Below are 55,907 nucleotides of genomic sequence, written 5' to 3'. Positions count from 1 at the left end.
AGGAACAGCGCCTCCCCGACGGCGAGGTTCTCGATCTCGCTCGGGTGCACGCTCTCGTTCGGCGCGTGGATCAGACAGGCCGGCTCCTCGACGCCGAGCAGCACGATCGCGGCGTCCGGGTACTGGCCCGCCAGGATGTTGCACAGCGGGATCGACCCGCCCTGCCCGGCGGTCACGGTGGCCCTGCCGTAGGCGTCCGCGAGCGCCGTCGACAGCGTCTCGAAGACGTGCCCGTCGGTCCGGGCGGCGAACGGCTGCCCCGGGGTGTCGCGCTCCACGGTGACGCGCACGCCCCACGGCGCGTGCGCCTCGAGGTGCGCCGCGAGCTTGTCCTGCAGGTCGCGGGCGTCCGCGCCGGGCGGCACGCGCAGGTTGAGGCGCGCCGCGGCGCGCGGCTGGATCGCCGCCGCCGAGCCGACGACGGACGGCGCGTCGATGCCGAGGATCGTCACGACCGGGCGGGCCCACAGCATGTCGGCCACGCTGCCGTCGCCGAGCAGCCACGTGCCCGGCAGGGCGCCCGCATCGGCGCGGAACTGGTCGGCGTCGTACCCGACGCCCGGCCAGGTGCCCGAGGCGTCGACGCCGTCGATCGTCGTGTTCCCGTCGGCGTCGCGCAGGGAGGCCAGGAGGGCGACCAGCGCCGCGAGGGCGTCGGGCGCGGCCCCGCCGAACATGCCGGAGTGGATCTCGCCCTCGAGCGCCTCGACGCGCACGACGACGCTCGTCGCCCCGCGCAGCGACACGGTGAGCGTGGGCAGGCCGAGCGTCGCGTTGCCGGTGTCCTGGATGAGCATCGCGTCGGCGGCCAGGGCGCCCGGGTTCGCCTCCACCCACCCGTCCAGGCCGCCCGTGCCCTGCTCCTCCGAGCCCTCGATCACGATCCGCACGCCCACGGGGAGGTCGTCGCCCACCAGCGCGCGCAGGGCGCGCAGGGCCGTGAGGTGCGTGACGACGTTCCCCTTGCAGTCCGCCGCGCCCCGGCCGTAGTAGCGGCCGTCGCGCTCCGTCAGCTCGAACGGCGGGGTCGTCCACGCGGCGTCGTCGAGCGGCGGCTGCACGTCGTAGTGCGCGTACAGGAGCACGGTCGGCGCGCCGGGCGGGCCGGGCCGGTACCCGACGACGACGTCCGAGCCGTCGGGGGTGCGCTCGCGACGCGCGTCGTCGATGCCCTCGGCCCGGAACGCGTCGACGACCCACTGCGCCGCACGCTCGCACTCCTCGCGGGGGTACAGGCGCTCGTCCGCGACGGACGGGATGGCGACCAGGGTGCGCAGGTCGTCGAGCGCGCGCGGAAGCAGCGGGCCGACGGCGGCCCGCACGGCCGCGACGTCCGGCACGGCGTCCGGCACGAGGTCGGGGGTGCTCATGAGGTCTCCTCGCTGGTGGGCTCGCCGGCCGGCTGGGTCGTGGTGTCGTCCAGGTTGAGGGAGTCGACGTAGGCGTCGAACTCGTCGAGCTGGTCGGGGCAGTAGGTCTCGATGACGAGGCGGTCGCCCTCGAGGCGGCGCTCGTCGAGCACGGAGGGCCGCAGGCCCGGGCCGGCGGCGCCGTTGGCGGACCCGAGGTTCGCGGTGGCGTCCACGAGCGCGGCGGGGTCGGTGCAGAACCCGCCGCCGTCGGACCCGAGCACGCGGGCGATGGTCTCCTCGGAGAAGGCCGTGATGCCGATGTCGGCGAACGCGGCGTGCAGGGTGGCGGCCTTCTGCTCCGCCTCGCGCTGGTCCTGCCGGTCCTGGTAGCCGGCGAACTGGACCACCATGATCGCGCCGAGCACCAGGAGCAGGACGGCAGCGGCCGTGTACGTGACCCAGCGGTGCCGGACCGGCGCGCCGGGCTCCGTCCCCGGCGACGACGTCGTGGTGGTCATCTCACTCCCCCTCGTCCGTCGCGACGTCCGCGGTGACGTCCGCCGGCTGTCGCCACGACGGCTTGCGGAGCCGGAGGAACAGCCACGGGATCAGCAGGCCGATGATGCCGAGGCCGCCGCCGACGATGAGGATGTACACCCCCACCGAGCCGCTGGAGAACTGCGCGGGCGGCACGAAGCCGATGATCAGCGCCGCGACCGAGGCGAGGAAGCCGACCACGCACAGGACGCCGAGGGCCGGGGCGCGGTAGCCGCGCGGGTGGTCGGGCGCGGTGCGCCGCAGCCGCATCGCCGCGACGAACAGCAGCAGGTACATGATCAGGTACACCTGCGTGGTGATCACCGACAGGATCCAGTACGCGCTGGAGACGTCCGGGATGAACGCGTACAGCAGGGCGATGACCGTGGTGAACACGCCCTGCGCCACGAGGATGTTCTGCTGCACGCCGTTCTTGTTGAGCCGCTGCAGGAAGGGCGGCATGTAGCCCTCCTCGCGCGCCACCGTCAGCAGGCCCTTCGACGGCCCGGCGAGCCAGGTGAGCATGCCGCCGATCGACGCGGCGATGAGCATGAGCCCGAGGATCGGCGTGAGCCACGAGACGCCGAAGTTGGCGAAGAACGCGTCGAACGCCTGCATGACGCCCGCGGTCAGCGAGAGCTGGTCGGCCGGGATCACCCAGCTGATCGCGACCGCCGGGAGGATGAAGATCACCAGCACCAGCCCGATCGCCAGGAACATCGCGCGCGGGAACTCCTTGCCCGGGTTCTTCAGCGTGTTCACGTGCACGGAGTTCATCTCCATGCCCGCGTACGACAGGAAGTTGTTGACGATGAGCACCAGGGACGCGATCCCGGTCCACTGCGGCAGCAGGTGGCTCGAGTCCATCGGCGCGGCCGAGGTGTTGCCCTGGCTGAGGAACACGATGCCCAGCACCACGAGGATCGCGGCCGGGATGAGCGTGCCGATGATCAGGCCCGCGCTGGACAGCCCGGCCACCGTCTTCGTGCCCTGCGACGACACCCACACCCCGGACCAGTAGACGACGACGATGACGATCGCCACGTAGACGCCGTTGGACGCGAGGGCCGGGTTGATCACGTACGCGAACGTGCTGGCCACGTACCCCAGCAGGCTCGGGTAGTAGAAGATCGTCATCGCGAACTGGCACCACACGGCCAGGAAGCCGAGCGGCTTGGACAGCCCCTCCGCCACCCACCGGTACACGCCGCCCGACCAGCCGGACGCCAGCTCCGCCGACACCAGCGACGTCGGCAGCAGGAAGACCAGCGCCGGCACCACGTACAGGAAGACCGCCGCGAGCCCGTAGACCGCCATCGTCGGAGCGGCCCGCAGGCTCGCCACCGACGACGTGATCATGAACGCGAGCGTGATCCACGTGATGTAGTTGCGCGGCGTGCGCGCCGTCATCGCCTGCCGCACCTGCTCGCGGGTCGGCGGCGCCGTCCCCGTCCCCGACGTCGTCATGCCGACCTCCTCGACACCCGTGCCTCCCGGCGGACGCCGGCCCTTCGCACGATAAGAGGGCAGGTCACGGGGCGCACGGCGAACGGCGCCGAACCACCCGGCCACCGGCTGATAGCGTCGCGAGGCGTGAAGCTCCTCGTGCCGGGCAACGTGCCCTTCGACCTGTCGATCGACGTCCCCGGCGTGGAGGTGGCGCGCTACGTGATGCGCGATCCCGTGCCCGAGGAGCACGTGGACGCCGACGCCCTGGTCACGTGGTCCAGCCCCCAGCGGGTCCTGGAGGACGCCGCGCGCCGGATGACGCACCTGCGCTGGGTGCAGACCCTCAACGCCGGCCCCGACCAGGCGCTCGCCGCGGGGTTCGCGCCCGACGTCGTCATCTCCTCGGGCCGCTCGCTGCACGACGCGACGGTCGCCGAGCACACGCTCGCGCTCGTCCTCGCGTCCGTGCGGCGGCTCGACCGCACCCTGGCCGCCCAGCACGAGCACCGCTGGGACCGCGACCTCGGCAGGGAGCAGGCGAACCACGAGTCGCAGTTCACGCTGCACGGCGCCCGCGTCACGATCTGGGGCTTCGGCTCCATCGCCGCCGTCCTCGCCCCGCTCCTCGCGGCGCTCGGTGCGCGCGTGACCGGGGTCGCGTCGTCGGCGGGCGAGCGCTACGGCTTCCCCGTGGTGGGCTCGATCGAGGAGGTCGCGCCCACGACGGACGTCCTGATCTCCCTGCTGCCCGCGACCGAGGCCACCCACCACGCCCTCGACGCGCGCGTGCTCGGCCTGCTGCCCGCGCACGCCCGGTTCGTCAACGCCGGCCGCGGGGCCACCGTCGACGAGGAGGCGCTGGTCGCCGCCCTGCGCGACGGCACGATCGCCGGCGCCGCGCTCGACGTCACCGAGACGGAGCCGCTGCCCGAGGGCTCGCCGCTGTGGGACGCGCCGCACCTCATCCTCACGCCGCACGTCGCGGGCGGGCGGCCGCAGGGCGCGGCCGGCTTCGTCACCGAGCAGGCGCGGGCCTGGCTGGCCGACGGCGCGGCGGGTCTGCGCAACGTCGTCGCGCGCTGACGCTCCTCGGCCGGTCAGGCCGCCAGCGCCAGGCCGGCCGCGGCGCCGGCCGCCAGCAGGCCGACGGCCGGGGTCCACCAGCGGTCGTCGGCCCGGGCGAACCGGGTGCCCCGCACCCGCTTGGACACACCGACGTAGCGCCCGTCCCCCACGACGCGTGCCAGCAGGACGACCAGGGCCGCGACGCCGAGCCCGCGCCACCAGCCCCCGTCGGCCCCGAGGGCCAGCGCCACGACCACCGCCGCGTAGGCGAGCAGCGCCACGACGACGACCAGCGTCGCGACCGGGCCGGGCCGCACCACCGGCTCTCGGGTGCCGGTGCGCTGCGGCAGCACGCGGCCCCGCCCGGTCGTCGCCCCGGCCGCCCAGGCGGCGTGGAAGCCCGCGGCGACGAGGGCGGCGACGACGGCGGCCCCGGCACCGACCCCCAGCACGGGCTCGGGGACCGCCCCGCCGGCCCCGAGCGCCAGCAGCCCCGCCGCGACGAAGACCGGCCAGGCGAGGTGCCCGGGAACGAACCCGAAGATGGCCCCGCCGGTGGCGAGACACAGGAGCCCGACGACCACCGGTACGGGCAGGCCGAGCAGGATCGCGGCGAGCGCGTACCACGCCAGGGACAGCAGGTGCCAGACCGCCCGGAGCAGGCGGTCGGCCCACGGTCGCGCGAGGCGCGCGCGCCAGTCGGGCGAGGCGAGCAGCGGACGGACGATCACGTGCTCCCCGAGCACGGAGTGCAGGGTGGCGACGGCGACGAGCAGGACGGCGGCGGCGATCGACATCGGATCCTCCATACGGTGGCGTATGGTCAGGCTAGCCATACGGTGCCGTATGGTCAACGGATGGCCTCGCTCTCCGCCTCCGACTGGGTCCGCGCCGCCGCGGAGAGGCTCGCGGCGGACGGCGTCGACGCCGTCCGCGTCGAGCCGCTCGCCCGCGAGCTCGGTGTCTCCAAGGGCAGCTTCTACTGGCACTTCGCGGACCGGGCCGGGCTGCTCGACGCCGTCCTGGGCCACTGGCGCGCGGCGGGCACGGCCGGCGTGATCGCCCGGGTGGAGGAGACCTCCGACGATCCGGCCGACCGGCTGCGCGAGCTCGTGCGCCTGGCCTTCGAGCACGCGGGAGGCGGGCCCGGCGGGATCCTCGACGGCCGGTTCGACGGCGCCGTCCGCGCCTGGGCCGCACGCGACCCCCGCGCCCGCGACGCGGTGCACGCCGTCGACGAGGCGCGGACCACCTACCTCGAGAGGCTCCTCATCGGGGCCGACGCCCCGGACGCGCCGCGACGTGCCGCGGTCCTGTACCGGGCCCTGCTCGGCGAGTACGCCCTGCGGAACGCGGGGGCCGGCGCGCTGGACCGGCGCGCGGTCGACGAGCTGGTCGCCTGGGCCCTGGGCCGGTGAGCCGACGCCGTCAGGGGCGCGTCACCAGCGGCCGTTCCGCGGCCGCGGCTGGCAGACGGGGCAGGTGTACGACGAGCGGTTCATGAACGCGTCCCGCCGGATCGGAGCCCCGCAGCGCGGGCAGGGCTCGCCCTCGCGGCCGTAGGCGGCGAGGCCGCGCGCGAAGTAACCGGACTCGCCGTTGACGTTCACGTAGAGCGCGTCGAAGCTCGTCCCGCCCTGCGCCAGGGACTCGTCCATGACCTCGGCGGCGGCGTCGAGGGCGCGGCGCACCTCCACCGGCCGCAGCCGGTCGGTCGCGCGGGCGAAGTGCAGGCGGGCGCGCCACAGGGCCTCGTCGGCGTAGATGTTGCCGACGCCGGACAGCAGCGTCTGGTCCAGCAGCGCACGCTTGAGGCCGGTACGCCGGCGCCGGACCGCGGCCACGACGGCGTCGGCGTCGAACGCGGGGTCCAGCGGGTCGCGGCCGATGTGCGCCACCGGCTCCGGCACGGCCGGTAGGTCGCTGCCGAGCCCGCCCGGGGCGCCGTCGTCCGTCGGCTCCAGGTCGACGACGGACAGGTGGCCGAACGTGCGCTGGTCGACGAAGTCGAGGTACTCCGCCCCGCTCGGGGCACCGGTCAGGTGCAGGCGGGCACGCAGGTGCGGGTGCGCCCAGTCGCCCGCGACGGCGGGGTCGCGCACGAGCAGCTGGCCGGACATGCCGAGGTGCGCGAGCAGCGCGGCCGCCGGGACGTCGTCGGCCGCCGGACCCGACACGCCGGTCCCACCGCCCTCGAGGGGCAGCCAGAGGAACTTGCCGCGCCGCACGGCGGCGGCCAGCCGCCTGCCGCGGAGCTGGTCCGCGAACCCGGCGGGGCCGCCGTCGTGCCGCCGCACGGAGTAGTCGCGGAACACCTCGACGTCGCGCACGACGGCGCCCACGACCAGGCGGTCGAGGCCGTCGCGGACGGTCTCGACCTCGGGGAGCTCAGGCACCGGCGGCGTCGCCCGTCGTGCCGGACGTCGTGCCGGCGCCGGGCACGGGGACCTGCTGCAGGGCGCGGTACGCCTCCTCGGCGGCGGCCTGCTCGGCGTGCTTCTTCGCGGAACCGGTGCCGAGTCCCAGCACCGGGCCGGTGGTCACCTGCGCGTGGAAGACGCGCGCGTGCTCCGGCCCCTCGCCGGTGACCTCGTACACGGGGGCGCCGAAGCCACGTACGGCGGCGGCCTCCTGGAGCGACGTCTTCCAGTCGAGCCCCGCGCCGAGCCCGGCGGCCGCGTCGAGCGTCGTGTCCACGAGGCGGTGCACCAGCTCACGCGCCGGCTCCAGGCCGTGCGACAGGTAGGTGGCGCCGATGAGCGCCTCCACGGTGTCCGACAGGATCGAGTCCTTGTCGAAGCCGCGGGTGCGGAGCTCGCCCTTGCCGAGCAGCACGTAGCCGCCGAGGTCGAGGCGGCGCGCGATCGCGGCCAGCGCGCGCTGGGACACCGTCGCCGCACGCATCTTCGCCAGCTCGCCCTCGGGCTGGTCGGGGTGGCGCCGGTACAGCGCCTCGGTCACGACCAGCCCCAGCACGGTGTCGCCCAGGAACTCGAGCCGCTCGTTGGTCGGGATGCCCCCGGCCTCGTGCGCGAACGACCGGTGCGTCAGGGCAAGCACGAGAAGCTCGGGATCCAGGTGGACCCCGAGCTTCTCGAGAAGAGCGGTCGGCTCCGGCCGGGGCCGGTTGCCGGGTGCAGGCATGTCAGCCCGCGTGCTCGGTGCGCAGCGCCTCGGCGTACTGGCGGCCCTTGTAGGCACCGCAGGTGGGGCACGCGGCGTGGGACAGCTTCTGCCCCTTGCAGCTCGGGCACGTCGTGAGGACCGCCGCGGTGGTCTTCCACTGCGAACGGCGCGCACGGGTGTTGCTGCGCGACATCTTGCGCTTCGGAACAGCCACGGCTAGCTCTCTTTCGTCTCGTCGGACACGCTCGACTCCTCGAGCATGGTCTGCAGCGCCGACCACCGGGGGTCGACAACGTCGTGATGGTGGTCCGGGTCGTCCGCCAGCCGCGCCCCGCAGACGGAGCACAGGCCGGGGCAGTCCGGACGGCACAGCGGTTGAAATGGTAGTGCAGTCACGAGGGAATCCCGAACCGCCGGCTCGATGTCGGCCTGGTCGTCGACCAGGACCGGCTCGTCCTCGGCGTCCTCGTCGCCGGACTCCTCCGCCGCCTGCGCCCTCTCGGGATAGGCGAAGAGCTCCTGCACGCGCACCGTCACCTGCTGGGAGACCGGGTCGAGGCAGCGCACGCACTCCCCCACCGCCGTGCCGCGCACGACGCCGGACACCAGCACCCCCTCCATGACCGACTCGAGCCGGAGGCCCAGGGTGAGGTCGTCGCCCTCGGGCACGCCGATGACGGCGGTCCCCATGTCCGCGGGGGCGGGCACGACGCGCGCGACCTCCTCCATCGAACCGGGTCGCCGAGACAGCTCGTGCGTGTCGAGCACGAGCGGCGAGGGCTTCGCGGTGGCGATGGCAGGCTCCGATGAACAGGGGTGGACCCGACGGGCGGGAAGGGGTTCGGCCCGGACCCGGGCCAGCGACCTAGTCTAGGCCATGCCGGCGCCGTGGTGCAGCACGCCCGCGAGTGACGAGTCTCTCACGCGCTACGAGGCGGCCCCGGCCCGCGATGTGCGTGTCAGGAGCGCGCGTCAGGAGGGCCGGTCAGGAGCGCCTCTCCTGCGGCCAGCGCGGATCGGCGACGGAGTCCCACCGTACCCGCGGCGCGCCCTGCTCGAGGCGCCCGGCCAGCTTCTCCCGGCCGGCACGCACCTGGTTCGACAGGGCGTCGAGGTCCTGCTGGAAGTCCGCGAGGCGCCCGTCGCAGTACGAGTCCGCGTCGGTGCGCAGCGCCGCCGCGCGCGCCTCCGCCTCGGCGACGACCTCGGCCGCGCGCGACTGCGCCTGCACGACGACCTGCTCGGACTGCACCAGCTCGATCGCCCGGGCGCGGGCGGCGGCCACGATCTCCTCCGCCTGGCGGTGCGCGTCGTCCAGGGTGTCGCGGGCGGCCGCGAGCACCTCGTCGGCGCGGGCCACCTGCGTGGGCAGCGCGTCGCGCAGCTCGTCCACGAGCGCCAGCGCCTGGTCGCGGTCCACCTTCACGTTGGTCGACAGCGGCACGGAGCGCGCGTTCTCGACCAGCGCGGCCAGGTCCTCCAAGATGTCCAGCAGCCCGCCGGCCGGGTTGCCCCCCTGGCCGGTCCCGGGAGTGGTCTCGGTCGTCTCGCTCATCCCCTGCTCCTTGGTCCTGCTCGTGGGGCCCTGCTCGTGGGGCCCGGCTCGTCAGCCCCGCGTCATCTGCCGAGGGCTGCTCGCACCGCGTCCGCGACGCCGTCCGGCACCAGGTCGTCGATCGGCCCGCCGTACCGGGCCACGTCCTTGACCAGCGACGACGCGACGTGCGCGTACCGCTGCTCCCCCGGGACGAAGACCGTCTCGATCCCGGTCAGGTGCCGGTTCATGAGGGCCATCGGCAGCTCGGAGTCGAAGTCCGCACCGCCGCGGAGGCCCTTGACCACCGCGACGGCCCCGACCTCCCGGCAGAAGTCCACCAGCAGCCCCGGCACCACCTCGACCCGCACGTCGGCGGTCTCCGGGTCGGCCGCGAGCGCCGTCCGGGCCAGCTCCACCCGCTCCTCGGGGCCGAGCAGCGCGTTCTTGGCGGCGTTGCGGGCCACCCCGACCACCACGACGTCGAACATCCGGCGCGTGCGCCGCACGATGTCGAGGTGGCCGAGCGTGATCGGGTCGAACGACCCGGGGCAGACGGCGATGCTCACGCCGTCACGCTAGTACAGCGGCGTCGCGATCCCCGGGAGCCCGGTCGGGGTGCCGTCACCCCGCGACGGGGACACCCTGAGGGCATGACCGACGACGCCGCGCCCCACCCGTCGCCCGCGGAGCCGACCGTGGTGCCGCTGACCGAACCGGCACAGCTCGACTCGCTGTGGCGGCACGTCCTGGCGCCGTCCTTCCCGCCCGACGAGCTCACGTCGTCCGACGACCTGCGGGCCGGCCTCGCCGCGGGCGGGCTCACGGCCTACGGCGTGGAGCAGGACGGGACGGTCGTCGCCGGGATCGTGGCCTCGTGGTCGCGGGCCACGCAGGTGCTGCTCGTGGACTACCTCGCGCTGGCGCCCGGTCACCGTGGCGGAGGCCTCGGCGGTCGGCTCCTCGACCGGTCGCTCGCCGGGTGGCGCGAGGAGCTGCACCCCGTGCTCGTGCTGGCGGAGGTCGAGCACCCCGGCCACCACGCGCCCCACCCGAGCCACGGGGACCCGGCGGCGCGCCTGCGCTTCTACACGCGGCACGGGGCGCGCGTGCTCGCCGTGCCCTACTTCCAGCCGGGCATCGGCGGCCCGGGGTCGCCGCGGGTCCCCGCGATGCTGCTGATGGCGCTCGGGACGGGCCCGGGCGCCGACTCGGTGCCGGCCGCCGCCGTGCGCGGCTTCCTCCTGGAGCACCTGCGCGAGTGCGAGGGCACCGTGCCGGGCGACCCGGCGGTCCGGCGGCTGCTCGAGGCGGCGGCCGGGGAGACCGTGCCGCTCGTCGACGCGGCCGACGCGGAGGCCCTGGCCGCCGTGCCCGTCGCCGTCCTCGAGGGGGCGGAGCGCTACGCCCCGCCGGCCCCCGCGCCCTCCGACCCGACCGGGTCCGAAGCGTCGGAGGGGTCGGACGGCTCGGCGTAGTGCACCGCCGTCTCCCCGTAGTCCTTGCGGGCGAGCACCTCCAGACCCGTGGGCCAGGCCGGCTCGGGGCTACGGGTGGACCGCTCCACCACGACGACGGCGCCCGCGGCCAGCACCCCGGGTGCGGCCAGGTGGGTCAGGACCGTCGCGAGCGCGTCCTCGGCCAGGTCGTAGGGCGGGTCGAGGAGGACGACGTCGAACCCGGTCGCCGCGCCCGTCCCGGCCTTGCGTGCGGCGACGCCGGCGGCGAACCGTTCCGCGGAGTCGGCGACGACCCGCACCTCGCGCTGCAGGCCCAGGGTCGCCACGTTGCGGCGGGCGACGTCCGCCGCCCGCCGGTTCGCGTCCACCAGCACGACGTCGGCGGCGCCGCGGCTCAAGGCCTCGAGGCCGAGCGCTCCGGAGCCCGCGTACAGGTCGAGCACCCGCGCGCCGTCCAGCACGTCGAGGTGGTCCAGCCGGGAGAAGATCGCCTCGCGGACCCGGTCGCTGGTGGGTCGCGTGCCCTTCGGCGGCACCTGCAGCGAGCGCCCGCCGAACCGGCCGGCCACGATCCTCGTCATGGCGCCGAGCCTAACCAGTCGACACCAGTCGACCGGTCAGGCCCGTTCGAGGAACTCCTCCTGCTCGTCGTCCAGCTGCGCCGCGATCGCCGCACGCAGCTCGGGGCGCTCACCGAGCTCGAGGTCGGCGTCGACGACGGCGGTGGCCTCCCGCCGCGCGTCGGCGATGAGGTCGGCGTCCTGCACGACGCGCAGCAGGCGCAGCGAGCTGGAGCGGCCGGACTGGGCCGCGCCGAGCACGTCGCCCTCGGAGCGCAGCTCGAGGTCCAGGGTGGCGAGCCGGAAACCGTCGGTCGTCTCCGCGAGCGCCTCGACCCGGGTCGCCGCGGGCGTGCCGGGCTGCGCCGTCGAGACCAGGAGGCACAGCCCCGGCGCGGAGCCGCGCCCGACCCGGCCGCGCAGCTGGTGGAGCTGGGACAGGCCGAACCGGTCGGCGTCGAAGACGACCATCACCGTGGCCTCGGGCACGTCCACGCCGACCTCGATCACGGTGGTGGAGACCAGCACCTGCAGCTCGCCGGCCGCGAACCGGGCCATCGCGGACTCCTTGTCCGCGGGCGCCATCTGGCCGTGCAGCACGCCGACGTCGAGGCCGTCGAGCGCCGGCGTCTCGCGTAGCATGTCCGCCACCTCGAGCACGGCGCGCAGCGCCGGACGCTCGTCGGCCGCCCCGTCGCCGTCCATGAGCTCGAGGAGGTCCGGGACGTCGTCGAAGTCCTTCGCCGCTGCCCCGCCGCCGGCGGGGAGGTCCTCGTCGGGGTGGATCCGCGGGCACACGACGTACGCGCGGTGCCCCTTGTCGACCTCCTCGCGCACACGCGACCAGGTGCGCTCCATCCACCGCGGGTTGCCGGCGGGGACCACGTGCGAGGTGATGCCGGCGCGCCCGGCGGGCACCTGCGTGAGCGACGACGTCTCGAGGTCGCCGAACACCGTCATCGCGACCGTGCGCGGGATGGGCGTGGCCGTCATGACGAGCACGTGCGGCGCCACGCGCCCCTTGGCGCGCAGCGCGTCGCGCTGCTCGACGCCGAACCGGTGCTGCTCGTCGACGACGACGAGACCCAGGTCGGCGAACTGCACCTGGTCGCCCAGCAGGGCGTGCGTGCCCACGACGATCCCCGCCTCCCCGCTCGCGGCCTGCAGCAGCGCCTCCTTGCGGGCGGCAGCGCCGAGCGATCCGGTGAGCAGGGCGACCCTGGTGCCGTGCGCGGCCCCGCCGAGCAGCCCGCCCTCGGCGAGCGGCCCGAGGAGGGCGCGCAGGGTGCGGGCGTGCTGCGCCGCGAGCACCTCCGTGGGCGCCAGGAGCGCGGCCTGGCCGCCGGCGTCGACCACCTGCAGCATCGCCCGGAGCGCCACGACCGTCTTGCCGGAGCCCACCTCGCCCTGCAGCAGCCGCTGCATCGGGCGGGCCTGCGCGAGCTCCTGCGCGAGGTCCTCGCCCACCGCGCGCTGCCCGCCCGTCAGCGTGAAGGGCAGTCCCGCCTCGAAGTCGGCGAGCAGGCTCGGCTCCCCGGGCCCCCGCGGCGGGCGGGCCGTGGCCTCCTGCTCGGCGGCGTGCGCCCGGCGCTGCGCGAGCGCCGCCTGCAGCACGAAGGCCTCCTCGAAGCGGAAGCGGTGGCGTGCCTGCTGCCAGGAGGGCTGGTCGACGGGGTGGTGGATCGCGCGCAGGGCGTCGAGCCGGCTCGGCAGCCCGTGCCGGGCACGGACCTCGTCGGGAACCGGGTCCTCGACGTCCGCCTCGGTGAGCGGGTCGAGGACCGTGCGCACGGCCCGCTGGATGCGCCAGGAGGGCACGGACGACGACGCGGGGTAGATGGGGATGGGTCGGCTGGCCTCGAACATCGCCTCCTCGGCGTCGTCCGCGTCCACGCCCACGAGGACGTAGTCCGGGTGGGTGAGCTGGCGGGTGCCCCGGTACTCGCTCACCACCCCCGTGAACAGCCCCACGCGCCCCGGTCGCAGCTTGTCCTCGTGCGGCCGCAGCGCGCCGGCACGCTTGGCGAAGAACGTCAGCGCCAGCTCGTGCCGGCCGTCCGTGACGACCGCCGACAGCATGGCGCCCGCGCGCGAGCGCATGGTCCGGACGGTCGCCCGCGCGACCCGCGCCATCACGGTGACGTGCTCGCCGAGCGCCAGCCGGTCCATGTCCGTGAGCGTGCCGGGGTCGCCGTACCGGCGCGGGTAGTGCCGCAGCAGGTCCCCGACGGTGACGAGGCCCAGCTTGGCCAGCGGGCCCGCGCTGCGGGCCCCCAGCACCTTGGTCAGCGCCTCGCCCTCGCGCCCGGTCACGCGGGTCCCTCCGCCGCGTCGACGGCGAGCGGCTCGACGCCGATCGCCACGTGGTCCCCGGGGCGACCGGTGCGCATGACGACGACGTCCGCGCCGTCGGACACGGCCGCGGCCCGCGACGCGAGCACCTCGACGGTGGCGTCAGGGACGTCGTCGTCGGGCAGCAGGGTGACGATCGCGATCGGCGAACCCGCCACGAGCCGCTTGACGATGGCGCCGACCGTGACGGCCGGGCCGCCGCCGACGCGCAGCCCCGCGACCACCGCACCGACGGCGTCGGGGACGCCCGCGTCCTGCTCGCGCGGGTCGTCGAGCGTCGCGGCCAGCGCGGACATCCCCGCCACGACGTGCACGTCGCCGGGCGCGACGACCCGCACGATCTCGGGTGTCGCCTCGGGCCCGTCCGCGGCGCCCGCTCCCGGGCCCACGGGGTCGGGCTGCAGCGCCTCGGGCGCGAGGACGAGCACCCGCGGGGCCCCCGCCCCGACCGCCGCGGCGACGAGGTCCGCCGCGGTCGGGGGGACGTCGAGGTCGAGGACCACGACGGCGCCGCCGCGCGCGAGCTCGGCGGCCAGCGCCGGCGCGGCCGTCGTGACGACCACCGCCCACCGGTCGGGCGGGACCGCGAGGTGGCGCACCGACACCCGCGACACCGCGCCCCGCGACGCCCAGCGCCGTGCCACGCCGAGCGCCGCGTCGAGGTCCGCGGTGTGCACGTGGGCCTGCCAGAGCGAGCGGTCGACGTCGTCCGCACCGGTGCCGTCCTCGGCGCCGCCCACGACGACGACCGAGCTCCCGACGTCGTCCAGGTCGGCGCGCAACGCGTCGGCCACCGCACCGGGGCTGAAGTCGGCGGCGGACGCCGACCGTTCCAGCAGGAACATGAGCTCGACGTCGTCGGTCGCGACGCCGCCGTGCTCGTGGGGATGCTCGTGGGGATGCTCGTGGGGATGCCCGTGCGACCGCCCGTGCCCACCCTCGGCCCCACCCGCGGGCAGGGCACCGCCGGGGCCCGTGCCCCGGCCGGTGCGCGACCCGTCGTCTCCCTCGGCGGCCTCGCCGGCGGAGGGCGCCGCGTGTCCTCGCAGGTCGATGTCCAGCAGCACGGGGCCGATGCTGCCGTCCGCCTCCGACACTCCCTCGGCGGCCGCCCGCTGCGCCGCCGCCAGGGACCGCAGCACCAGCACGAGCCCGCAGGCGCCGGCGTCGAGCACGCCGGCGGCACGCAACGGTTCCAGCGCCCCCACGCTGCGCAGGGCCGCCTCCCGCGCGCCGCGGCAGGCGGCGTCGGTCGTGGACAGCCGCGCCGCCGCTCCGGCGGGACCGACCATCCCGCCGGCCTCGGCGTGCCGGGCCGCGGCCGCGGCGGACTCCGCCGCCGTGAGGATGGTGCCGGGCGCGGGGTGCGCGACGGCGTGGCGCGCGGTCCGGGCAGCGACGTCGAGCGCGATGGCGAGGCTGTCGCCACGCGTCGCGGCGACGGTGAGACCGCGCAACCACTCGCTGAGGATCACCCCGGAGTTCCCCCGTGCGCCGCGCAGGGCCGCCCGCGCGGCCAGCCGCAGCAGGCGCGCCCCGCCGGCGTCCGCGGGCGCGGCGTGGACGGCCGCCGCGGCGTCGCGGATCGTGAGGTACATGTTGGTGCCGGTGTCGCCGTCGGCCACGGGGAAGACGTTCACGCGGTCGATCTCGGCGCGGGCCTCGGCCAGGGCCCGGGCGGCCGTGCTCACCCAGGCACGGACGACGGAGGCGTCGAGGAGCTCGGGCTGTTGCACGCCCCCACGGTAGCGGTGAGACACCACACGTTGAGGGGCACTCCTCCGATCGGCTATCCTCGTGTGGTTGCCCGGCCTGTTCCGGGCTCCCCCAACCACCAAGCTTCACGTCCTGCTGCCCTGGCGCGGGTCGTGTCACGACGATTCAGGAGAGACCGTGGCTGCCAACTGCGACGTCTGCGGCAAGGGCCCGGGCTTCGGGCACAGCATCTCGCACTCCCACATCCGCACGAAGCGCCGCTGGAACCCGAACATCCAGCGCGTCCGTGCCGTGGTCGCGGGCACCCCCAAGCGTGTGAACGTCTGCACCTCCTGCCTCAAGGCGGGCAAGGTCACGCGCCAGGCCTGAGCCTGCGCACCGGGCACACCCCGGTGCTTCGACGCTTTCGCGAGACGCCCGTCGGGATCTTCCCGGCGGGCGTCTCGTCGTCCCCTCGTGCACCCGGCGTCCCCGCGCGCTCGTCGCCCGCGGACACCGGCAAAGAATTCGTGAAGGATTCACCAAACGGCCTTGGCCGAGGCGGCGACGACGTGGCACTCTGAGCAGATGATCGTGCAGACCGACAGCGACGTGGAGATCCGGCCCGCCGCGGTGACCGACGCCGGGCGGATCGCCCAGGTGCACCTCACCTCGTGGAAGGGCGCCTACGCCAGCGTGCTGCCGGCCGAGTACCTCGACTCCCTCGACGCGACCGAGCGGGCCGCCCAGTGGCAGCAGATCCTCGACGAGGGCACCCGCACCACGCTCGTCGCCGAGGGCGACGGCCGCCTCCTGGGTTTCGCGAGCTACGGCCCGTCGCGCGACGAGGACGCCGAGGACGGCGACCTCGAGCTCTACGCGATCTATCTCGACCCCGAGTCCTGGGGCCGCGGCGTCGCCCGCGACCTGATGCGCACCGTCCTCGCCGACGTCCCCGACGGCGTGCCGATGTCGCTGTGGGTGCTCGCGCAGAACGAGCGCGCACGCCACTTCTACCGCCGCCACGGCTTCCAGGCGGACGGCGTCGAGCGCATGGACGACATCGGCGACACCCCGGTCACCGAGGTGCGCTACCGCCGCGGCTGAGCGACCCCCGCGCGGTCACCCGCCGAAGTGGTCCCACCCGCCGCGCGCGGCGGGCTCCGCACCGTCCACGGTGACGACGGCGGGTCCCTGCCGCACCTGCCCCACGCGGCGGAAGCCCTCCGGCAGCGCGACGCCCGGCGGGAACGCGGCGAGCAGGCCGTGGTCCTCTCCCCCGGTGAGCGCCCATCCCCGCGCGGCGTCCCGAGCGGCCTCCGGGTCGAGCCCCAGCCCCCGGGCGGCGGGCAGCAGCCGCTCGACGTCGATCGCCAGCGCGCCCGCCTCGACGTCCACGCCGACGCCGCTCGCGCGCGCCATCCGGCCCGCGTCGCGCAGCAGCCCGTCCGAGACGTCCAGCATCGCGGTGGCCCCGCCCCGGGCCGCCGCCGGACCGGCCGCGAGCGGCGCCCCCGGGCGCAGGTAGCCGGCCACGCAGGCACCGACCCCCGCCGCGCCGTCGACGGTCGTCGCGTCCGCGGGGGTCGCCGCGCCGGCGTCGAGCAGCGCGAGGCCTGCCGCCGAGAGCCCGCGGTGCCCGGCGTAGGCCAGCACGTCGCCCGGCCGCGCACCGGCCCGCGTCACGGGCGCACGCGCCTCCAGGTCGCCGTGCGCGGTGACCGCCACGACCACGGTCTCGCCGCCCGACAGGTCCCCGCCCACGACGCCCGCCCCGACCGGCGCGGACACGTCCGCCAGGCCGCGGGCGAGCCCGGTCACCCAGTCGACCGGCAGGTCTCCCGGGACCACGAGCGACACGACCAGGGAGGTCGGGCGCGCGCCCATCGCCGCGACGTCCGCGAGGTTGGCCGTCGCGGCCCGCGCCCCGACGTCGTACCCGCCCGACCAGCGCCGGCGGAAGTGCCGGTCCTCGACGAGCACGTCCGTCGTGACCACGAACCGCGCGTCCGGGGCCGCGACCACCGCCGCGTCGTCCCCCGGGCCGAGCAGGGTCGCCGCCGCCGCGGGCAGCAGCGGGAAGATCCGCGCGAGCAGGTCCTCCTCGGACAGGTCGCGCACGAGGGGTCGGGTGGCGTCGGTCACGGGACGACTGTAGGCGGTCGGCGGGCACGTCCCGCCCGGTAGCGTGGTCGCCGTGCCCCGTCGTGCCCGTGCCCTGATGTCGTCCCGCGCCGCTGCCCGCGCCGTCGCGCTGGGCGTCCTCGTCCTCCCGTTGGCTGCCTGCGCCACCACGATCGGCGCGACGCCCGCCGAGGACGCCGCCAACCCGGACTGCGCGCCCGTCATGCTCGCGCTGCCCGACGTGCTCGCGGGCGACCTCGACAAGGCGAAGACCAACGCCCAGGCCACCGCCGCCTGGGGCGAGCCCGGGGCCGCCGTGACGCTGCGCTGCGGCGTCACCCCGCCCGGACCCTCTCCCGACTGCCAGCGCGTCGAGTCCCCGGCGGGCGCCGTCGACTGGATCGTCGAGGCCGGCGAGGACGGGACGTGGCGGTTCACCACCTACGGTCGCGAGCCCGCCGTCGAGGTCGTCGTGCCCCCGTCGGTCACCGAGGACCACTCGACGTCGTTCGTCGGCGATCTCGCCCAGGCCGTGAGCAACGTGCCGCCGACCGCGCAGTGCACCTGACGCGACTGCCGAGGCGCGGACCGACCGCCCGTGGCACGGTGACGGGATGGACCAGCGCCTGAGCCTCGTCACCCTCGTCGTCGCCGACCTCGCCGCCACGCGGCGCTTCTACGTGGACGGCCTCGGCTGGGAGCCGCTGATGGAGGCGCCCGGCGAGGTGCTGATGTTCCAGGTCGGGCAGCACGTCGTGCTGTCGCTCTGGGACGAGGGGCACGCCACGGAGGAGATCGGGCCGGTGGTGCGCGGCGGCACCGCGCCGCTGACCCTGGCGCACAACGTCGGCACGCCGGCCGACGTGGACGCCGTCCTGGCGCACGCCCGCCGGGCCGGCGCCGCGACGGTCCGCGACGGCGTGCAGCGCGAGTGGGGCGGCTACTCGGGCTACTTCACCGACCCCGACGGGTTCCTGTGGGAGGTCGCGCACGCCCCGGGCCCGCTCGGCGAGCTCGTGGTGCCCTGAGGCTCGCCGACCTCCTGCACTTCCCCGTTCAGCCACGCCGCCGTTCAGCGCAGGCCGGTGGGGCGCTCCAGGGCGAGCTGGATGAGCTCGTCGACGAGCTCGGGGTAGCTCACGCCCGACGCCTCCCACATGCGCGGGTACATCGAGAAGGGCGTGAACCCGGGCATGGTGTTGATCTCGTTGACGATCACGCGCTCGTCGGGGGTGACGAAGACGTCCACGCGGGACAGGCCCTCGGCCTCCACCGCCTCGAACGTGCGCACCGCGACCTCGCGGATCTCGTCGATGACGGCCTGCGGCAGCTCGGCCGGGCAGCGCAGGTCGACGTGCGCCTCGTCGAGGTACTTCGCCTCGAAGTCGTAGAACGCGTGGCTGTCGTGGTCGACGACGATCTCGCCGGGCAGCGACGCCCGCGCCCGCGCGCCGTCGTGCCCGCCGAGCACGGCGCACTCGATCTCGCGGCCGTCGATCCCTGCCTCGACGACCACCTTGGGGTCGTGCTCGCGCGCGGCGTCGACGGCGGCGGGCAGGTCGGCCAGGTCGTCCACGCGCGTGATGCCGAGCGACGACCCCGCGCGGGCGGGCTTGACGAACAGCGGCAGGCCGAGCGGCTCGACGGCGGCGACGCACGCGGCGCGGTCCCGCTCCCACTCCCGCGGCCGGATCACGACGTACGGGCCGACGGCGAGGCCCTGGCCGGCGAGCACGAGCTTCATGAAGTGCTTGTCCATGCCGACCGCCGAGGCGAGCACGCCCGCGCCGACGTAGTGCACGTCCGACAGCTCCAGCAGGCCCTGCACCGTGCCGTCCTCGCCGAACGGCCCGTGCAGCAGCGGGAAGACGACGTCGACCTCGCCGAGCAGCGCGGGCACCTGGCCCGGCTCCAGCACGCGCAGGGTGCGCTCGCCCTGGGTGAGCGACAGCACGACCTCGGCGCCCGAGTCGGCGGTCACCTCCGGCAGCCGGCCGTCGGTGATCTGCCACCGCTCCGGGTCGTCGGCGGCGATCACCCAGCGCCCCTCGCGCGTGATGCCCACGGGCACGACGTCGTAGCGGTCGCGGTCGATCGCGCGCAGCACGCCGGCCGCGGTGGACGCGGAGATGGCGTGCTCGCCCGAGCGACCGCCGAACAGCACGGCGACGCGGGTCTTGCGCGGGGCACCGTCGCCCGCGGGCGGGACGGCAGGAACGGGGCTCGTGGGAGCGGCGGTGGCGTCGGACATCGCCGCCCAACCTACCGGACCCGGACCCGCCGTCCCCACCACCTCAGCGGGCGCGCAGCTCCTTGCGCAGGATCTTCCCCGCCGCGGACTTCGGGACCGCGTCGACGAACTCCACGACCCGCACCTTCTTGTACGGGGCGACGTGCTCGGCGACGAAGGCCTGCACGTCGCCGCCGTCGAGCCTGCTGCCCTCGGCCCGCACGACGAACGCCTTCGGCACCTCCCCCGACTCCGGGTCCGGCACGCCGATCACGGCCGCGTCCGCGATCTCGGGGTGCGTGAGCAGCAGCGCCTCCAGCTCGGCGGGCGCCACCTGGTACCCCTTGTGCTTGATGAGCTCCTTGAGGCGGTCGACCACCGTGAACGCGCCGTCCGCGTCGACCGTCACGATGTCGCCGGTGTGCAGGAAGCCGTCGGGCTCGAGCGTGTCCCGGGTGGCCTGCTCGTCGGCGAGGTAGCCGACCATGACGTTCGGACCGGAGCACAGCAGCTCGCCGGGCGCGCTGACGCCGACCTCGGGCAGCGCGATCGCCTCGCCCGTCGCCGGGTCGACGACCTTGGCCAGCATGTTGGGCACCAGCAGGCCGACGGTGCCCGGGGAGATGTCGGTGCGGTCGACGGGCACGACGTGCGAGACCGGCGACATCTCGGACATCCCGTACCCCTGCAGCACCCGGGCGCCCGGCAGGCGGCGGCCCACCGCCTCGGCCAGGTGCTCGTCGAACGGGGCCGCCCCCGACATGAGGATCCGCACGCTGGACAGGTCCCGGCCGGCGGCCGCCGGGTGCTTGGCGAGCGCCAGCGCGATGGGCGGCGCGACGAACAGCACGGTGGCCCGGTGCTGCTCGACGACGCGCAGGTACTCGGCGAGGTCGAACCGCGGCAGGGTGACGAGCGCCGAGCGCTGGTAGATCGCGCCGTTCATGAGCACCGTCATGCCGTAGATGTGGAAGAACGGCAGGACCGCGGGGACGACGTCGTCAGGTGCGAGGGGCAGGTACGCCTCCGTCTGCACCACGTTCGCCACGAGGTTGCGGTGGGTCAGCATCACGCCCTTCGGCAGCCCCGTCGTGCCCGACGAGTAGGGCAGGACGGCGAGGTGCGTGCGGGGGTCGAACGCGACGTCGGGCGCGGCGTGGCCGCCCGCGAGGAGCTCCCCGAGCGACGGGTGGCCGTCCGCGCCGTCGAGCACGACGACGTCGGCGGCCGCCATCCCTACGGCGTCGGCGCCGGCCTCGGCCGCCGGCAGCAGGGCCGAGACGGTCACGAGCGCCCTCGCCCCGGACGACCCGAGCTGTTTGGCGACCTCGCGCCCCGACGCGAGCGCGTTGATCGTGGTCACCGTGATGCCGGCCCGCAGCAGCCCGTGGAAGACGGCGACGAAGGCGGGCACGTTGGGGCTGTGCAGGGCCACCACGTCCCCGACGCCCAGGCCCCGGGCGGCGAACGCCCCGGCGATCGCCCCCACGCGGTCGCGCAGCTCCCCGTAGGTGATCCTGCCGCCGCTCGGGCCGTCGACCAGCGCGACCCGGTCGACGTCCGCGGCGGCGAGGGACGCGAAGAGGAAGTCGTAGAGGCTGACGTCGGGGATCTCGACGTCGGCGTGCGGGCTGCGGATGACGGAACGGTCGGTGCTGCTGGTGTCGGCGCTGCGGCCGACGGCGGTGTCGGCGCTGGTCTCGGACATGGCGGTCCCTTCGTGCGGCACGGTCCTCGTCGACCGTGTGCACGGGAGCGTAGCGCCGGGAACCGATGGCGCGGGAGCGTCGTTGGGGCGATCGTGGACATCACGAACGACTCGAACGCCATCGCGGCGCCCCCGGCCGAGGATCAGGCCGCGCCCGCCGACGACCCCAGTCATAGTCCGGGCTCCCCGCAGCCCTCGACTCCTGCCGACCCTGAGGCGGTGCGCCCCCGGTGACCGCCGTCCTCTCCCTCCTCCTCGGCATCCTGGTGATCCTCGTGATCACGGCGGCGACGGCCTACTTCGTCGCCCAGGAGTTCGCCTACATGACCGTGGACCGCTCCCGGCTCGCCGCCCGCGCGGAGGCCGGTGACGCGACCGCGAAGCGCGCCCTCGCCGTCACGCGCCGCACGTCCTTCGTCCTCTCGGGCGCCCAGCTCGGCATCACCGTGACCGGCCTGCTGGTCGGCTACGTCGCCGAGCCCCTGGTGGGCGACGCGCTGGGCACGATGCTCGGCGGCGTCGGCGTCCCGACCGGGGTCGGCGTGGCCGTCGGCACGGTGGCGGCGCTCGCCGTCTCGACGCTGGTGCAGATGCTGTTCGGCGAGCTGTTCCCGAAGAACCTCGCCATCGCCCGGCCGGAGCCCACGGCCCTGCGCCTGGCCGGCTCGACGACGGCGTACCTCACGGTCCTCGGCTGGCTCATCGCGATCTTCGACAAGGCGTCGAACGCGCTGCTGCGCGTGCTGAAGATCGAGCCGGTGCACGACGTCGAGCACTCCGCCACCGCCCGCGACCTCGAGCACATCGTGGCCGACTCGCGCGAGAGCGGCGACCTCCCCGACGACCTGTCGGTGCTGATCGACCGCATCCTCGACTTCCCGCAGCACGACGTCGAGCACGCCATGATCCCGCGCTCGCGCGTCGGCACCGTCGACCCTGCCCTCACCGTGGGCGAGCTGCGCACGCTCATGTCCGGCGGCCACTCCCGCTACCCGGTGGTGGACGCCGAGGACCGCGCGCTCGGCGTCGTCCAGCTCACCGACCTGCTGCGCACCGGCCTCGACGACGCCGCTCCCGTCACCGACCTCATGCGGCCGGTCACCGTGCTGCCCACCCTCATGGCGCTGCCGGACGCCCTCACCGAGCTGACGCGCACCCGCAACCAGCTCGCCGTCGTCGTCGACGAGTACGGCGGCCTCGCGGGCGTGCTCACCCTCGAGGACCTCGCCGAGGAGCTCGTCGGCGAGATCACCGACGAGCACGACCCGGACCTGCCGGTCACCGTGGCGCACGAGGACGACGGCGCCTGGGTGATGGGCGGCGACGTCCACCTGGACGAGGCGGAGCGCGCCATCGGGCACGACCTGCCGCGCGGCGACCACGAGACGGTCGCCGGGCTGCTCATCGCGCAGACGGGCGCGCTGCCCCGCGCGGGAGACGCGGTGAGGGTCGACCTCCCGCCGGACCCGGCGGACCTGGTGCACGACGAACCCCGCCGCCGATGGCTCGAGGTCGACGTGATCTCGGTCGAGCGGCACGTGCCCCACCTGGTGCGCGTGCGGCTGTTCGAGGGCACCGCGGAGGGCACGGTCGGGCCCGCCCCGGACGCCACGCCCGACCTCGCGAAGGAGGACGACCGATGAGCAACCCCTGGGTCGTCGTCGTCGCGACCGTCGTGATCATCGCGCTCAGCGCGTTCTTCGTGGCCGTGGAGTTCGCCCTGCTCGGGGCGCGCCGCCACCGGCTGGAGGACGCCGCCCCGCGCAGCCGGTCCGCCCGGGCCGCGCTGCGCAGCTCGTCCGAGCTCACGCTGCTGCTCGCCGGGTCGCAGCTCGGCATCACCGCCTGCACCCTGGCGCTCGGCGCCGTGACCAAGCCGGCGGTCCACCACTGGCTCACGCCGCTGTTCGCGGCGTGGGGCGCGCCGTACTGGGTGGCCGACGTCGCGGGCTTCGTGCTCGCGCTGATCCTCGTGACGTTCCTGCACCTCGTGGTGGGCGAGATGGCGCCCAAGTCGTGGGCCATCGCGCACCCGGAGGCGTCCGCGACGCTCCTCGCCCTGCCGATGCGGGCGTTCATGTGGGTCACCCGGCCCGTGCTGCGCTGGCTCAACGCGCTGGCCAACCAGTGCCTGCGTGCCGTCGGCGTGGAGCCGGTGGACCACATCGAGGCGGGTCACGACCCGGCCACCCTGCGGCACCTCGTGGAGCACTCCGTGAACGTCGGCGCGCTCGACGCCACGTACTCCACGCAGATCGCCGGGGCGCTCGAGCTCGAGACCCTCACCGTCGACGCGCTGGTGCCGGCGGGGGCACGCCCCACCTCTGTCGCCGCGGACGCCACGGCCTCCGACGTGCGCGCCGCGTCCGTGGCGTCCGGCCACCTGCGCATCCTGCTGCGCGACGGCGGTGCCGAGGGTGAGGTGGCCGGCGTCGTGCACGTGCGCGACACCCTGCTGCTCGACGACGGCGCCCCCGTGGCACCCGTGGCGCGCGCGCCGTTCGTGCTCGACGCGGCGACCACCGTGCACGCGGCGATCTCGCTGCTGCGCGAGGCGGGAGAGCAGCTCGCGCTGGTGCGGCGCGACGGGCGCACGCTCGGCGTCGTCACGCTGGCGGACGTGCTGCACCGTTTGCTGCCGCAGGGGCAGGAGGCGACGGCGGACGTCTGAGCCAGGGCGCGGCGTACGGTGAGGTCATGCCTGTGACCTCGCCGGACGCCGCGCCGTCGTCCTTCCCCTCGCCGCTCTCCGCCCCGCGCCAGATCCTCACCGACGAGCTGCTGGAGACGATCCGCGGCCGTGCGGCGGCGTACGACCGCGAGAACGCGTTCTTCGCCGACGACCTCGCCGACCTCAAGGCGGCGGGGTACCTGCAGGCGATGGTCCCGCAGCACCTGGGGGGCGCCGGCCTGACCCTGCGCGAGGCCGCGCGCGAGCAGGCCCGGCTCGCCGGCGCGGCGCCCGCCACGGCCCTGGCGGTGAACATGCACCACGTGTGGGTGGGCGTCGCCCGGTTCCTGCACGAGCGCGGCGACTCCTCCCTCGACTGGCTGCTCGAGGAGACGGCGCACGGCGAGGTCTTCGGCTTCGGCTACTCCGAGGCGGGCAACGACCTGGTGCTGCTCGGCTCGCGCACCGAGGCCCGCCCCGACGGCGACGGCGGGTACTCCTTCCACGGCACGAAGATCTTCACGTCCAACTCCCCCGGCTGGACGCGTCTCGGTGTCATGGGCCTGGACGACGCGACCGACCCCGACGACCCGCGCATCGTGCACGCGTTCGTCACCCGTGACGGCGGCGGCTTCGAGATCAAGGACGACTGGGACACGCTCGGCATGCGGGCGTCGCAGTCCTGCACCACCGTGCTCGACGGCGCCCACGCCCCCGCCGACCGCGTGCTGCGGCGCATCGAGCCCGGCCCCAGCCTCGACCCGTACGTGCTGGGGATCTTCACCAGCTTCGAGATCCTGCTCGCGAGCGTCTACCTGGGGATCGCCGACCGCGCGCTGGCGCTCGCCGTCGAGACGGTCGGGAAGCGGCGCTCGATGAAGACCGGCAAGGCGTACTCGCAGGACCCGGACATCCGCTGGCGCATCGGCACCGCCGCCCTCGCGCTGGACGGCCTGTGGCCGCAGCTCGACCTCGTGGCGGGGGAGGTCGACGCCCAGGTCGACGTGCGGTCCGGGTCAGGTGCCGGCTTCTTCCGCTCGACGGCGGGGCTCAAGGTGCGCGTGACGGAGACGGCCCGCCAGGTGGTGGACGAGGCGATCCGTTGCTCCGGCGGGTCCACGTACTTCAACCGCTCCGAGCTCGGCCGGCTCTACCGCGACGTGCTCGCCGGCATCTTCCACCCGTCCGACGACGAGTCCGCCCACTCGACCGTCGCGCAGGCCGTGCTCGGCCCCCTCGAGGACTGACGACCGCCCGAGCCGTCAGGACCACGTGCGCGGAAACGTGCGCCTGGCCCTGACGGCTCCGGACGGTTCAGGCGGAGGCGCCGTCCAGCCGGGCGAGCTCGTCGGGGGTGAGCTCCAGCGTCATCGAGCGCAGCAGGGCGCCGAGCTGGCCCGTGTGCCGGGCGCTGGCGATAGGCGCGACGACGGTCGGCTGCGCGCGCAGCCAGGCCAGCGCGACGGACGCGACGGGCGCGTCGTGGGCGGCGGCGACGTCGTCGAGCGCGGCCAGCACGCGCCGCCCGCGGTCGTCGAGGTAGCGCGCGGCGCCCTGGGCACGGGGGCTGTCGGGTGCCTCGCCGTCGCGGTAGGTGCCGGCGAGGAAGCCGGAGGCGAGCGCGTAGTACGGCAGCACCCCGAGCGCGTGGCGCTCGGCGGCCTGGCGCAGCCCGTCCTCGAAGCCGCGCTCCACGAGGTTGTAGTGCGGCTGCAGGGCCACGGGACGGCGCAGGCCCGCCGCGTCGACGGCGGCGAACCACTCGTCGATCCGCCCCGGCGTGTAGTTGGAGACGCCGATCTCGCGCACGAGGCCGTCGTCGACGAGGGCGGAGAACGCCGCCGCCGTCTCCTCGATCGGGGTGTCGGCGTCGTCGAAGTGGGCGTAGTACAGGTCGATGCGGTCGGTGCCCAGGCGCTTCAGCGACGCCTCCGCCGCGGCCCGGACGTTCGCCGCCGCCAGCCCGCGGAACTGCGGGTGCGCGGAGACCTTGGTCGCGACCAGCACGTCGTCGCGCCGGCCCGTGCGCGCGAGCCAGCGGCCGATCGTCGCCTCGCTCTCGCCCCCGGAGTTGCCCGGCACCCAGGCGGAGTACCCGTCGGCGGTGTCGAGCATGCGCCCACCGGCGTCGGCGAACGCGTCGAGGACCGCGAAGGACGCGGCGTCGTCGGCCGTCCAGCCGAACACGTTGCCGCCGAGCACCAGCGGCGCTCCGGCGAGGTCGAGGGAGCCGAGCGCGAGGCCGGCCGGGGCAGAGTTCGTCGCCTGGGTCACAGTGGGCACAAGGACGGCGGGCCCCGCGGCATTCCCGGACCGCTACGATCCCGCGTCATGACGCTGCGCAGGGGCACGGTCGCCCGGTACGCCGTCGGGTCCGTCGGCACCGGCGGGTTCGCGACGCTCCCCGGCCTGGTGCTGGTCTTCTACCTCACGGACACCCTCGGCGTCGCGGCCGGGCTCGCCGGTCTGCTCGTCACCGCGGCGAAGGTGTGGGACGTCGTCATCGACCCGCTGATCGGCGCGGCCAGCGACCGCGAGCGCGCCCGCACCGGGCGCCGCCGGCGCCTCATGGTCGTGGGCGGCCTCGCCCTGCCGGTGTTCTTCACCCTGACGTTCGCCGTGCCGGCCGGCCTCGCCCCGGCGGGAGCGGCGACCTGGGTGCTCCTCGCCTTCCTCGCGGCGGCGACGGCGTTCAGCCTGTTCCAGGTGCCGTACATCGCCCTGCCCGCCGAGCTCGCCGGCACCTACGACGCCCGCACGCGCCTGCTCACCGCGCGGGTCGTGGTGCTCACCGCAGCGATCCTGCTGTTCGGCGGCGGCGGGCCCGCGCTGCGGGGCCTCGGGGGCGACGACGAGCGGCTCGGGTACCTGCTGATGGCGGTGGCCGCGTCGCTGGTGCTCGGGGCGGCGCTGCTCGTGGCGTCGACGGTCGAGCGCTCCGCGGGACCGCCCGCCCCGCCGCGGCCGGTCCCGGCCCGCCCCCGGCTCGCCGCGCACTACCGCGAGGGGCTCGGGCTGCTGCGCTCGAGCCGCCCGTTCCGCACCCTGCTCGGCGCCTTCGTGCTGCAGGCGCTCGCCACCGGCGCCATGCTCGCGGGCGCCCAGTACGTCGCGACCTGGGTCCAGGACGACACGGCCGCGGTGACGTTCCTGTTCGTCGCCCTCGTGGGGCCGGCGCTCGTCGTGACACCCGCGTGGGGCGTGCTCGCCCGTCGCACCGGCAAGGAGCGCGCGTTCCGCCTGGCGTCGGTGCTGTTCGCCGTCGCGGCGCTCGCGCTGCTGCCCCTCGCCTGGGCGCCCGGTGCCTGGGTGTACGCACCCGTGGCCCTCGCCGGCGCGGCGTACGCGGGCATGCAGTCGCTGCCGATGGCGATGCTGCCCGACGTCATCGCGCACGACGCCCGCGTGACGCGGACCGACCGTGCCGGCGCGTTCGGCGGCATCTGGACCGCGGGCGAGACCACCGGCATGGCCCTCGGCACCACCCTGCTGACCGTGGTGCTCGCCGTCACCGGCTACGTGGAGTCCACCGGCGCTCAGGCCGTCGACCAGCCGCCCGCCGCCGTGCTCGGCATCGTCGCGTCGTTCAGCCTCCTGCCCGCGCTGCTCGTGGTCGCCAGCCTCGTGCCCCTCGGCCGCTACCCGTTGCGCCGGCGCGACATCGACGCGCACGACGACGCGCCCGACAGCGCGCCCGACCCCGCCGCCCCCGACCCCACCCGGGCCGACGCCCCCTCTCCCCGTCCCCAGGAGGCCCCGTGAACCGCCCCGCCCTGCCCGCCGACGCGCGCGACGATCCGTTCGACCTGGCCCAGGACCCCGCCGCCGTGCTCGCGGCGCTGGCCGCCCTGCGCCACCGCGACGCGCCCACCCACGGCGGCCGGGTGCTCAGCTACGTGTACGACCCAGGCGTCCCCGAGCTGGACGCGCTCGCCGGCGACGCGGCGCGCGCGATGCAGCCCGTCAACGGCCTCGACCCCACGACGTTCGGCTCGGTGGCCGCCCTGGAGCGCGACGTCGTCGCGTTCGCGCGCGACCTGCTCGGCGGCGACGCGGACACCGTCGGCAGCGTGACGAGCGGCGGCACGGAGAGCTGCCTGCTCGCGGTGCAGTCCGCGCGGGACACCTGGCTCGCCGCCCGCGGTCTGCGGCCGGGCGAGGCACGCCCCCGGCTCGTCGCCCCGGTCACGGTGCACGCCGCGTTCCACAAGGCCGCCCATCTCTACGGGCTGGAGCTCGACCTCGTGCACGTCGCCGCCGACGGCCCGACGGCGGGCGCCGTCGACGCCGCGACGCTCGGCGCGCGCCTGACCGGCGGCCCCGCGGGCGCGGCCGACGTCGCGCTCGTCGTCGTCTCCGCGCCGTCCTACCCGCACGCCGCCGCCGACCCGGTGGCCGACGTCGCGGCGCTCGCCGCCGACCACGGCGTGCCGCTGCACGTGGACGCGTGCATCGGCGGCTTCGCCCTGCCCTTCTGGCCCGGGCTACCCGCCTGGGACCTGCGCGTGCCCGGCGTGACCAGCGTGAGCGCCGACCTGCACAAGTACGCGTTCGCCCCCAAGGGCGCGTCCGTGCTGCTGCACCGCGACCGCGACCGCCAGCGGGCGCAGTACTTCGCCACCACCCGGTGGCCCGGCTACCCCGTCGTCAACCCGACGCTGCTGGGCTCGCGCTCGGGCGGCCCGCTCGCCGCCGCGTGGGCGATCCTCCAGGCCCTCGGTACGGACGGGCTCGCGACGCTCGCCGGCCGCGCCCGGCGTGCCACCCTCGCGCTGCGCGACGCCGTCGACGGTCCGGCCGGGATCGACGGGCTTTGCGTCGTCGGCTCGCCCGTCGGCCCGCTGCTGGCCGTGGCCGCCGACGCCGCGGTGCCCGCGGACCGGCGCGTCGACCCGCACGTGTGGGCCGACGCCGTGGCGCGCCGCGGCTGGGTCCTCCAGGCGCAGCCCGGCCTCGACCAGGCCGACGGCACGCGGCTGCCGCACACCACGCACCTCACCGTCACCCCCGTCACCGAGGGCGTGCTGGACGAGCTGGTGCCGGTGCTGCACGCCGCCGCCGACGAGGTGCGCGGGCGGCCGCGGCCCGACGCCGGCGCGCTGCTCGGTGCCCTCCCGCCCCTCGACCCCACCGCGACCCTCGACTCCGCGACGGCCGCGGCGCTCCTGGACGGGATCGGGCTGGGCACGGTCGGCGGCGACCCCGACGCGGCGCCGGGCGTCGGGCCCATGGCGCCGCTGCTCGCGCTCGTCGAGGCGCTGCCCGCGCCGCTGGTCGAGCGGCTGCTGGTCGAGCTGCTGGCCCGCCTCGTCGAGCCGCGCGCCGCCGTCTGACCTGCGTTGTCAGGACGAGCGCGCGGTATGCCGTGCGCTCATCCTGACAACTCGCGTGACTCAGGGCGGTCAGGGCGCGCGCCGGGTATACCGCGCGCTCGTCCTGACAGGTCGGTGGGACGGCGCGTCGCCGGCCGGGTGCCCCGTCGTACCCTGCGGCCATGACGCACGACCCGCACGGACCGCAGGTGCCGCTGTCCCCCGCCACCCTCGCCGTCACGGCCGGCCGGCCGCCCCGCGTCCAGGGCGGGCCGGTGAACCCGCCGGTCGTGCTGAGCTCCACCTACGTCAACCAGGGCGTGACCGGCCCCGGCGAGCTGCTGTACACGCGGATGGACACCGAGACGTGGCACCCGTTCGAGGACGCCCTCGCCGCGCTGGAGGGCGCCCCGCACGGCGTCGTGTTCGGCTCGGGCATGGCGGCCGTGATCGCGGCCGTCGGCGACGTGCCCGACGGCGGCGCGGTCGTGGTGCCGCGGCACGCCTACCAGGTGTCGCTGGGCTACCTCGACGACCTCGCCGCTCGGCACGGCGTCGACGTGCGCCGCGTCGACGTCGCCGACACCGCGCAGGTGGTCGCGGCGCTCGACGGCGCCGACGTGCTCCTCGCCGAGTCGCCGACCAACCCCATGCTCGAGGTCGCGGACCTGCCCGCGATCCTCACGGCCGCTCGCGAGCGCGGCGTGCGCACCGTCGTCGACAACACGTTCGCGACGCCGCTCGGCCAGCGCCCGCTGGACCTCGGCGCGGACGTCGTCGTGCACTCGGTGACCAAGTACCTGGCGGGCCACTCCGACGTCGTGCTCGGCGCCGCCGTCACCCGCGACGACGAGATCGCCGCCGGCCTGCGCGCGTACCGGACGCTGCACGGCGCCATCCCCGGACCGATGGAGGTGTGGCTGGCGCTGCGCGGCCTGCGGACGCTGCACCTGCGCGTGGAGCGGGCGAGCGCGTCGGCGGCGGAGCTCGCCCGACGCCTCGCGGCGCACCCCGGCGTGGCCGAGGTGCGGCACCCGTCGCTGCCCGGCTACCCCGGCCACGAGCGCGCCGCCGGCCTCATGAACGGCTTCGGCGCGATCCTCGGCGTCCGCCCGCACGGCGGACCCGCCGCCGCCGACGCCGTGGTCGCCGCCGTGCGGCTCTGGGTGCCCGCCACGTCGCTCGGCGGCGTCGAGTCCACGCTGGAGCGGCGGCGGCGGTTCGCGACCGAGTCCCCGACCGTGCCCGAGGACCTGCTGCGCCTGTCCGTGGGCGTCGAGGACGTCGAGGACCTCTGGGCGGACCTCGACCAGGCCCTGCGCTCCGGCGCCGGCCGCGGCTGACCGCGCCCGGGTCGGGCCCGCGCCCTCAGGCGACCGGCGACCGCAGCTCCCCGGCGAGCAGGCGTCCGCGCAGGTCCGCCAGGTCGGCGGCGTACAGGTCGAACGCGTCGTCGTCCCGCGGGGCGTCGCCCTGCGGCCGCGGCACGTAGGCGGTGCGCATCCCCGCGGCGGCCCCGGCACGCAGGTCCCATGCGTGCGCGGCGACCAGCACGGGCGGCCCCGCCGTCCCTGTCGGCGCGGGCGCCGGCACGGCAGCGGCGACCGCCGCGGCGTAGACCTCCGGTGCCGGCTTGTAGGTGCCCGCGTCCTGGGCCGACAGCGCCCGATGCCACGCCAGGCCGGCGTCCGCGCGCAGCGCGGCGAGCGTGCGGTGGTCCGCGTTGGACAGGCCGAGCACGGTGAAGTCCCGCGCCAGGGCCGCCACGCCCGCCACGGAGTCGGGCCAGGGACGCAGCCGCTGCGCGGCGGTCGCGAGGCGGGCGACGACGGGCGCCGGCAGCGCGCCCTCGGCGGCCAGCCCGGCGAGGACCTCGCGGTCCAGGTCACCGCTCGGCACGAAGTCCCGACGCCCCGCGACCACCTCCCGCTCCCGGTCGGCGACCCGGCCGAGCCACGTCGCGACGACGTCGCGCGCGGCCCCCGCGTCGAGCCCCGCACCCTGCACCTCGGCCTCCAGGCTCCCCGCCTGGTCGACCAGCGTGCCGAGGACGTCGAACACCAGGACGGGCCGGGGACCGGGAGTCATGGCGCCACCGTACGGGCGCGGTCCGACGACCGCGCTGCGGAGGTCGGGCGGGGAGCGTTCCCCGCCGTCAGGCGTCGACGCCCTCGGACTTCTGGGGGCGGGCGAGCAGGCCGCGGGCCATCTCCTCCACCGGGAGGCCCTCGTAGAGCACCGCGACGACGCCGGCGGTGATCGGCATGTCGACGCCGTGCTTGGCGGCGAGGTCGAGCACGGAGCGGCAGGACTTGGCGCCCTCCGCCGTGGTGCCGGTGGCCGCGACCGCCTCCTCCAGCGTCATGCCCTCGCCGATGTGGCGGCCGAGGGTGTTGTTGCGCGACAGCGGCGAGGTGCACGTCGCCACCAGGTCGCCCATGCCCGCCAGGCCCGCGAAGGTCGCGGCGTCGGCCCCGAGCTCGAGGCCGAGGCGCGTGATCTCGACCAGGCCGCGCGTGATGACGGTCGCGACCGTGTTCGAGCCGAAGCCGCGGCCCTGCGCCATGCCGACGGCCAGCGCGACGACGTTCTTCACCGCGCCGCACAGCTCCACGCCGACCACGTCGTCGTTGGTGTACGGGCGGAAGTAGGAGTTCGAGCAGGCCTCGGCGACGAACCGCCCCGCCGACTCGTCGGAGCACGCCACCACGGTCGCCGTGGGCTGGCGCCGGGCGATCTCGGCCGCGAGGTTCGGTCCCGAGACGACGGCCACGCGCGAGAGCGGCACGTCGAGCGCCTCGACGATGACCTGGCTCATGCGCTCGTCCGTGCCGAGCTCCACGCCCTTCATCAGGGAGACGATCACGGCGTCGGGCTCGACGAGGTCGCGCAGGCCGGTGAGCGTGGCGCGCGACACCTGCGACGGCACCGCCACGACGACGATCTGCGCGCCGGCCAGCGCCGCGGCGGCGTCGGTGGTGCCCGTCATCGCGGGCAGCTCGATGCCGGGCAGGTACTTGCCGTTGGTGCGCCGGGTCGTGACCTCGTCGGCGACGGCCGCGTCCCGGCCCCACAGCCGGACGTCGCAGCCCGCGTCGGCGAGGACCATCGCGAAGGTCGTCCCCCAGGACCCCGAGCCCAGGACGGCGACACGGGTCGGCGCCGACGGGTTCCCGGACGGGGGTGCGGTGGTCGGGTTCGTCATGGGCGCTCCACGGGCGGGTAGACGGTCTGCTTGCGTTCGTACTCGGGGTGCTTGCGCAGGTCGAAGCGGGTGGGCGGGGCCGTCTCGCCGCGGATCTCGGCGAGCTGCACGGTGATCGCGTCCATGACGCGGTTGGTGGCCTCGCGCAGGCTCTGCGTGTCGATCGGCCGGTCGTACAGGTCGGACAGGTCCACGGGCGGGCCGGCGACGATCGTCACGGGTTTGCGCGGGAACGGCCGCAGCAGGCGCCCGTACCGCGGCAGGATCTTGTGGGCGCCCCACTGGGCGACGGGCACGACCGGCAGGCGGCTGGCCAGCGCCAGCCGTGCCAGCCCGGTCTTGCCCTCCATCGGCCACAGGTCGGGGTCCCGCGTGAGCGTGCCCTCGGGCAGGATCGCCACGCAGGCGCCGCTGCCGAGCTGGTTGCCCGCGTCCTCGAGCGACCGGGCGGCCGCGGACGTGCCGCGGTCCACCGGGATCATCCGCGTCGCCCGCAGCACGGACCCGACCACCGGTGCGGTGAACAGGCCGCGCTTCGCGAGGATCCGCGGCTCGAACCCCTTGTCGAAGAGGTAGTGCGCCAGCGTCAGCGCGTCGTACTCGGTGACGTGGTTGGCGGCGGCGATGAACCCGCCCTCGCGGGGCAGGTTCTCCTCGCCGCCGTCCCAGTCGTAGCGGACCATCGAGAACAGCAGCGGCCGCACGATGCGCGCGACGAGGCGGTAACCACGGGAGTCAGGACGGGCGATCGGCACGGGGCCAGAGCCTACCGCCCGGCCTCGGTGATCGAGGCGCCTCAGCCGCGGGAGACGTCGGCGCCGAGCGCGACGAGCTTGTCCTGGAACGACTCGTACCCACGGTCGATCAGGCTGATCCCCCGCACCGTGGAGGTCCCCTTGGCCGTGAGCGCCGCGATCAGGTGGGAGAACCCGCCCCGCAGGTCCGGCACCACGATGTCCGCCGCGGACAGCGGCGTCGGGCCGGAGATCACGGCGGAGTGGTGGAAGTTGCGCTGCCCGAACCGGCAGTCACGGCCACCCAGGCACTCCTTGTAGACCTGGATCGTCGCGCCCATCTTCCGCAGCGCGTCGGTGAACCCGAACCGGTTCTCGTACACCGTCTCGTGCACGATCGACAGGCCCTTGGCCTGCGTGAGGGCCACGACGAGCGGCTGCTGCCAGTCCGTCATGAACCCCGGGTGCACGTCCGTCTCGAGCACGATCGAGTCCAGGTCCCCGCCCGGGTGCCAGAACCGGATCCCGTCCTCCTGCACGTCGAACCGGCCGCCCACCTTCCGGAACGTGTTGAGGAAGGTCATCATCTCCGGCTGCGTGGCGCCCTTGATCGTCACGTCGCCACCGGTGGCCAGGGCCGCCGACGCCCACGACGCCGTCTCGATCCGGTCGCTCAGCGCCGTGTGCGAGTACCCCTCGAGGCGGTCGACGCCCTCGATCCGGATCACCCGGTCGGTGTCCACCGAGATGATCGCGCCCATCTTCTGCAGCACCGCGATCAGGTCCATGATCTCGGGCTCGATCGCCGCACCGGTCAGCTCCGTGATGCCCTCGGCACGCACCGCCGTCAGCAGCAGCTGCTCCGTGGCGCCCACCGACGGGTACGGCAGCGAGATCTTCGTGCCCTGCAGCCGGCGCGGGGCGCGCAGCTGGATGCCGTTGGGCATCTTGTCCACCACGGCGCCGAACTGGCGCAGGATGTCCAGGTGGTAGTTGATCGGCCGGTCGCCGATCCGGCAGCCGCCCAGGTCGGGGATGAACGCCTCACCCAACCGGTGCAGCAGCGGCCCGCAGAACAGGATCGGGATGCGGCTCGAGCCCGCGTGCGCGTCGATGTCCGCCACGTGCGCCGACTCCACGTTCGACGGGTCGAGGTCGAGGATCCCGGCGTCCGGGTCCGACTTCACCGTCACTCCGTGCAGCTCGAGCAAGCCCGTGACCACGCCCACGTCACGGATCTGCGGCACGTTGCGCAGGACGCTCGCCGACTCGCCCAGCAGCGACGCCACCATCGCCTTGGAGACGAAGTTCTTCGCCCCCCGCACCGTGATCGTGCCCTCGAGAGGGGTCCCGCCGTTGACGTGCAGCAGATCGTTCATGTCGTCGTGTTCGTCCCGTCGTTACGGATGCAGTGGTCCCGGGACGTGGTCGATGCCGTCGTCCCAGCGCGCCGTCGATCCTGCCTCGCCCGGCACGGTGGTGCCAACACGCGCCCCGGCGGGCTTATTCACGTTCACCACACCTTCACGCGGCGGGCACCGGCACGCAGCGGGACGCGATTCATATCTTGAGACAACTGTTCATGATACGGGATGACGGTCGTACGGTCGTCGACCATGACCACCTCCGTCACGTCGGGTGCCACGAGCGCGCCGACGCCGGCCGTCAACTCGCGCGGCCGCGTCGTCGTCGCGTCGCTCATCGGCACCTCCATCGAGTTCTACGACTTCTACGCGTACGCCACCGCGGCCACGCTCGTCTTCCCCGCGCTGTTCTTCCCGAACCAGGACGGCACGACGGCGCTGCTCGCGTCGTTCGCCGCGTTCGGCGCGGCGTTCGTCGCCCGGCCCGTCGGGTCGGTCCTCTTCGGCCACTTCGGCGACCGGATCGGCCGCAAGCGCACGCTCGTCGCGTCGCTCCTGACCATGGGCATCGCGACCGTGGTCATCGGTCTCATCCCCAGCGCCTCGACGCCGGGCTGGACCGTGCTCGCCCCCACCGTCCTCGTGCTCTGCCGCTTCTGCCAGGGCCTGGGCCTCGGTGGCGAGTGGAGCGGCGCCGCGCTGCTGGCCACGGAGAACGCCCCCGCCGGAAAGCGCGCCATCTGGGGCACGTTCCCCCAGCTCGGCGCCCCGATCGGGTTCATCCTGGCCAACCTCGTGTTCATCGGGCTCTCCACGTCGCTCAGCGACGCGCAGTTCCAGAGCTGGGGCTGGCGCGTGCCGTTCCTCGCCAGCGCCGTCCTCGTGATCGTCGGCCTGTGGGTGCGCCTCAAGCTCATCGAGACGCCGGCCTTCCAGAAGGTCGTCGAGGCCGACGCCGTCGCGAAGGTCCCGGTCGCCGCCGTCTTCCGCACCTCGTGGCGCAAGATCGTCTCCGGCACGTTCATCATGCTGGCGACCTACGTGCTCTTCTACCTGATGACCACGTTCACGCTGACGTACGGCACCACCCCCGCGTCTGACGTGCCGCCCGGCCTCGGCTACGCGAAGGTCGACTTCCTGTGGATGCTGATCATCGGCGTGGTGTTCTTCGGCATCTTCACGCTGGTGTCCGGCCCGCTCGCGGAGCGGTTCGGCCGCCGCGGCCACCTCCTCGTCGTCACGGCCGCGATCGCCGTCTTCGGCCTGCTCTTCGTGCCGCTGTTCGGCGGCGGCACGACGGGCGTCATGGCGCTCCTCATCCTCGGCTTCACGCTCATGGGGCTGACGTTCGGCCCGATGGCCGCCATGCTGCCCGAGCTGTTCCCGGGGAACGTCCGGTACACGGGCTCCGCCATCGCGTACAACGTGTCGTCGATCCTCGGTGCCGCCGTCGCGCCGTTCATCGCGGTCTGGCTGTGGGGCATCACGGACTCGCCGGTGCTGGTCGGCATCTACCTCTCGGTGATGGCCGTCATCACCCTCGTGGCGCTCTTCGTCGAGAAGGACACCACGCACGTCGACTTCACGGACGACGTCGGCGCCTGACGCGCCCGGCACGTGACGACGGCGCCGCTCCTCCGCACGGAGGGGCGGCGCCGTCGTCGTGCGAGGGACCCGTGGCCGCCGGTCAGCGCGTCGCGGCGACGGGCTCGCGGTGCTGCACGGGCGACATCGCCGCCGCGCAGAGCACCCCGACGACGAGCACCACGCCCACCAGCAGCAGCGTCTGCGCCGCCGCGTCGGCGAAGCCGGCGAAGAACGCCTGCTGGGCCGCCGCCCCGACCTGCTCGGCGACCGAGGCGGGCACCGAGTCCGGCAGCTGCACGGACCCGACCGCCGTCGTGCCGAGGCTGCCGCTCGCCTGCGAGATGCCGTCGACGAACGCCTGCCGGTACTGCTCGGGCAGCTGCGCGGCGACGTCCTGCGCGGCCGCGGGGACGGTGACGCCGAGGCGCGCCGAGAGAGTCGCGACCACGACGGCGGAGCCGATGACCCCGCCCACCTGCCGGTTGGTGTTGAACGCGCCCGCGCCGGCGCCGGCCGTGCGCGCGTCGAGCCCCGACGTGGCCAGGTTGGACAGCGGGGAGAACGTGAGCCCGGTGCCGACGCCGAACAGCGCCATGGGCCACAGCAGCGCGTACGGCGACAGGTCCGGGTCGAGCACCGCGGCGAGCCACAGCACCGCGCCCGCGATGGCCGCGAACCCGGCCGCGACCACCCACTTGGCCGGCACCCGGTCGGACAGCCGGCCCGCGAACGGCGCGACGACGCCGGACACGAGCGAGCCGGGCATCATCACGAGCGCCGCGTTGATCGGCGTCAGGCCCAGGATCGACTGCAGGAAGATCGTCAGCGGGAAGAAGATGCCGATCATCGCGAACGTGACGACCATGCCGTCCACGTTGGCGAGGGAGAAGTTCCGGGACCGGAACAGGCGCAGCGGCAGCAGCGCGCGCGCCCCCAGGCGGTGCTGCCACCAGACGAAGACCGCGAGCACGAGGACGCCGAGACCCACCAGCGTCCACACGGAGAACGGCCCCCAGATGTGGCCCCAGTCGAAGTTCTCGCCCTCCTGGAGGCCGAAGACGACGGCCGCGAGGCCCAGCACGGACAGCACCACGCCCAGCGGGTCCATCGTGGTGCCGTGCGACGGGAGGTGTGGCAGCCGCGCGACCGAGAACCACAGCGCCGCGACGCCCACCGGGATGTTGACGTAGAAGATCCACTCCCAGCCGATCGTCTCCACGAAGACGCCGCCGAGCAGCGGGCCGACGAGCGTCGCGACGCCGGCGGTCGCGCCCCACAGGCCCATCGCCGCGCCGCGCTGGGTGGGCGGGAAGACGCGGGTGATCATCGACATGGTCTGCGGCGTCATCATCGCCGCGCCGACGCCCTGGACCACGCGGAAGCCGATGAGCCAGCCGATCTCGGGCTCCGAGCCGATGTTGCCGGAGAACCCGCACAGGAACGAGAAGGTCGTGAACACGATCAGCCCGGCGATGAACACCGACTTCTGCCCGTACCGGTCGCCGAGCCGCCCGGCGAGGAGCATCAGCACCGCGTACGACAGCAGATAGGCGCTGTTGACCCAGCCCACCTCGATGAGGGAGGCGGAGAACTGCTCGGTCAGGGTCGGGATCGCGATGTTCACGATCGTCGTGTCGACCATGATCATGAAGAAGCCGAGGATGAGCGGCGGGAGCACGCTCCACGCGGACCTGCCGTGCAGGTCGACGAGCGGGGTCACCGGGGCGCGCCCGGGAGAGGTGGACATGCGACGAGCGTGGCACGGGCCACCGACGGCCGCGCGCCCGGCCGACCGGCCGGTTCAGCCGCCCGGACGGTCCAGCGCGGCCCGCAGCGCGGCGGCGATCTCGCCGGCGGCGGCGAGCTGGTCGTCGGTCAGCGCGTCGACGAACAGGTGCCGCACGGCCCGCAGGTGCGCGACGGACGCCCGGCGGAACGTCGCGGCCCCCTCGTCGGTGAGCGCGACGCCGGCCGCCCGGCTCCCCTGCCGGGCGACCAGGCCGCGCCGTTCCATGCGCCCCACCTGGTGCGACAGGCGGCTGCGCTCCCAGCCGACGGCGTCCGCGAGCGCCGACGACCGCAGGCAGTGGCCGTCGGCGTCGTGCAGGGCGAGCAGCACGGCGTAGTCCGGCGAGGAGAGCCCCGACTCGGCCTGGAGCCGCGCGGACAGGCGCGAGCGCAGCGCGTCCGTGGTCTCGACGAACTCGCGCCAGGTGCGCAGCTGGTCGAGCGTCGGCGAGCGCCGCGCGCCGTCCCGGTCCTGGGTCATGCCTGCCTCCGCCGTGGTGGATCGACACTGGGAATTGACACGTCAATTCCGACGTTACCCCCGGCGACCGACACCGCCACAGGAGGGCACCATGACCACGCTCCAGCTCGGGCTCGACTCGTTCGGCGACCGCCCCGTCGGCGCCGACGGCGAGCTCGTCTCGCACGCCGCCGCGATCCGCCAGGTCGTCGAGGAGGCCGTGCTCGCCGACCAGGTGGGCGTCGACGTCGTCGCCCTCGGCGAGCACCACCGGCCCGAGTACGCGATCTCGACGCCGGAGACCGTGCTCGCGGCGATCGCGTCGCGCACCGAGCGCATCCGCCTCGCGTCGGGCGTGACGGTGCTGTCCTCCGACGACCCGGTCCGCGTCTTCCAGCGCTTCGCCACCCTCGACGCCCTCTCGGACGGTCGGGCGGAGGTCATCCTCGGGCGTGGCTCGTTCACCGAGTCGTTCCCGCTCTTCGGCTACGACCTGGCGGACTACGACCTGCTCTTCGAGGAGAAGATCCACCTCTTCACCGAGCTCCTCAAGGAGGAGCCGGTGACCTGGTCCGGCACCACCCGGCCTGCGCTGCGCGACGCCGACGTCTTCCCCAAGACGGAGTCCGGCCACCTGTCGACCTGGGTCGGCGTGGGCGGCTCGCCGCAGTCCGTGGTCCGCGCGGCGCACTACGGCCTGCCGCTGATGCTCGCGATCATCGGGGGCGAGCCGGGCCGGTTCGCACCGTACGTCGACCTGTACCGGCGCGCGACCGCCCAGCTCGGCACGACGGCGCACCCGGTCGGCATGCACTCCCCCGGGTTCGTCGCCGACACCGACGAGGAGGCCGTCGAGATCTTCTGGCCCCACTACCGCCTCCAGCGCGACCGCATCGGCGCCTCCCGCGGGTGGCCGCCGATCCGCCGCGAGGAGTACGACGCCGAGGTGGCGCACGGCTCGCTGTACATCGGGTCGCCGGAGACCGTGGCCCGCAAGATCGCGACCGCCGTCACCGAGCTCGGCGTCGGCCGCTTCGACATGATCTACACCACCGGCGCGCAGCCCGCCGAGGCCCGGCTGCGCAACGTGGAGCTGTACGGCACGCAGGTGGTCCCGCGGGTCCGCGAGCTCGTGGCCGAGCACGCCGCGACGCAGGACGCCACCGAGCCCACCACCGAGGACGGTGACGCCGCGTGACCGCCCCGTCGCCGGCGCCCGGCGCGCCCGCCACGATCGGCATCCTCGGCGCGGGCAAGGTCGGGACGGTCCTGGCGCGGCTGGCCGTGGACGCCGGGTACCACGTGCTCGTCGCGGGCTCGGGCGACCCGGCGAGGATCGCGCTGACGGTGGAGGTGCTCGCCCCGGGGGCGCAGGCCGTCACGGCCCAGGAGGCCGCCGCGAAGTCCGACGTCGTCGTCCTCGCCCTGCCGCTCGGCCGCTACCGCACCGTGCCCGTGGACGCCCTGGCCGGCACGCTCGTCGTCGACGCCATGAACTACTGGTGGGAGGTGGACGGGCACCGGGCCGACCTCAGCGACCCGGCCACCTCGACGAGCGAGCTCGTGCAGGACTTCCTCCCCGCGTCACGGGTCGTGAAGGCGTTCAACCACATGGGCTACCACGACCTGGACGCCGGGGCGCGGCCCGCCGGGGCGCCGGGGCGCCGGGCGATCGCCGTGGCCGGGGACGACGCCGACGACGTGCGGCAGGTCGCCGGACTCGTCGACCGCCTCGGCTTCGACGCGGTCGTCGCCGGGCCGTTGGCCGCCGGCGCGCGCCTCCAGCCCGGCACCCCGGCGTTCGGCGCGAACCTGCCCCACGACGAGCTGCGCGCGCTGGTCTCCCCCGCCGCCTGACGCCGCCCCGGGCGGCGGGCGGCGGCGGCCCCTATGCTGGTCGGCAGGGCGGCGCGTCCCGCCCGACCCCCGGACCGGCGCTCGCGCCGCCGGGACCGCGCGAGCGGTGGGGGCAGAGGGGACCTCGAGTGCTCGACGCGGTCAGGACACCGTGTTCACCGGTGCCTGCCGGCGGGCGCGAGCCGCGGGTGGCGCACCGAGCGAGCACGCAGGAGTCCTCATGACCACGCAGGAGTCGTTCAAGAAGCGCGTCCGTGCGCGCATGGCCACCACCGGCGAGAAGTACGGCGCCGCGCGCCGCACCCTCCTCGCCCAGGCCGCCCCGCCCTCCGCCGCCGGGACCCGCGCCTGGGTCTCGGAGCCCGACCTCTCCGACGACACGATCCGCGAGAGCACGGGCCGCGGGTGGGACGAGTGGGTCGCGCTCGTGGACGCCGGGCCCGGCCGCGGCGCCGGGCACACCGCCGTCGCCGCCTGGCTCGTCGACGTGCACGGCGTGTCCGGCTGGTGGGCGCAGTCCGTCACCGTCGGCTACGAGCGCATCACGGGCCTGCGCGTACCGGGCCAGCGGACCGACGGCACGTTCTCGGTCAGCCGCTCGCGGCGGACCGACGTCGACCGCGACGCGCTGCGGGCGCTGCTCGACGACGAGACCGGCCGCGCCGACCTGGTACCCGGCCTCACGCTCGCACCCCGGTCCCGGCCGGGCGTGAAGAGCCCGCGGTTCGGCGTGTCCGACGGCGACGGCGAGCACGGCGTCGCGATGTTCTCGCTGGACCCGATCGGCTCCCGGCTGCGGCTCACCGTGACCCACGAGCGGCTCGGCTCCGCGGCCGAGGCCGAGCTGTGGAAGGCGTTCTGGGCCGACTGGCTGGCGGCGCTCGACGACGCCTGACGGTCACCCGACCGGAGCCCGGCCGGTCGCCGGGGGCGTGCGTGCTACCCGAGCTCGGGTCGCACGCCCTCGGCGATCAGCCGCCGCCGCTCGACGTACTCCGGCAGGATCGTCACGTCGTCGTCGGCGAACCACTCGAACGGCGCGGTCGACGCGACGAGCGCGAAGTTGGCCCACGGCTCGAACGACCCGGACCGGACCACGACCTTGGCGCGCGGCGCCCAGTGCTCGACGAGGTGCTCGTGGGTCGTGCCGTGGAACGTGGCGCCCGAGCCGGTGAAGAGGTCCTGCACGTCGCCGTACAGGCGCGGGTGGTGCGTCTTCACCTCGGTGGCGAGGTGCACCTCCTCGACGAAGACCTCCTCCCGCAGCACCCGCAGGATCGTCCGCACGTCGAGGTGCCCGCGCGTCAGCGCGAGGTCGACGCGGTGCGCGTCCTTCGGGATGGGGAACCCGGCGTCGGTGACCAGCACGACGTCGGTGTGCCCCAGCGTCGCGAGCGCCCCGGCGAGCCCGGGGTGCAGGATCCGTCCGCTTCTCATGCCGTCTCCTTCGTCGTGGCTCTCGTGGTGGCGAGGAACCCCTCGACCTCGGCGCGCGTCCGGTAGGACGGCACCGTCTCCCAGTGCTCGCAGCACAGCGCCGCCACGACGCCGGCGAAGGCGGCACCCGTGCGCAGGTCGCGCCCCTCCCCGAGCGCGACGGCGAGCGCCGCGTTGAAGCTGTCGCCCGCGCCGTTGGAGTCGACGACGTCGACCGCCGCGGTCGGCACCGCCGTCACGCCCTCCGCATCGGCCACGAGCGCCCCGTCCTCCCCGCGCGTGACGACGACGGCGCGCGGCCCGAGGGCGAGCAGCCGCCGGGCGAGCTCCTCGACCGGCGTGGGGTCACCGGGCGGCAGGCCCAGCGCGACCCTGGCCTCGTGCTCGTTCGGCGTCAGGACGTCCACCGCCGAGAGGTCCACGCCGCGCAGGTCGACGGCGGGCGCCGGGTTGAGCACCGTCGCCACGCCGGCGTCCCGCGCGACGCCCAGCGCGTGCAGCGCCGAGCCGAGCGGGATCTCGAGCTGGGCGAGGACGACGTCCGCCCCGCGCAGCGCGTCGGCGGACGCGTCCAGCACGTCGGGCAGCAGCCGGTCGTTGGCGCCCTTGTCGACGACGATGAGGTTGCGCCCGGCCGTGTCCTTGACGATGAACCCGACCCCCGTCGGCGCCGTCGGGTCGACCGTCACGCGCGAGTCGTCGACCCCCTCGGCCGCCATCAGGGCGCGGAACTCCGCGCCGTGCGCGTCGTCGCCCACCGCTCCGACGTACGCGACCTCGGCACCGAGGCGAGCGGCCTGGACGGCCATGTCGGAGCCCTTGCCGCCGTACGTCTCGCGGTACTCCCGCCCCAGCAGGGTCTCCCCCGCCTCGGGCAGCCGGTCGACCGTCATCACGAGAGCCTTCGCATAGCTCCCCACCACCGTGAGCCTCATCGCTCTCCTCCGTGTCGTGCCGTGCGCCGGGGACGTCAGTAGGCGTCGGGGTCGCCGACGAGACCGTCGACGATCGCGGGCCCCGAGCTGGTGCCGACCAGCTCGGCCCCCGCCTCGAACAGGCGCTGCATCTTCTCCAGCGAGTTGACCTTGCCGGACACCTTGACCCGGCAGGGCGGCTCGATGTTCGCGGCGAGCAGGCGCACGTCGTGCTCGGTGGCCTCCAGGCCGCCCTTGCCCCAGCCCGACGACTGCTTCACCCAGTCGACCCCGGCCTCGTACGCGATCCGCGTGGCGCGGGCCTTGAGGTCGTCGGTGGGCAGGAAGCCGAACTCGAGCATCACCTTCACGGCCACGCCCTCGGCGTGCGCGAGCCGGACCACGTCCTCGATGTCGCGGGCGTAGAGGTCCTCGTCGCCGCCGAGCAGCAGGCCCGGGTGCGGCGGGAAGTCGAACTCGTCCACCCCGGTCGTGACGAGGGCGCGCAGGGCCGCGAGCCGCATCTCAGGGGTGTCGTTGGCCATGGGGAAGTTGAGCGTGGACGCGACCTTGACGCCGGTCCCCGCGAGCACGTCCTTCGCCAGCGGCACCCAGTACGGCGCGATCATCGCGGCGTCGAAGCCGTAGGCGGCGCACGTCTCCAGGTGCTTCGTCACGCCGTCGCGCGTGAGGTCGGGGTTGACGTTCGTGTACTGGATCGCGCGGGCGACCTGCGTCGGGTCGGTGAAGTCGAGGGTCATGCGGGTTCTCCTGGACAGGTGAGGTGCGCGGGTCATCCCTTGACCGCGCCGGCGGACAGGCCGCTCATGACGTGCCGTTGCATGAGGACGAAGATGAGCAGGATCGGCACCACAGCCAGCAGCAGGGTGGGGAACACGATCTCGTAGTTGGTGGTGTACGAGGACACGGCCGCGTACACACCGGTGGTGATGGTCCGGAACGACGACCCGGGCCCGAGGATGAGCTGCGGGCTGACGAAGTCGTTCCACGCGCTGAGCGCGTTGAGGATGAACGCCGTCGCGACGATCGGCTTCATGAGCGGGAACACGATCCGCCACAGCACGCGCTGCTGGCTCGCGCCGTCGATCGCCGCCGCCTCGTCGAGCGAGCGCGGCAGCATGCGGATGTACCCGGTGAAGATGAACAGGGTGAACGGGATCATGGTCGACGACATGAAGAGCACCAGGCCGGGCAGCGTCCCCATGAGGTGCAGCGCCTTGAGCACGAAGATCGCGGGCACCAGGATGATCTGCGCCGGGATGAACATGCCCGCCACGAAGAACATCAGCAGCACCCGGAACAGGATCGTCGGGGTGCGGGCGATCACGTACGCGGTGGGGACGGAGACCCCGATCGCGACGACGTTGCACGCGACGACGAGGAACAGCGTCACCGCGTAGCCGGCGACGACCGGGAAGTTCGGGTTGGACCATGCGTCCTGCAGGAACTGGGTCGTGGCCGTGGCCGGGTCGAACCCGAGCGGGGACAGCAGGATCTCCTGCTGCGGCTTGAACGCGTTGACGACGACGATGTACAGCGGCACGAGCATCGCGACCGACAGCACCGCGATCGCGATGGTGCGCACGGTCGCGCGCGACCGCGCCGTCCGGCTGCCCGACAGGCTCATGACAGCGCCTCCGCTCCCTCTTCGGCGCGCCTGCGCAGCGCGATGATCGTGAACGACAGGATCCCGGCGACGACGATCAGCAGGACCGCCTGGGCGCACGCCAGGCCCACCTTGTTGTTGGCGAAGGAGACCGCGAGGATCTCGTAGGCCCAGGTCTGCGTCGCGTCGCCGGGCCCGCCGTTGGTCAGGCCGAGCACGACCTCGTAGACCTTGAGCAGCGACAGCACCGACGTCACGATCGTCACCGTCACGGTGGGGGCGAGCGCCGGCCACGTGACGTGCTGGAACACCTGCACGCGGCCGGCGCCGTCGAGCGTCGCCGCCTCCTGGAGGTCCGCCGGCACGGCCTGCAGGCCGGCCAGGTACAGCACGAGCTGGACGCCGAGCTGGGCCCACACGATGACCGCGATCATCGTCGCGAGCGCCCAGTCCGGGTCGGACAGGAACGGCAGGGCCGACCGGCCCGACCCGGTGAGCACGTTGTTCACCGCGCCCTGCGGGCCCAGGATCGCCTGCCACAGGAAGCCCACGATGAGGGCCGACAGCACGTGCGGGTAGAACATCACGGCGCGCGCGAACGCGGTGAAGGGCGTGGTCCGCCGCAGCAGCAGCGCCAGACCGAGCGCGATCACGTTGACGCCGAACGCCCCGACGACCGCGATGACCCCGGTAACCCACAGCGACGAGTGCATGTCGCCCGTCGGGTCGGTGAAGATCCGCGTGTAGTTCTTCAGCCCGACCCACTCGGGCGCCTGGGTCGGGATGCCGTTGTACTCGGTGAACGAGTAGTAGACGGCGTACCCGACGGGCACCACCATGAGTCCGATGTAGACCAGCGCCGCCGGGACCGTCATCAGGCCCCGGCCCAGCGCGCCCCTTCTCCCCAGCACGCGTGCCGTCCTCGCTCGAGCCATGTCAGCCCGCTGCCTCCGCGTCGTACCAGGCCGTGAGCTGGGCGGCGGCGTCGGCGGGCGACGTGCCCTGCCACAGCCCCTGCGCGACCTCGGTGAACTTCTCGTTGAACCCGGCGACCGGCAGGGCGAAGTCGCCCACCGTCTGGTTGCCGGGCACCACGAACGACGGCGCGGCGTCGATGAGCTCCTGGACCTGCCCCGCGTACTCGTTCGCGCTGGTGTCCAGGCCCTCGCGGTTGAAGTTGTCCATCTCCGCCTGGGTGGCGATGGCGTCCTCGTCGGTCACGAGGTACTCGACGAGCTGCGTGGCGGCGTCCTTGGCCTGCGTCCCGTTCCAGACCATGTACGGGAACGCCATCGTGGCGCCCATCGGCGCGGGCTGGTCGGCGGCGTCGTCGACCGGCGGCGCGAAGATCCCGACCTCGAACTCGGGCGGCGAGCCGGCGAGCGTCGTGGTGAACCAGGAGCCCATCGGGTAGATCCCGACGTCGCCCGCGATGAAGTTCGCCTCCTGCGTGCCGCTGTCCGTGGCCACGTCGTCGGCCGTCGTGTAGCCGGCGTCGATCCAGTCCGCCACGTGCTCGAACACCGGCTGGAACTGGTCGCCGAGGGTCGCCGACCCGCCGGCCACGGTCTGCTGCCACCCGGGGGTGGTGAGGTTCTGCTGCGGGTGCCAGATCTCCTGCACCTGGACGCCGGTGGCCCACTCGGAGGCGAACCCGATCGGCTTCTTCACGCCCTCGTCCTGCAGGGCCTTGAGGGCGGCGTCCATGTCCTCCCAGGTGGCGGGGGGCTCCGTGATGCCGGCCTTCTCGAAGAGGTCCTTGTTGTAGTACAGGAGCGACTGGGCCTGCATGCCCACGCCCACCACGTTGATGGCCCCGTCCGTGGAGTACAGGTCGGCCATCGGGGTGCCCTGCGCCCAGTCGTACTCCGACAGGTCGAGGATCTCGGGCGCCGTGTCCTCGGTGGGGAAGACCGACTGGATGACGTCGGGCGCCGTGCCGGCGGCGAGCTGCGTCGGGAACGTCTCGGCGACCGACTGGCCGCTCGGCCCCTCGATCTTGACGTCGATCCCCGTCTCCTCCTCGAAGGGGGCCACGAGTTCGTCCCACTTCGCCTGCGTGAGGTTGTCGGTGATGTTCACGAGCATCCGCACCTGGTCGCCGCCGCCCGAGCTACCGCCGCCGTCGTCGGAGCTGCAGGCCGTGAGGGCGAGGACGGGTACGAGCCCGAGCGCGGAGGCGCCGATCGCCCCGCGCCGAAACCTTGCTGACATCGTTGTCTCCCTGGGTGGGTGCGTCGTCCTCGAGGACGAGGACCACTTGTCATACATGCTACATGTGAGAGGTGGCGGGCCACCAGTCCCTAGCCGAGCCGGCCTCGGAAGGGGACGGGGCCGACGACGGTCACGTCCGTCGGCCGGTCCGAGTCGTCGATCCGGAAGATCCCCTCGTCCGCGACGAAGAACGCCGGCGCGTCGGGGTACTCCAGCTCCGCCGGCAGCGGTTCCTTGTCCGTCCAGGCGAAGAACGACCGCGCGAACGTGTCGCGGTCCTTGCGGCCGAAGATGCTGAGGTCCCCGGCCGTGTACGGGCTGAGGATGCACCAGTGCACGCCGTCCTCGGCCCAGAACGCCCGGTCCGACAGGATCACCGCCTGCCGGTCGGGGTCCGCGAACACCGCGTCCCAGAACGACGCGTCCACGTCGCCCCGGGCCAGCGCGTGGCGGGCGAGGAAGAGCAGGTCGTGCGCGTGCCAGGCGGTGCTCGGCGCGACGTCGGCCTCGTGGTGCCAGCCCGTGGCCGACACGAACGGGCCGGCGGGCGACTGGTAGCGGGCGTAGGTGCGCAGGCACGCGTCGCGGAACTCGCCCAGCTCGGGCACGTCGAGGTCGGCGAGCACCTCCTCGATGCCGTACAGGCTCAGCCCCATCCCCGCGACCAGCATCGGCGTGGTCGAGAGCAGGTGCGTGTCGCCCCGCACGTACCAGTAGCGGTGGAAGCGGGTGCAGCCCGCGTCGTCGGTCCACGCGGAGCGCGCGACGTGCCGGCAGATCGCGACGGCCTCCTCCAGGAGGTCCGGGCGGCCGAACCGGCGCGCGCCCAGCACGAGCGGCACCACCATGAGCCCGTAGTACTCGGCGGGCTCGAGGATGCCGCCGCCCTCGCGGTCGGTCGGCTGGCGGAAGACGCCCACCGACGCGCCGTCGGGCACCCCGCGCACGTGGCTGAGGCGCACCAGGGCGTCGAGGTCGTCCTCGAGCTCGGCGGCGTAGACGTCGTCGCCGCTCAGCTCCTCGTACCGCAGCTTGGCCCAGACCCGGGCGTACTCCTGGTTCACCGTGCCGTCGGGGGTCGGCCGGCCGCCGCCGTAGACGCGGCACGCGTCGAGGTCGCGCCGTACGGCCGCGAGCACCTCGGCGCGCTCGTCGGCGGGCAGCAGGTGCCCGGCGTGCCGCAGCCCCTCCAGCAGTCCGAGGCAGCCCACCATGTTGTGGATCAGGCCCGCCGTGGCCGACTCGCCCACCTGGAACCCGATGTGGCGGAACTGCCCGTCGTCCTGCACGGCCCGCGCCTGGAAGAGCATCATCCGCCGCCACAGGTCGAGCCCGCGGTCGTCGGGGTACCGCCCGAGCACCTCGCCGAACGCCGCGGTGGCCGGGGCGGAGAACGCCTGGTGGCCGCTGGTGAAGTCGACGAACGTCGCCGGGTTGGTGCCCCACACGCTGTGGTTGTGGAAGCCCCGGATCTGCCCCTCGTCGCCTACCCACGTGCGCATCCAGCGCGCGAGCGCCGCGACGTCGGGGCCGGCCTGTCCTGCCGCCATGCGTCCTCCTGCCTCGTTGCTGCGGGTGGCATCCTCGCGCACCTCGGTCGTCACGACGCCACCAGCTCCTCCGGGTGCGCGAACGGCAGCCCGCGGGCGAACCGCTCGACCTCCGCCGCGACGGAGTCGCCGATCCGGCGCAGCTCCGTGCCCGTGGAGCCCGCGAGGTGCGGCGTGAGCACCACGTTCGGCAGGCTCCACAGCTCGCTGTCCGCCGCCGGCGGCTCGGGGTCCGTGACGTCGAGCACCGCGTCGATCCGGCCGGTGCGCAGCTCGGCGAGCAGCGCCGCGCCGTCGACCACGCCGCCCCGGGCGGTGTTGACGAGGGTGGCGCCGTCGGGCATCAGGCCGAGGACCCGTGCGTCGATCTGCCCCGCCGTCCCGGGGGTGAGCGGCTGGTGCAGCGACAGGACGTCGCTGCGCGCCGCGACCTCGTCGAGGCCCGTCGCCCGTGCCCCGGGCAGGCCCGGCACCGGGCCGGGCGACAGCTCCGGGCTGTACAGCAGCACGTCGAGGTCGAACGGCCGCAGCAGCTCGACCACGCGGCGGCCGACCGACGACGCGCCGACGATCCCCACCGTGCGGCGGTAGTTGCCCGCGCCGGTGAGGAGGCGCTCGGCGTCCGGCGCCGCGCGTCGCTCGCGGTAGGCCCGCTCGGCGGCGTGCGCCTTCTTGTTCGCGAGCAGGATCATCGCCAGCGCGTACTCGGCGACCGGCACGGCGTTGGCGGCCCGGGCGTTCGACGCCGCCACCCCGCGCGCCGCGAGCACGGCCGGGTCCGCGAGGCACGTGCGCGCGACGCCGCCCGCGTAGGCGACCGCCCGCAGCCGCGGCACGAGGTCCGCGGGAACGGGCGAAGCGCCCCAGCCGGCGACCAGCAGCTCGGCCCCGGCGAGCCGGGCGCGAGCGGCCTCCGAGCCGACCTCGACGACGATCTCCGGGTCGAGGTCGACGACCGCGCCCAGGCGCTCGAGGCCGTCGGTCCCGAAGATCCGCTCGACGAGCTCGGGCGGGTCGAAGGCCAGGACGGCACGGGGACGCGCGCCGGCCGCCCGGGGGCTCGGGCTCATCGCTGCTCGCCCGCGCGCCGGCGCGCGAGTCGCAGGCCGGCGTCCGCGGGCCGCACGTGCGGGCCCGACGGGACGGCCCACGTGCCGGACTCGCGGTTGGTGGCGATGAGCTCCTCGTCCACCTCGATGCCGAGGCCGGGCGCGTCGCCCAGCACGATGCCGCCGTCCTGGATCTCCTGGTCCACGTGCAGCCCGACCGGCCAGGTCAGGTCCTGCACCTCCGTGACGAGGTGGTTGGGCACCGCGGCGGACGCGTGGGCGACCGGGTTGGCGTTGTAGCCGACGGGGCTCACGGGCAGGTCCCGGCCGAGCGCCAGCACGGCGACCCGCAGGAAGTGGGTGATGCCCCAGACGCTGCCCGCCTGCACGACGCCCACGGCGTCGCGGTCGAGCAGGGGCCCGTACTGCTCGAGGCCGGTGAGGTTCTCCCCGGTCGCGACCGCGGCGCGCAGCTCCGAGGCGACGGCCCGGTGCCCGGCGACGTCCCACCGGCGCACCGGCTCCTCGATCCACATGAGGTCGACCTGGTCCTCGACGCGGCGCGCGAACCGGACGGCCTGGTGGCGCCCCCAGGCCTCGTTGACGTCGTACATGAGGTCGGGGTGGTCGGTGTTCTCGCGCAGGACGTCGCGGACGATGGCGAGCCGCTTGACGTCGCGGTCGACGTCGAGGCCGCCCTTGACCTTGGCACCGGTGAAGCCGCGCTCGGCCCAGGGCTCGTAGAGCTCGACGAGCGCGTCGTCGGGCAGCGCGTACTCCAGCCCGGACGCGTACGCGGGCACGAACCGGTCGGCCGCGCCGAGGGTGCGCCACAGCGGCTCGTCGGCGAGCTTCGCCTTGAGGTCCCACAGCGCCATGTCGAAGGCGCCGATCGTGCCGAACGTGCTGCCCGCGTGCCCGGACTTGAAGACGAACGCGAGCATGCGGTCGTAGAGCGCGGTCACCGCACGCGGGTCCTGGCCGTCGAGGGCGCCGAAGACCAGGTCGAGGTTGCCGCTCGCCCCGAGGCCGACGCCGGTGACGCCGGCGTCCGTCTCGAGGAGCACGACCGGCACCTCGGTCACCCCGTCCGCGACGACGCCGTTGACGTCGCCCACCGGGCGCCCCCATCGGTGGACGGTGGTGAGGGTCCGGTATCCCGTGATGCGCATCCGCTGCTCCTACTCCGCACGCGCCGCCGTCGGCGCGCGTCTCGAGGCCGGGTCGTGGGAGGTGCAGCGGCTGGGTGCCAGCGCCTCGTCGAGCCTGTCGGCTGAGTCATAACTTATGATACGAGTGATGAGTACGCAAGCCTCCGCTACGCTCGGGGTGGCCGTCAGCGCAGGCCGCGACGCAGAACGGAGCCCGGACGACATGACAACGACGCCCTCGACCGCCGGAGCGGTGCCCCGCCCCCAGCGACACCGCCCGCCGCTCGCCGCAGCGGTGGTGAAGAGCCTCGTCACGGCGATCGTCGTCGGCGAGTACCCCCCGGGCAGCGCGCTCCCCCCGGCGGGCGCCCTCTGCGAGCAGTACGAGGTCAGCCGCACGGTGATCCGCGAGGCCACCACGGCCCTGGTGGAGAAGGGCCTCGTCGCATCACGGCAGGGCTGGGGCACGATCGTGCTCGACCAGGACCAGTGGAGCCTGCTCGACCCGCTCGTCCTCGACGCGCTCTTCCAGCGCGAGGACCGGCTCGTCTACCTCGACAACCTCATCGAGATCCGCACCACCCTGGAGTGCGCGATGGCACGGCGCGCGGCCGGCCTGCTCGACGCCGAGCAGCGCTCCGCCCTCGCGGCGAAGCTCGACGAGCTCGCCGACCTGATCGACGACCCCACGGCGTACGCGCGGGTCGACCTCGAGTTCCACGAGCTGATCCACCGCGCCTCCCACGACGCCTTCGGCCGCGCGATCGTCTCCAGCGTGCAGGGCAAGGCGCTGCACTCCCCGCAGTACAGCGGCACCCCGAGCGTCGACGACGTCCGCTCGACGCACGAGGGCCACACGCGGATCCTCGAGGCGCTCGCCGCCGGCGACGGCGACGGCGCGGACGCCGCGATGCGCGACCACATCACGTCGTCCTGGGCGCGGCGCCGCCCCCAGGAGTAGCCCGGCCCGACGAGGCCTCGCCGACCACGAAGGCCCGGCCCTCCCCGCGACGGTCACGCCGCCGCCCGGAGGACCGGGCCTCTTCTCGACCTGTTGACTTGTACTACATGTGATGTACTACATTCGATCCATCGCGGCACCGCATCCCTGAGCACCTCGGGACGCGAGGACGGCGGGGCAGGGCTGCCCGGCCTCCACCGGCCGCGAGAGCACTCCAGCGACACCCCGCAGTTCCGGTACCGAAGGCGACGACGCCCGACCGCACGGGCAGCCGTTCGACCTTTCGTGGCCTCGACGACGAGACGGACGACGAGAGGGATGTGGATGCGATGACCTCGTTCACCCGACGAGACCTGCTGAGATCGAGCGGAGCCGCGGCGGCCGGCGCGGTCGTGCTGGCGGGCGGCTCCCGCGCCGGCACGGCCGAGGCCGCCGCCGGGGACGCAGGCCCGGACGACGCCGCGACCGACCCGCTGGAGCTCTGGTACCCGCGTCCCGCGGCCGCGTGGCTCGAGGCGCTCGCGGTCGGGAACGGCCGGCTCGGCGCCATGGTCTTCGGCGGCGTCGCCACCGAGACCCTCATGCTCAACGAGGACACCGTCTGGGCGGGCGGGCCGCACGACTACGCCGACCCCGGCGGCGCTGAGGCCCTGCCCGAGATCCGGCGCCTCCTCGCGGAGGAGCGCTGGGCCGACGCCCAGCGGCTCGCCGACGCACGCTTCATGGGCCGCCCCACGGAGCAGATGCAGTACCAGCCCGTCGGCGACCTGCACCTCACGTTCCCCGGGCTGACGGACGACGTCGCGCAGTACCGCCGCTCGCTCGACCTCACCACGGCGGTGACCACCACGACGTTCGTCGCCGACGGCGTGCGGCACACGCGCGAGGTGTTCGCCAGCCACGCCGCCCAGGCGATCGTCGTGCGGCTGCGCGCGGACGCGCCGGGGGCCGTCTCGGTCGACGCCGCGTTCACGTCGCTCCAGGAGACGACCACCCTGGCGCACGACGGCCGGACGCTCGCCCTCGAGGGCCGCTCCGGCGAGGCCGAGGGGCTCGAGGGCGAGGTGCGGTTCGTCGCCCTGGCACGGGCCGTCGCCGAGGGCGGGTCCGTGGTGTGCGACGAGGCGTCGCTGCGGGTCCGGGGTGCCGATGCCGTCACGTTGCTCGTCACGATCGGCACCAGCCACCGCAGCTATCTCGACGTGGGCGGCGACCCCTTCGAGCAGGCGGGGCCGCCCCTGGAGGGAGCGAGCGTCAAGGGCTTCGGTGTCCTGCGCCGCGCGCACGTGCGCGACCACCGGGAGCTGTTCGGGCGGGTGGACCTCGATCTCGGCGCGTCGTCGGCGGCGGACCTGCCGACCGACGAGCGGGTGGCGGCGTTCCGCGCCGGCGGCGACCCGCAGCTCGCCGCGCTGTACTACCAGTTCGGCCGCTACCTGCTGATCTCGAGCTCGCGAACGCCCGGCCAGCCCGCCAACCTGCAGGGGCTCTGGAACGCGGAGATGCTGCCCGCCTGGCAGTCGAAGTACACGCTCAACATCAACTGCGAGATGAACTACTGGCCCGCCGGCCCGGCGAACCTCGCGGAGTGCTGGCGGCCGCTGTTCGCGATGATCGAGGAGCTCGCGGAGTCGGGGGCGCGGACGGCGCAGAAGATGTGGGGCGCCCGGGGGTGGGTGGCCCACCACAACACCGACCTGTGGCGCGGGACCGCCCCGGTCGACCACGCCTTCTACGGGGTGTGGCCCACCGGCGGCGCGTGGCTCTCGCTCCTCTTCTGGGAGCACTACGAGTACACCGGCGACCTCGACACCCTGCGCGAGTACTTCCCGGTGCTGCGCGGCGCCGTCGAGTTCTTCCTGGACACGCTCGTCGTCGACGACGCGACCGGCTACCTGGTCACGAACCCGTCGCACTCCCCCGAGCTCAAGCACCACGAGGACGACGACGAGGGCGTGAGCCTCTGCGCGGGGCCGACGATGGACTGCCAGATCCTGCGCGACCTGTTCACGGCGTTCGACAACGCGTCGCGGGAGCTCGGCCTCGACCGCGAGACCGCCGTGGCCGCCCTCGCCGCGCGCGACAAGCTGCCCCCGAACCAGGTCGGCTACCTCGGCCAGCTCCAGGAGTGGCTGATCGACTGGGAGGACGCGGCCACCGAGACCAGCCGCCACGTCTCCCACCTGTGGGGAGTGTTCCCCAGCGACCAGATCACGCCTCGCCGGACGCCCGAGCTCGCGGCCGCGGCCGACCGCTCGCTGGAGCTGCGCGGGCCGGCGGTGACCGCCGGCTGGTCCCTGGCCTGGAAGATGAACATCCGCGCCCGGCTCCTGCAGCGCGACGGCGCCTACACGCACCTCACGCAGCTGCTCTCCCCCGGCCGGACGGCGCCCAACCTGTTCGACCTGCACCCGCCGTTCCAGATCGACGGCAACTTCGGCGGCACGTCGGCGATCAACGAGATGCTCCTGCAGTCCCACTCCGGGGAGGTCTGGCTGCTGCCGTGCCTCCCCGAGGCCTGGCCCGAGGGGCGCGTGCGCGGCCTGCGCACCCGCGGAGGCTTCGAGATCGCGATGACCTGGTCCTCCGGCCGCCTCGACCACGCCCGCGTGCGCTCGCTGCTCGGCCGCACGGTCCGCCTGCGCACCGACGCGCCCGTGCGCGTCGTCGGACCGGGCGGACCGGTCGCCGTCGAACGCCCCGAGGACGGCCTGGCCGTGTTCGGGACGCGGCGCGGCGCCACCTACGTCGTCCGGCCGACCGCCTGAGACCACCCACCTGCCACACCCGCACCACTCACGAGGAGAGGACACCGATGTCCAGACGATGGATCAGGACCGGCACGGCGGCGGTCGTCGCGATCAGCGCCGTCGCCGCGGTCGGGGTCGGGGCCACGGCCTTCGACCCCTACGCGGCGAGCACGCAGGGCAAGAAGTGCCCCCAGTTCTACGTCTCCCCCGACGGGGACGACTCCGCCCGGGGCACGGCGAACGACCCCTGGGCCACGGTCGACCACGCCCGCCAGCACATCCAGGACCTCGGGCTCAACCACGAGCGCAAGATGAGGTGCGACATCGTGGTCAACCTTGCCGAGGGCGACTACCCCGTCGACGAGACGATCGAGTTCACCGAGAAGGACTCCGGCACCAACGGCCACCAGGTGATCTACCGCTCCGCCGACGGCCCCGGCAAGGCCAACCTCGTCGGCGCCGAGCCCGTCACCGGCTGGGAGCCCTACCAGGACGGCATCTACAAGACGACGTTCGACCCCGAGCAGCAGTTCTACACGCTGTTCGAGGACGGCGAGCGCTCCGAGCTGGCGCGCTACCCCAACCGCACCTCGGAGGACACGCAGGCCCCGTACCTGTTCTCCGTCCTCGGTGAGCCCGAGAAGGAGGCCGTCCGTTCCTGGCTCTACTGGAAGGACGGCGACTGGGACCCGGCGTGGGACGACACCGCGGACAGCAACCCGCTCAAGGACGCCCAGATCACGGTGTGGTCCGGCGGGTCCTGGAGCTGGTTCACGGACACGATCCCGATCGGGGGCGCGGACTACCGCAAGGGCTTCGCGACGTTCGACTACTGGTCGCGGTACGCCCTGGTGAACAGCCGCAGCGGGTCGCGCTACTACATCCAGAACGCGATGCCGTTCCTGGACCAGCCCGGCGAGTACTACGTGGACCGGGAGGCCGGCGAGCTGTACTACATGCCGCGGGGCGACATCGACGACGTCACCATCATGCGGCCGACCGTGGCCAAGCTCGTGGACATCAAGGGGGACTCCCCCGAGGACAAGGCGCACGACATCACGTTCGACGGCCTCGGCGTGCAGTACTCCGACTTCGTCGACTGGTACCGCGCCGGGTGGATCAGCGCCGGCGACTCGGGCGAGCCGCACAAGTACCCCGAGTACGACCGGCAGATCGAGATGCCCCGCAACCGGTTCGGCGCCGTCACCCTCGAGAACACCAGCAACATCACCCTCACCGGCATGCACATCCGCGACACCGGTTTCATGGGCGTCTACGCCCTGTTCGCCAACGACCACCTGACGGTCGAGAACTCCCTGCTGGAGAACATCGGCGCGGACGGCATCAAGGTCGAGGGCGGCTGGCCCGGCGAGGGCGACCTGACCCACCAGCACACGTTCCGCAACCTCTCCATCGACCACGTCGGGGAGCTGGTCCCGGGCGACGCCGCGGGGATCGAGCTCATGGACACCGGCGACAACACCGTCGAGCACGTCCACGTCAAGCACTCCGCCCGCTACGGCATCAGCCTCGAGTCGCGGCCGGAGGTCACGGACGGCGAGCAGTACACCGACAACAACACGTTCCGGTACATCCGGATCGACCAGGCGGGGCTCGACTCCGGCGACATGGGCGCGTTCTACACCTACGGGGTGGACAACCAGGAGCCGCACCCCGTGCAGAACACCGTCGACCAGATGGTCATCGGCGACGTCATCCCCGACCCCGCCGGCGCGATGCCCGACAGCGGCACCCGAGGGGTGCACATGGACGCCGGCGGCTGCGGCTTCGCGTTCAGCAACGTGGAGGTCGGCAGGACCACCGACCAGTCGTACCAGTCGTACGACTGCAACGAGGTCACCAACGGCAGCTGGGAGGACGACTTCGACGCCACCCGGATGCAGTACGACCAGATCGGCGTCACCGCCGACTTCCCCTACCCCGTCGACTGACCACCCCGCGGCCGTGGGGTTGCCACCCCACCCCCCCCCCCGCCACCCCTCCCCCCTCCCCCCCCCCTCCCCCCCCCCCCCCCACCAACCCCACCCGCCCCCCCCCAAAACCCAACCCGCACCCCCCCCCCC

General features: G+C 74.4%; 52 protein-coding genes (1 of these 52 cut by a window edge). 20 read left to right on the top strand and 32 right to left on the bottom strand.

Annotation, left to right across the window (positions count from 1 at the left end; all coding sequences use genetic code 11):
* The 3 genes in view from ACFVS0_RS18110 to ACFVS0_RS18100 are tightly spaced (at most 1 nt apart) and all read right to left on the bottom strand, a layout consistent with a single transcriptional unit that may run on beyond the window.
* On the bottom strand, positions 1–1,370 hold the 5' portion of the coding sequence (locus ACFVS0_RS18110; protein WP_430588735.1) for a dipeptidase. It extends 40 nt beyond the left edge of the window; the window shows 1,370 of its 1,410 coding nt (coding positions 1–1,370); its start codon is at positions 1,368–1,370; its stop codon lies beyond the left edge, outside the window.
* Positions 1,367–1,870 carry a hypothetical protein gene (locus tag ACFVS0_RS18105; protein WP_430563794.1) on the bottom strand — a complete coding sequence of 168 codons (504 nt, stop codon included), beginning with the start codon at positions 1,868–1,870 and terminating at the stop codon, positions 1,367–1,369. Before ACFVS0_RS18105 ends, ACFVS0_RS18110 begins: the two co-directional genes overlap by 4 nt.
* A 1-nt stretch (position 1,871) precedes the next feature.
* Positions 1,872–3,356 (bottom strand): APC family permease, encoded by a 1,485-nt coding sequence (locus ACFVS0_RS18100; protein ID WP_430588734.1) that lies wholly within the window; start codon positions 3,354–3,356, stop codon positions 1,872–1,874.
* Between the two features lie 126 nt (positions 3,357–3,482).
* On the opposite strand from ACFVS0_RS18100, the gene ACFVS0_RS18095 reads away from it, so the two are divergent.
* Positions 3,483–4,421, top strand: coding sequence for an NAD(P)-dependent oxidoreductase (locus ACFVS0_RS18095; RefSeq protein WP_430588733.1), 939 nt, complete (start codon positions 3,483–3,485; stop codon positions 4,419–4,421).
* Between the two features lie 14 nt (positions 4,422–4,435).
* Here ACFVS0_RS18095 and ACFVS0_RS18090 read toward each other — a convergent pair whose 3' ends face one another.
* Positions 4,436–5,200, bottom strand: coding sequence for a DUF3995 domain-containing protein (locus ACFVS0_RS18090; RefSeq protein WP_430586413.1), 765 nt, complete (start codon positions 5,198–5,200; stop codon positions 4,436–4,438).
* Between the two features lie 60 nt (positions 5,201–5,260).
* On the opposite strand from ACFVS0_RS18090, the gene ACFVS0_RS18085 reads away from it, so the two are divergent.
* Positions 5,261–5,821: a TetR/AcrR family transcriptional regulator gene (locus tag ACFVS0_RS18085; protein WP_430588732.1), complete on the top strand. Its 561-nt coding sequence runs from the start codon at positions 5,261–5,263 to the stop codon at positions 5,819–5,821.
* Positions 5,822–5,842: 21 nt separating this feature from the next.
* On the opposite strand, the gene mutM is transcribed toward ACFVS0_RS18085, so the two are convergent.
* From mutM to coaD, 6 genes are all read right to left on the bottom strand, one after another.
* Complete coding sequence (gene mutM / locus ACFVS0_RS18080) at positions 5,843–6,799, bottom strand: bifunctional DNA-formamidopyrimidine glycosylase/DNA-(apurinic or apyrimidinic site) lyase (protein ID WP_430588731.1); 957 nt, start codon at positions 6,797–6,799, stop codon at positions 5,843–5,845.
* A complete protein-coding gene (gene rnc, locus ACFVS0_RS18075; protein WP_430588730.1) occupies positions 6,792–7,547 on the bottom strand; it encodes a ribonuclease III in 756 nt (251 codons plus the stop codon). Before rnc ends, mutM begins: the two co-directional genes overlap by 8 nt.
* 1 nt (position 7,548) lies before the next feature.
* A complete protein-coding gene (rpmF, locus tag ACFVS0_RS18070; RefSeq protein ID WP_079574722.1) occupies positions 7,549–7,743 on the bottom strand; it encodes a 50S ribosomal protein L32 in 195 nt (64 codons plus the stop codon).
* Between the two features lie 2 nt (positions 7,744–7,745).
* A complete protein-coding gene (locus tag ACFVS0_RS18065; protein ID WP_430588729.1) occupies positions 7,746–8,258 on the bottom strand; it encodes a YceD family protein in 513 nt (170 codons plus the stop codon).
* A gap of 256 nt (positions 8,259–8,514) precedes the next feature.
* On the bottom strand, positions 8,515–9,084 hold the full coding sequence (locus ACFVS0_RS18060; RefSeq protein ID WP_430550198.1) for a hypothetical protein: 570 nt from the start codon (positions 9,082–9,084) through the stop codon (positions 8,515–8,517).
* 62 nt (positions 9,085–9,146) lie between these two features.
* Complete coding sequence (gene coaD, locus ACFVS0_RS18055) at positions 9,147–9,632, bottom strand: pantetheine-phosphate adenylyltransferase (protein WP_430550199.1); 486 nt, start codon at positions 9,630–9,632, stop codon at positions 9,147–9,149.
* 84 nt (positions 9,633–9,716) lie between these two features.
* On the opposite strand from coaD, the gene ACFVS0_RS18050 reads away from it, so the two are divergent.
* Positions 9,717–10,541, top strand: coding sequence for a GNAT family N-acetyltransferase (locus tag ACFVS0_RS18050; protein WP_430563788.1), 825 nt, complete (start codon positions 9,717–9,719; stop codon positions 10,539–10,541).
* Here ACFVS0_RS18050 and rsmD read toward each other — a convergent pair.
* The 3 genes from rsmD to ACFVS0_RS18035 are packed head-to-tail and all read right to left on the bottom strand — an operon-like array spanning position 10,466 to position 15,171.
* The gene (gene rsmD / locus ACFVS0_RS18045) at positions 10,466–11,104 is read right to left on the bottom strand and encodes a 16S rRNA (guanine(966)-N(2))-methyltransferase RsmD (protein ID WP_430588728.1); all 639 of its coding nucleotides are present in this window, start codon (positions 11,102–11,104) and stop codon (positions 10,466–10,468) included. The two genes, ACFVS0_RS18050 and rsmD, sit on opposite strands and share 76 nt — an antisense overlap.
* Positions 11,105–11,140: 36 nt before the next feature.
* A complete protein-coding gene (locus ACFVS0_RS18040) occupies positions 11,141–13,396 on the bottom strand; it encodes an ATP-dependent DNA helicase RecG (RefSeq protein ID WP_430588727.1) in 2,256 nt (751 codons plus the stop codon).
* Positions 13,393–15,171: a DAK2 domain-containing protein gene (locus ACFVS0_RS18035; protein WP_430588726.1), complete on the bottom strand. Its 1,779-nt coding sequence runs from the start codon at positions 15,169–15,171 to the stop codon at positions 13,393–13,395. The genes ACFVS0_RS18040 and ACFVS0_RS18035 overlap by 4 nt, the downstream gene beginning before the upstream one ends.
* Before the next feature lie 157 nt (positions 15,172–15,328).
* On the opposite strand from ACFVS0_RS18035, the gene rpmB reads away from it, so the two are divergent.
* The gene (rpmB, locus tag ACFVS0_RS18030; protein WP_069984843.1) at positions 15,329–15,520 is read left to right on the top strand and encodes a 50S ribosomal protein L28; all 192 of its coding nucleotides are present in this window, start codon (positions 15,329–15,331) and stop codon (positions 15,518–15,520) included.
* Between the two features lie 198 nt (positions 15,521–15,718).
* Entirely contained in the window at positions 15,719–16,237 is a 519-nt protein-coding gene (locus ACFVS0_RS18025; RefSeq protein ID WP_430586404.1) for a GNAT family N-acetyltransferase, read from the top strand.
* Between the two features lie 15 nt (positions 16,238–16,252).
* Here the strand turns inward: ACFVS0_RS18025 and ACFVS0_RS18020 are convergent, their stop codons facing one another.
* A complete protein-coding gene (locus ACFVS0_RS18020; RefSeq protein WP_430588725.1) occupies positions 16,253–17,275 on the bottom strand; it encodes a thiamine-phosphate kinase in 1,023 nt (340 codons plus the stop codon).
* A 52-nt stretch (positions 17,276–17,327) separates the two neighbouring features.
* On the opposite strand from ACFVS0_RS18020, the gene ACFVS0_RS18015 reads away from it, so the two are divergent.
* Both ACFVS0_RS18015 and ACFVS0_RS18010 read left to right on the top strand, forming a co-directional pair.
* Positions 17,328–17,822, top strand: a complete 495-nt coding sequence (locus ACFVS0_RS18015; RefSeq protein WP_430563783.1) for a DUF3515 family protein — start codon at positions 17,328–17,330, stop codon at positions 17,820–17,822.
* A 46-nt stretch (positions 17,823–17,868) separates the two neighbouring features.
* The gene (locus tag ACFVS0_RS18010; protein WP_430563782.1) at positions 17,869–18,282 is read left to right on the top strand and encodes a VOC family protein; all 414 of its coding nucleotides are present in this window, start codon (positions 17,869–17,871) and stop codon (positions 18,280–18,282) included.
* Between the two features lie 44 nt (positions 18,283–18,326).
* Here the strand turns inward: ACFVS0_RS18010 and ACFVS0_RS18005 are convergent, their stop codons facing one another.
* Positions 18,327–19,505, bottom strand: a complete 1,179-nt coding sequence (locus tag ACFVS0_RS18005; protein WP_430550208.1) for a D-alanine--D-alanine ligase family protein — start codon at positions 19,503–19,505, stop codon at positions 18,327–18,329.
* 43 nt (positions 19,506–19,548) lie between these two features.
* Positions 19,549–21,192, bottom strand: coding sequence for an AMP-binding protein (locus tag ACFVS0_RS18000; RefSeq protein ID WP_430588724.1), 1,644 nt, complete (start codon positions 21,190–21,192; stop codon positions 19,549–19,551).
* Between the two features lie 230 nt (positions 21,193–21,422).
* Between ACFVS0_RS18000 and ACFVS0_RS17995 the strand changes: the two genes are divergently transcribed.
* The 3 genes from ACFVS0_RS17995 to ACFVS0_RS17985 are packed head-to-tail and all read left to right on the top strand — an operon-like array spanning position 21,423 to position 25,110.
* Positions 21,423–22,835, top strand: a complete 1,413-nt coding sequence (locus ACFVS0_RS17995; protein WP_430588723.1) for a hemolysin family protein — start codon at positions 21,423–21,425, stop codon at positions 22,833–22,835.
* Positions 22,832–23,863 carry a CNNM domain-containing protein gene (locus tag ACFVS0_RS17990; protein WP_430588722.1) on the top strand — a complete coding sequence of 344 codons (1,032 nt, stop codon included), beginning with the start codon at positions 22,832–22,834 and terminating at the stop codon, positions 23,861–23,863. The genes ACFVS0_RS17995 and ACFVS0_RS17990 overlap by 4 nt, the downstream gene beginning before the upstream one ends.
* A gap of 26 nt (positions 23,864–23,889) precedes the next feature.
* Positions 23,890–25,110 carry an acyl-CoA dehydrogenase family protein gene (locus ACFVS0_RS17985; protein ID WP_430588721.1) on the top strand — a complete coding sequence of 407 codons (1,221 nt, stop codon included), beginning with the start codon at positions 23,890–23,892 and terminating at the stop codon, positions 25,108–25,110.
* 67 nt (positions 25,111–25,177) lie between these two features.
* Here ACFVS0_RS17985 and ACFVS0_RS17980 read toward each other — a convergent pair whose 3' ends face one another.
* Positions 25,178–26,137 carry an aldo/keto reductase gene (locus ACFVS0_RS17980; RefSeq protein ID WP_430588720.1) on the bottom strand — a complete coding sequence of 320 codons (960 nt, stop codon included), beginning with the start codon at positions 26,135–26,137 and terminating at the stop codon, positions 25,178–25,180.
* A 57-nt stretch (positions 26,138–26,194) separates the two neighbouring features.
* On the opposite strand from ACFVS0_RS17980, the gene ACFVS0_RS17975 reads away from it, so the two are divergent.
* The 3 genes from ACFVS0_RS17975 to ACFVS0_RS17965 all read left to right on the top strand — a co-directional run bounded on the left by ACFVS0_RS17975 (position 26,195) and on the right by ACFVS0_RS17965 (position 30,518).
* Positions 26,195–27,625 (top strand): MFS transporter, encoded by a 1,431-nt coding sequence (locus tag ACFVS0_RS17975; RefSeq protein ID WP_430588719.1) that lies wholly within the window; start codon positions 26,195–26,197, stop codon positions 27,623–27,625.
* The gene (locus ACFVS0_RS17970; RefSeq protein ID WP_430588718.1) at positions 27,622–29,196 is read left to right on the top strand and encodes a pyridoxal phosphate-dependent decarboxylase family protein; all 1,575 of its coding nucleotides are present in this window, start codon (positions 27,622–27,624) and stop codon (positions 29,194–29,196) included. Before ACFVS0_RS17975 ends, ACFVS0_RS17970 begins: the two co-directional genes overlap by 4 nt.
* 161 nt (positions 29,197–29,357) lie before the next feature.
* The gene (locus ACFVS0_RS17965) at positions 29,358–30,518 is read left to right on the top strand and encodes a trans-sulfuration enzyme family protein (protein ID WP_430588717.1); all 1,161 of its coding nucleotides are present in this window, start codon (positions 29,358–29,360) and stop codon (positions 30,516–30,518) included.
* 25 nt (positions 30,519–30,543) lie between these two features.
* Here the strand turns inward: ACFVS0_RS17965 and ACFVS0_RS17960 are convergent, their stop codons facing one another.
* The 4 genes from ACFVS0_RS17960 to murA form a co-directional block, all read right to left on the bottom strand.
* Positions 30,544–31,263 carry an HAD-IA family hydrolase gene (locus ACFVS0_RS17960; protein ID WP_430588716.1) on the bottom strand — a complete coding sequence of 240 codons (720 nt, stop codon included), beginning with the start codon at positions 31,261–31,263 and terminating at the stop codon, positions 30,544–30,546.
* A 67-nt stretch (positions 31,264–31,330) separates the two neighbouring features.
* Positions 31,331–32,380, bottom strand: a complete 1,050-nt coding sequence (locus ACFVS0_RS17955; protein ID WP_430588715.1) for an NAD(P)H-dependent glycerol-3-phosphate dehydrogenase — start codon at positions 32,378–32,380, stop codon at positions 31,331–31,333.
* Positions 32,377–33,135 (bottom strand): lysophospholipid acyltransferase family protein, encoded by a 759-nt coding sequence (locus ACFVS0_RS17950; protein ID WP_430550219.1) that lies wholly within the window; start codon positions 33,133–33,135, stop codon positions 32,377–32,379. Before ACFVS0_RS17950 ends, ACFVS0_RS17955 begins: the two co-directional genes overlap by 4 nt.
* Positions 33,136–33,176: 41 nt before the next feature.
* On the bottom strand, positions 33,177–34,493 hold the full coding sequence (murA, locus tag ACFVS0_RS17945) for a UDP-N-acetylglucosamine 1-carboxyvinyltransferase (RefSeq protein WP_430550220.1): 1,317 nt from the start codon (positions 34,491–34,493) through the stop codon (positions 33,177–33,179).
* A gap of 237 nt (positions 34,494–34,730) precedes the next feature.
* On the opposite strand from murA, the gene ACFVS0_RS17940 reads away from it, so the two are divergent.
* Complete coding sequence (locus tag ACFVS0_RS17940; RefSeq protein ID WP_430550221.1) at positions 34,731–36,083, top strand: MFS transporter; 1,353 nt, start codon at positions 34,731–34,733, stop codon at positions 36,081–36,083.
* A gap of 82 nt (positions 36,084–36,165) precedes the next feature.
* On the opposite strand, the gene ACFVS0_RS17935 is transcribed toward ACFVS0_RS17940, so the two are convergent.
* On the bottom strand, positions 36,166–37,812 hold the full coding sequence (locus ACFVS0_RS17935; RefSeq protein WP_430550222.1) for a DHA2 family efflux MFS transporter permease subunit: 1,647 nt from the start codon (positions 37,810–37,812) through the stop codon (positions 36,166–36,168).
* Between the two features lie 54 nt (positions 37,813–37,866).
* Complete coding sequence (locus ACFVS0_RS17930) at positions 37,867–38,334, bottom strand: MarR family winged helix-turn-helix transcriptional regulator (RefSeq protein WP_430563771.1); 468 nt, start codon at positions 38,332–38,334, stop codon at positions 37,867–37,869.
* 91 nt (positions 38,335–38,425) lie between these two features.
* Between ACFVS0_RS17930 and ACFVS0_RS17925 the strand changes: the two genes are divergently transcribed.
* The 3 genes from ACFVS0_RS17925 to ACFVS0_RS17915 all read left to right on the top strand — a co-directional run bounded on the left by ACFVS0_RS17925 (position 38,426) and on the right by ACFVS0_RS17915 (position 41,065).
* Positions 38,426–39,511, top strand: coding sequence for an LLM class flavin-dependent oxidoreductase (locus ACFVS0_RS17925; protein WP_430588714.1), 1,086 nt, complete (start codon positions 38,426–38,428; stop codon positions 39,509–39,511).
* Positions 39,508–40,170, top strand: coding sequence for an NADPH-dependent F420 reductase (locus ACFVS0_RS17920; RefSeq protein WP_430588713.1), 663 nt, complete (start codon positions 39,508–39,510; stop codon positions 40,168–40,170). Before ACFVS0_RS17925 ends, ACFVS0_RS17920 begins: the two co-directional genes overlap by 4 nt.
* Positions 40,171–40,390: 220 nt before the next feature.
* Entirely contained in the window at positions 40,391–41,065 is a 675-nt protein-coding gene (locus tag ACFVS0_RS17915; RefSeq protein WP_430588712.1) for a DUF4287 domain-containing protein, read from the top strand.
* A gap of 44 nt (positions 41,066–41,109) precedes the next feature.
* Here ACFVS0_RS17915 and rbsD read toward each other — a convergent pair whose 3' ends face one another.
* From rbsD to ACFVS0_RS17870, 9 genes are all read right to left on the bottom strand, one after another.
* A complete protein-coding gene (gene rbsD, locus ACFVS0_RS17910) occupies positions 41,110–41,607 on the bottom strand; it encodes a D-ribose pyranase (protein WP_430550227.1) in 498 nt (165 codons plus the stop codon).
* On the bottom strand, positions 41,604–42,542 hold the full coding sequence (locus ACFVS0_RS17905) for a ribokinase (RefSeq protein ID WP_430550228.1): 939 nt from the start codon (positions 42,540–42,542) through the stop codon (positions 41,604–41,606). Before ACFVS0_RS17905 ends, rbsD begins: the two co-directional genes overlap by 4 nt.
* 35 nt (positions 42,543–42,577) lie before the next feature.
* Complete coding sequence (gene deoC / locus ACFVS0_RS17900) at positions 42,578–43,282, bottom strand: deoxyribose-phosphate aldolase (RefSeq protein ID WP_430550229.1); 705 nt, start codon at positions 43,280–43,282, stop codon at positions 42,578–42,580.
* Positions 43,283–43,314: 32 nt separating this feature from the next.
* Positions 43,315–44,169: a carbohydrate ABC transporter permease gene (locus ACFVS0_RS17895; RefSeq protein WP_430550230.1), complete on the bottom strand. Its 855-nt coding sequence runs from the start codon at positions 44,167–44,169 to the stop codon at positions 43,315–43,317.
* The gene (locus ACFVS0_RS17890; protein WP_430588711.1) at positions 44,166–45,059 is read right to left on the bottom strand and encodes a carbohydrate ABC transporter permease; all 894 of its coding nucleotides are present in this window, start codon (positions 45,057–45,059) and stop codon (positions 44,166–44,168) included. The genes ACFVS0_RS17895 and ACFVS0_RS17890 overlap by 4 nt, the downstream gene beginning before the upstream one ends.
* A gap of 25 nt (positions 45,060–45,084) precedes the next feature.
* On the bottom strand, positions 45,085–46,362 hold the full coding sequence (locus tag ACFVS0_RS17885) for an ABC transporter substrate-binding protein (RefSeq protein ID WP_430588710.1): 1,278 nt from the start codon (positions 46,360–46,362) through the stop codon (positions 45,085–45,087).
* An 89-nt stretch (positions 46,363–46,451) separates the two neighbouring features.
* A complete protein-coding gene (locus tag ACFVS0_RS17880) occupies positions 46,452–47,912 on the bottom strand; it encodes a hypothetical protein (protein WP_430588709.1) in 1,461 nt (486 codons plus the stop codon).
* 50 nt (positions 47,913–47,962) lie between these two features.
* Entirely contained in the window at positions 47,963–48,982 is a 1,020-nt protein-coding gene (locus tag ACFVS0_RS17875; protein WP_430588708.1) for a hydroxyacid dehydrogenase, read from the bottom strand.
* Positions 48,979–50,133, bottom strand: coding sequence for a mandelate racemase/muconate lactonizing enzyme family protein (locus ACFVS0_RS17870; RefSeq protein ID WP_430550235.1), 1,155 nt, complete (start codon positions 50,131–50,133; stop codon positions 48,979–48,981). The genes ACFVS0_RS17875 and ACFVS0_RS17870 overlap by 4 nt, the downstream gene beginning before the upstream one ends.
* A gap of 202 nt (positions 50,134–50,335) precedes the next feature.
* Between ACFVS0_RS17870 and ACFVS0_RS17865 the strand changes: the two genes are divergently transcribed.
* The 3 genes from ACFVS0_RS17865 (at position 50,336) to ACFVS0_RS17855 (ending at position 55,775) form a co-directional block, all read left to right on the top strand.
* Entirely contained in the window at positions 50,336–51,073 is a 738-nt protein-coding gene (locus tag ACFVS0_RS17865) for a FadR/GntR family transcriptional regulator (protein ID WP_430563762.1), read from the top strand.
* 329 nt (positions 51,074–51,402) lie between these two features.
* Positions 51,403–53,841, top strand: coding sequence for a glycoside hydrolase N-terminal domain-containing protein (locus ACFVS0_RS17860; RefSeq protein ID WP_430588707.1), 2,439 nt, complete (start codon positions 51,403–51,405; stop codon positions 53,839–53,841).
* Positions 53,842–53,888: 47 nt separating this feature from the next.
* Positions 53,889–55,775, top strand: a complete 1,887-nt coding sequence (locus ACFVS0_RS17855) for a right-handed parallel beta-helix repeat-containing protein (RefSeq protein WP_430588706.1) — start codon at positions 53,889–53,891, stop codon at positions 55,773–55,775.
* Positions 55,776–55,907 lie beyond the last annotated feature (132 nt).

Origin of the sequence: Isoptericola sp. NPDC058082 (assembly GCF_042885055.1) — a bacterium.
Classification (GTDB): Bacteria; Actinomycetota; Actinomycetes; order Actinomycetales; family Cellulomonadaceae; genus Isoptericola.
This window is presented reverse-complemented; position numbering and strand designations above follow the sequence as displayed.

Bases quoted from the DNA above. Each gene is read 5' to 3' on its own strand.
- ACFVS0_RS18090 (WP_430586413.1), bottom strand. From the start codon at position 5,200: ATGTCGATCGCCGCCGCCGTCCTGCTCGTCGCCGTCGCCACCCTGCAC.
- ACFVS0_RS18005 (WP_430550208.1), bottom strand. From the start codon at position 19,505: ATGTCCGACGCCACCGCCGCTCCCACGAGCCCCGTTCCTGCCGTCCCG.
- deoC (WP_430550229.1), bottom strand. From the start codon at position 43,282: ATGACCCTCGACTTCACCGACCCGACGCAGGTCGCCCGCGCGATCCAG.
- ACFVS0_RS17960 (WP_430588716.1), bottom strand. From the start codon at position 31,263: ATGACTCCCGGTCCCCGGCCCGTCCTGGTGTTCGACGTCCTCGGCACG.
- ACFVS0_RS17855 (WP_430588706.1), top strand. From the start codon at position 53,889: ATGTCCAGACGATGGATCAGGACCGGCACGGCGGCGGTCGTCGCGATC.
- ACFVS0_RS17925 (WP_430588714.1), top strand. From the start codon at position 38,426: ATGACCACGCTCCAGCTCGGGCTCGACTCGTTCGGCGACCGCCCCGTC.
- ACFVS0_RS18000 (WP_430588724.1), bottom strand. From the start codon at position 21,192: ATGTCCGAGACCAGCGCCGACACCGCCGTCGGCCGCAGCGCCGACACC.
- ACFVS0_RS17965 (WP_430588717.1), top strand. From the start codon at position 29,358: ATGACGCACGACCCGCACGGACCGCAGGTGCCGCTGTCCCCCGCCACC.
- ACFVS0_RS17930 (WP_430563771.1), bottom strand. From the start codon at position 38,334: ATGACCCAGGACCGGGACGGCGCGCGGCGCTCGCCGACGCTCGACCAG.
- ACFVS0_RS18010 (WP_430563782.1), top strand. From the start codon at position 17,869: ATGGACCAGCGCCTGAGCCTCGTCACCCTCGTCGTCGCCGACCTCGCC.
- ACFVS0_RS18060 (WP_430550198.1), bottom strand. From the start codon at position 9,084: ATGAGCGAGACGACCGAGACCACTCCCGGGACCGGCCAGGGGGGCAAC.
- ACFVS0_RS18065 (WP_430588729.1), bottom strand. From the start codon at position 8,258: ATGGAGGAGGTCGCGCGCGTCGTGCCCGCCCCCGCGGACATGGGGACC.
- ACFVS0_RS18085 (WP_430588732.1), top strand. From the start codon at position 5,261: ATGGCCTCGCTCTCCGCCTCCGACTGGGTCCGCGCCGCCGCGGAGAGG.
- ACFVS0_RS18100 (WP_430588734.1), bottom strand. From the start codon at position 3,356: ATGACGACGTCGGGGACGGGGACGGCGCCGCCGACCCGCGAGCAGGTG.
- ACFVS0_RS18050 (WP_430563788.1), top strand. From the start codon at position 9,717: ATGACCGACGACGCCGCGCCCCACCCGTCGCCCGCGGAGCCGACCGTG.
- ACFVS0_RS17940 (WP_430550221.1), top strand. From the start codon at position 34,731: ATGACCACCTCCGTCACGTCGGGTGCCACGAGCGCGCCGACGCCGGCC.
- ACFVS0_RS17905 (WP_430550228.1), bottom strand. From the start codon at position 42,542: ATGAGGCTCACGGTGGTGGGGAGCTATGCGAAGGCTCTCGTGATGACG.
- rnc (WP_430588730.1), bottom strand. From the start codon at position 7,547: ATGCCTGCACCCGGCAACCGGCCCCGGCCGGAGCCGACCGCTCTTCTC.
- ACFVS0_RS17870 (WP_430550235.1), bottom strand. From the start codon at position 50,133: ATGCGCATCACGGGATACCGGACCCTCACCACCGTCCACCGATGGGGG.
- rbsD (WP_430550227.1), bottom strand. From the start codon at position 41,607: ATGAGAAGCGGACGGATCCTGCACCCCGGGCTCGCCGGGGCGCTCGCG.
- ACFVS0_RS17895 (WP_430550230.1), bottom strand. From the start codon at position 44,169: ATGAGCCTGTCGGGCAGCCGGACGGCGCGGTCGCGCGCGACCGTGCGC.
- ACFVS0_RS17985 (WP_430588721.1), top strand. From the start codon at position 23,890: ATGCCTGTGACCTCGCCGGACGCCGCGCCGTCGTCCTTCCCCTCGCCG.
- ACFVS0_RS17915 (WP_430588712.1), top strand. From the start codon at position 40,391: ATGACCACGCAGGAGTCGTTCAAGAAGCGCGTCCGTGCGCGCATGGCC.
- ACFVS0_RS18025 (WP_430586404.1), top strand. From the start codon at position 15,719: ATGATCGTGCAGACCGACAGCGACGTGGAGATCCGGCCCGCCGCGGTG.
- ACFVS0_RS17990 (WP_430588722.1), top strand. From the start codon at position 22,832: ATGAGCAACCCCTGGGTCGTCGTCGTCGCGACCGTCGTGATCATCGCG.
- rsmD (WP_430588728.1), bottom strand. From the start codon at position 11,104: ATGACGAGGATCGTGGCCGGCCGGTTCGGCGGGCGCTCGCTGCAGGTG.
- ACFVS0_RS17875 (WP_430588708.1), bottom strand. From the start codon at position 48,982: ATGAGCCCGAGCCCCCGGGCGGCCGGCGCGCGTCCCCGTGCCGTCCTG.
- murA (WP_430550220.1), bottom strand. From the start codon at position 34,493: ATGAACGATCTGCTGCACGTCAACGGCGGGACCCCTCTCGAGGGCACG.
- ACFVS0_RS17885 (WP_430588710.1), bottom strand. From the start codon at position 46,362: ATGTCAGCAAGGTTTCGGCGCGGGGCGATCGGCGCCTCCGCGCTCGGG.
- ACFVS0_RS17935 (WP_430550222.1), bottom strand. From the start codon at position 37,812: ATGTCCACCTCTCCCGGGCGCGCCCCGGTGACCCCGCTCGTCGACCTG.
- ACFVS0_RS17865 (WP_430563762.1), top strand. From the start codon at position 50,336: ATGACAACGACGCCCTCGACCGCCGGAGCGGTGCCCCGCCCCCAGCGA.
- ACFVS0_RS17880 (WP_430588709.1), bottom strand. From the start codon at position 47,912: ATGGCGGCAGGACAGGCCGGCCCCGACGTCGCGGCGCTCGCGCGCTGG.
- ACFVS0_RS17955 (WP_430588715.1), bottom strand. From the start codon at position 32,380: ATGACGAACCCGACCACCGCACCCCCGTCCGGGAACCCGTCGGCGCCG.
- ACFVS0_RS18105 (WP_430563794.1), bottom strand. From the start codon at position 1,870: ATGACCACCACGACGTCGTCGCCGGGGACGGAGCCCGGCGCGCCGGTC.
- ACFVS0_RS17860 (WP_430588707.1), top strand. From the start codon at position 51,403: ATGACCTCGTTCACCCGACGAGACCTGCTGAGATCGAGCGGAGCCGCG.
- ACFVS0_RS17975 (WP_430588719.1), top strand. From the start codon at position 26,195: ATGACGCTGCGCAGGGGCACGGTCGCCCGGTACGCCGTCGGGTCCGTC.